Here is a 45997-nt window from a genome sequence, read left to right as displayed (position 1 = left end):
GCTTGTGCTGGTCAAGTAATTTCGGACACCTCGATAAGGGCACGTTCGGCCATTTGTCGTTCATAGACATTGGGAGGCAGATAACCCAGGGTTGAGTGCAGGCGCCGGCTGTTGTAGAAGCCGACGATGTAGTCGGAGATGTCGGCGGCGGCTTCAGCGTGGTTGGCGTAGTCGCGCTGCCACACACGCTCCATCTTGAGGTTCAGGAAGAAACGTTCCATAACGGCGTTGTCCCAGCAGTTCCCCTTGCCGCTCATGCTCGCGCGCAGGCCATGGCGTGCCAGCAACTCCTGATGCTCCCGACTGGCGTACTGGCTGCCCCTGTCGGAGTGGACGATGAGGCCTGCGGCGGGTCGGCGCTGGGCGATGGCCATCGCCAACGCATCGCACACCAGCGTGGCTGGCATCTCGCGTGACGTCGCCCAACCCACGATCTTGCGGGAGTACAGCTCCATCACCGCGGCCAGGTACAGCCAGCCGCGACGCGTGCGCACGTAGGTCATATCGCAGACCCAGGCCCTGTCACGCGCCGGCGGCTCGAACTGGCGCTGCAGCACGTTGGGCGCCACCGCCAGCGCGTGCCGACTGTCAGTCGTGTGCACGAACTTGCGCCGCCACACGGGCCGTAGTTGCTGCTCGCGCATCAATCGTCGCACCAGCCACCTGCCGATCTGCACGCCATCGCTTCGCAAGGCCATGCGCACCCTGCGGCTGCCGTAGCTGGCGTCACTGGCATCGAAGGCCGCCCGCACGCTTTGGGCATGAGCGCAGCGCGCGCCGGTCGGCTGGCGTTGGCGGGCCGCGTAGTAGCCCGACCGGCTCGTGCCGAGCAGCAGGCACATGCGCGCCACGGTGAGGCGGCAGGCCTTCTGTTGCCCCTGGGCGATCAGGCGCTGGATCACTTCAGTTCCCGGGCAAAGAAGGCCGATGCTTTTTTTAGGAAGTCGTTGTCCTGGCGAAGTTGAAGGTTCTGCGCTTCGAGTTCGCGGATGCGTTGCTGCTCGGCTGTCAGCGGCTTGCCGATGCCGCGCTGGCCCGACAGCTCGGCTTCGTACTGATCGAGCCAGCGCCTGACGGCGCTGTCGGTCAGCTCCATATCGCGGCAGACCTGGGACACGCTCAGGTGCTGCTCTCGAATCATCTTGACGATCTGCACCTTGAACGCCGCATCGAACGATCGCCTGGTCTTGGCTTTGGTCATTTCTATTCCTCTCAGACATTGATTTCCCTCATCGGGATGTCTTTTGAAATTAGACCAGCACAAACCGCCGACGGCCCTCACCCCTGCCCTCTCCCCGAGGGAGAGGGAGTAAATTCACGGCCGCCGCATCGCCGCCTGCTCTTGCCCTGCTCCCCTTTTTGTCCCCGCTCCCGATCCCGATTGCCCCTTGTGGATGCGCCGAGGAGCGGAGGGCCAGACGGATAAGGGCAAAAACTTGTTTGAGCCGCAGGCGAGTTGTTTTTGACCCCGTCTGGACCGAGCACCGCAGGTTGCCCCATAGCGAAGGGCAGGGGACGCAGTAACCAGGGTCGCCTTTTTTTGCTTACTTTTTTTGGCGAAGCAAAAAAAGTGAGTCGCATGCCGGGCGACCCCGGCCAGCAAGCCTCAGCAGAGAGCACACCACCGGAGCAAGAAAGACTATTCGAGGAAATTCCTCAAAGCAGCTTCGATGGCCGCCGCCGTCGCCAAGGGCTTCTCCATCGGAAACAGATGACTCCCATCGAGCATCATGATCCGTCCCTTGGTCACCTTCTCTGTCATCGCCATCCCGACCTGCTTCATCTCCGCCGACTGCCGCCCGCCGATAAACGTGACAGGGCATTTGAGCGGATGGCGCTTGAGCAGGCCTTCGAGGTTGTCGGGCAAGGTGTTGTAGATCGCGGTTTCCACGTCGCGGTCGAAGCTCAGCAGCTGCTTGCCTTCGTCATCGCCGGTGCCTTCATAGGTGCCGCACTCGATGTAGTCGCGCAGCACTTGCTCGTCCCAGGCGGCAAAGGCTTTTTTGCCGCGGAAGTGTTCAAACACCTCGTCCTTGCCCAGCCACTGGTTCCGGCGTTTGCGGCTGATGGCGCCGGGTGAGATGGCGCCGACCAGCTGCGCGCGTTTGGCGACGCTCAAGGCGCGGGCGCGCCAGCCGCCCAGGATGGGGGAATCGACGAGTACCACGCCTTTGACGGGCTGGCCGCCGAGTTGCGGGTTGCGCGCGGCGCACATCAGGCTTAAAAAGCCGCCCAGCGAATGGCCGACCAGGAAGGCCGGCTGGCCGGATTTTTCGACCTCGCGGGCCGTGAAGTCGGCGAGCTGCTGCACCAGGTGAGGCCAGTTGCTGGTGACGGGGTAACGCGGGTCATGGCCGAATTTGTCGACGGCCTTGACCTGGAAGCCGCGGGCTTTGAGGCTCTGGAAGAGCGCGTTGTAGGTGCCGCCCGGAAAGCTGTTGCCGTGGGAAAAAATGACCAGCGGTTTTGCGGTGGCGGGCACGGCTTAAATCAGTTTCTCGTCGGGGGTGCTGATCTTCTTCAGCGGCTCGTGGCGCGTAGCCGGCATCTTCAGCGGGATGTCGGTGTGCGCGTCGTCCCAGACCGGGTCCTCGATGCTGTCGAAGACCTCGCGCAGCTTCTGGCCCCAGCTGCTGTGCATCATGCGGTAGTAGGGGTTGTCGTTGTCGATGCAGACGATCTTGTCGCTCCGGTAGCTGTCGGCCTCATAGACCACCAGGTCCAGCGGCAGGCCCACCGAGAGGTTGGACTTCATGGTCGAGTCCATGGACACCAGCACGCATTTGGCGGCCTCGGCCAGCGGCGTGGCGGGCGTCAGCACGCGGTCCAGCACCGGCTTGCCGTACTTGGATTCGCCGACCTGGAAGTAGGGCGTCTCGTCGGTGGCTTCGATGAAGTTGCCGGCCGAATACATCTGGAACAGCCGCATGTTCTCGCCGCGTATCTGCCCGCCGAAGACCAGCGAGACGTTGAAGTCCACGTCGGCGTTTTTCAGCGCCTCGGCGTCGCGGTCGTAGACGCGGCGAATCGCCGAGCCCAGCACGCGGGCCGCGTCGAACATGCTTTTGGCGTTCCAGATCGTGATGGCTTCACCGCCTTCGTGATCCTTGAGCTGCTCGACCTGCAAAATTTCGCGGATGGACTGGGAGATCGACAGGTTGCCGGCCGACAGCAGCACCATGAAGCGGTCGCCCGGCTTTTCGTAGACGATCATCTTGCGGAAGGTGCTGATGTGGTCCAGGCCCGCGTTGGTGCGGGAGTCTGACAAAAACACCAGTCCGGCATTGAGTTTGGCGGCGACGCAATAGGTCATGAGGTGCTCTGGGAGTGTGGGGGTGGAGGGTATCGGGTTGCGCTGGGTCACGGCGAGGCGGATATCTTTTTGAGGCGGTACAGGGCGTCCAGCGCCTCGCGCGGCGTCAGCGCATCGGGGTCTATGGTACCCAATGCCTTGTCGACGGCGCTTTGCTCGGGCGCGGCGGCTTCTGGCGGCGCGGCGAACAGGTCGACCTGGGCGCGCGCTTCGGTCTGGTGGGCTTCGAGCGCATTGAGCGCGTGGCGGGCGTGGTTGACGACGGCGGCCGGCACGCCGGCCAGCTTGGCCACGGCAATCCCGTAGCTCTTGCTGGCGGGGCCGGGCTCGATGTGGTGCAGGAACACGATGTCGGCGCCGGATTCGACCGCGCTCACATGCACATTGATCGCGCCGTGGTGCTGCGCCGGGAATTCGGTGAGCTCGAAGTAGTGCGTGGCGAACAGCGTGAAGGCCTGCGTTTTGTTGTGCAGGTAGGCGGCGATGCCGCCGGCCAGCGCCAGGCCGTCGAAGGTGGAGGTGCCGCGGCCGATTTCGTCCATCAGCACCAGGGAGTGCGGCGTGGCGGCGTGCAGGATCTGCGCGGCCTCGGTCATCTCGAGCATAAAGGTCGATTGCGCATTGGCCACGTCGTCGGCCGCGCCTATGCGGGTGTGGATGGCGTCTATGGGCCCGAGGCGGCAACTGGCCGCCGGCACATAAGAGCCCACGCTGGCCAGCAACACGATGAGCGCCACCTGGCGCATATAGGTCGACTTGCCGCCCATGTTGGGGCCGGTGATGACCTGCATGCGGTGCTTGCCGCTCATGCTGGAGTCGTTGGCGATAAAGGAGCCGCCGCCGGTTTCGGCCAGGCGCGCCTCCACCACCGGGTGCCGGCCCTGGACGATGTCGATGCAGGGCTCGCGCACGAACACGGGCGCCGCCCAGTTCAGCGTGAGCGAGCGTTCGGCCAGCGCGCACAGCGCGTCCAGCGAGGCCAGCGCGCGCGCCAGGCGGCTCAGCGCGGGGATGAAATCCTGCAGCTGGTCCAGCAGCTGTTCGTACAGCCATTTCTCGCGGGCGAGGGCGCGTTCCTGCGCCGACAGGGCCTTGTCTTCAAAGGCTTTGAGTTCGGGCGTGATGTAGCGCTCGGCGTTTTTCAGCGTCTGGCGGCGGCGGTAGTCGTCGGGCACCTTGTCGAGCTGACCTTGCGTCACCTCGATGTAGAAGCCGTGCACCTTGTTGAACTGCACGCGCAGGTTGGCGATGCCGGTGCGGGCTTTTTCGCGGACTTCCAGGTCCAGCAAAAAACCGTCGCAGTTGGTCTGGATGGCGCGCAGCTCGTCGAGGTCGGCGTCGCAGCCGTGGTTGATGACGCCGCCGTCGCGGATCAGCGCGGCCGGTTCGTCCAGCACATAGCGGCCCAGCAGCGCGGCGCAGCCGGCCGGCGGTTGCAGGTCTTCAAAGATGCGCGTCAGCAGTTCCGGGAAATCGCTGCCCGCGGGCGCGGCCAGTTCGGCTTTTTGCAGCGTGTCTTTGAGCGCCACGAGTTCGCGCGGCCGCACCTGGCGCAGCGCGATGCGGGCGGTGATGCGTTCCACGTCGCTGCAGCCCTTGAGTTTGGCGCGCAGGGTTTGCTGCGCGCCGCCGCGCAAGTGCGTGATGGCCTCAAGACGCGCGGCGGCCTGGGCGCGGTCGCGGCGCGGCGTGAGCAGCCAGCTCTTGAGCGCGCGGCTGCCCATGCCGGTGGTGCAGGTGTCCAGCAATGAGAACAGCGTAGGCGAATCCTCGCCGCGCAGGGTCTGCGTGAGTTCCAGGTTGCGGCGCGTGGTTTGCGGTAGCTCGATCAACTCGCCGGAACGCACCACCTGCAGGCCTTGCACATGCGACAGCGCGCGGCCTTGCGTGTGTTCGGCATACCCGAGCAGCGCGGAGGCGGCGGCGTGCGCTTCGTTCAAGGCCTCGGCGTTCCAGGAGGCGAGCGATGCGACCTTGAGCTGGTCCAGCAGTCGTCGCGCGCCCAGGGCGGCGTCGAACTGCCAGGCCGGGCGCGCCGTGGCGGCACAGCGCTGGCCCTTCAGGCGCTGCTCGAACGCCGACGTGACGTCGACGTTGTAAAGCAGCTCGCTGGGCGCCACGCGCGCCAGCCAGGCTTCGAGTTCGTCGTTCGCGCAGTGCGCCAGGTGGATCTCGCCCTGCGTCACGCTGAGCCAGGCCAGGCCGCAGGTGTTGCGCGCGCCCTGGTGCACGGCCAGCAAAATCGATTCGGTCTTGTCGTTTAGCAGCTCGGTGTCGGTCAGCGTGCCGGGTGTCACCACTCTCACTACTTTCCGTTCGACCGGGCCCTTGCTGGTGGCGACGTCGCCAACCTGCTCGCAGATCGCCACCGATTCGCCGAGCTTGATCAGCTTGGCCAGGTAGCCTTCGAGCGAATGAAAGGGCACGCCGGCCATGACCACAGGCTCGCCGGCCGACTGGCCGCGCCGCGTCAGCGTGATGTCGAGCAGGCGCGAGGCTTTTTCGGCATCGGCGAAAAACACCTCATAGAAGTCGCCCATGCGGTAGAAGACCAGGGTGTCGGGGTACTCGGCCTTGATGCCGAGGTATTGGGCCATCATGGGAGTATGGTTTTTTGAGCTGTCTTGCATTATCCGGGTTACTCAAAAATCATTTAAAAATCAATAACTTACGCATTATTTTTCGGTCTTCGTGCGCCGATAGTGCTCAATCATAGGGGGTGGGACCCTTGAGCTTTCTGGTCGCAATGTGAGAACGGAAAAGTCATTAAAAATCAACAGCTTACGCGATGGCTGCGATTCTTCTGATTTGCGATGATGTCTATGAACCTCCATCGCACCCAAAAAATTCCGCCAAAACGCCGCCAAATCTTGCTCATCTTCTCAACCTGCTAGAGCTTTTCGCGCACACGCTTCAGGGATTTTTTGGAGGCCGCCCGACGCCACTAGCTTAGCCGTGCCTGAATTGCCTACCCCTAAACTACTGCCATGTTCAACCCCCAAACCCCAGTGCAGGTTTCACCCCAAGACTATGAGCGACAAGTTGTCCGCTGGCTAAGTGATGCCAATAAATCGCCGGTCGACCTGACTATCGAGCACCTAAAAAATCTCGAAGGAAGTGGGGGGCTCTATGAGATTGATGCGGTGGCAACCTTGATCCTCCTGGGAGGCATGGAAATTAAAATAATTGTGGAATGCAAGCGGTATTCCCGCAAAGTGGAACGCGAAGTGTTGCTGGCCCTGCAGGCAAAAAAGGAAGACGTTAGAGCACAGAAGGCCATGATATTTTCAACGTCTGGCTTTCAGTCTAGGGCCATTGACTACGCGAGTGAAAAGGGAATTTGCTGCGTAAGCTTCTTGGACGGCCAAGCTCTCATGATGACTAAAGGCTTTGATGCTCCCAAGCGTGATTTAAGCGCTACCCCCAAGAGCTTTGCCGGCGTGATGCTTGCGAGGAAAGAGGACGGAAATATTCATGGTTCCACAATCGATTTTCGCCACGTTGAACCTCTGGCCGAATGGCTGAGGGCTTGATATGGCAAGGCGTACATTAAAAAAACAAAAACCTACTCACGCGGCAATCGCTTACGTGCAGTTGGCAATTGGTTGGACGGTGTGTGTTTTTCTCGCATCCAAGCTTGCGATGATGAATTTCGATGGGCTATTTACGCTCACTGGAATCGTCCTTGGCTTGATGATTGCATTCACTGGGCTTATGTATAACCGGGCACGGGCATATCCAGAAGGAAAGATTCAGCGGCGTAGCATTCTGGCGGCTGAAACTGGATTAAAGGCCATCTGCTTTGCGCTCGTGGCTATCGCCGTGGGGGGCTTGATTTTTTACGTGTATTCATTACAAGGCATTCAACCAGCGCAAGGCGTCTCGGTATATCAGCAAAGACCACTGCTGTATTTTGGAGCGGCTGTTCCTGCAGCAATCGCATTCAACGCATTAGCAGAAATTTTCAACGCCATGAATTACGTGGTGCCCCAGGTCGTTCGGGAAAAATCAACAAAGAAACGTCTGCGCGGCATGCAGTCAAAGACAAAGAGGCCTCCCAGCTCAAAGCGAAGCATTTAATAAGCATTAGTCCAGCATGAAAATTGTTGTCGATAGCCGCGAATACAAGGCTTGGCATGAGGTGGGGCATGCCACTGTATGTTTGCATCTGGGCGGCGATGTCGAGCTGATTGAGTTCCTCGAAAACGATTCACGAGGTCATGCACGTACTCAATGCGTCGTTTCGCCAGAGCATCATAAAAGTGTGGCTTGCGGAGGTTTTGCCGCCGAGTTCTACTTACTCAATGAGGGCTTGGCAGAGCTTGCCCCTGATGATAAGAGAGACATCAACCGTGTTGTCTTTCACAACTCCATTCAAGACCGTGAGGATTTCTGGGCGCGTCAGCTGGGTGAGGACGAAATATTCTCAATTGAGGAAGACCATGCTTTCATGAATCATGCGCTGGGTAATGTGTTGCCAATCTTTGCCCACTACCTGCCAGGCATGCACAAGCTTGCACAGGAGCTCAGCCGTTCAAAAAGAGTCGAAGGTGAGCTGGTGAAGAGACTCCTGCGGTCGCATCAGTTTGGGTGAGCTGATGTTCGACATTGATGTCATCAGACGTTGGGCATTGCGAGATTAGGTGTCATCCGCGAGGCTTCAAGGGGCGCAGGCTTGACTCGCAACACAATGATGAGAGCGAAGTTCCCAAGGCCGGTCAGCTCAAGCAAGCTCAATCCCTACGCCGACAACCTGGCCGCCTGGCTAGCCGTAGAGGGGACAAAATCGCGGAAACAGCGGAACTTTGAGACAGATCCACACACGGGAACTGATTATTGAGGGCAGGCGATGGGGTTTTCATCGCGCATGACCTGAAAAGGAAAACCCTGGGCAAGTGGGTGAGGCGCGACCTCATTCACACGTTGGTGCCACTGTTCACAAGCGCCCTTCATTCAGTATGGCCTTTCGCAAACTCGATGCTTGATTCCAATGCCGGGCTCATGGGAGTGGCTAGTGATTGATGGCGTGAAAATGCGGGTGAAGATTTCCCCACTGGCCGTCGTCAGCTGGAGTGACAATATGGGCTGGGTAGGACGCTTGCCACAATAAAAATAGAGGAGGACACATATGAATGCTGATACCTGCTGGGACTGGATACGCCTCGTCCCAATGCTGTCAATGACCAAAATCTTTGGCTTCGCTGAGTTTTTGGCTGCTCTCGCACTCCTGGCGGTGCTCTACACGGTAACGGACATCCGCTACAAATTCCGTGTGGCAGTAGCTCCGGGATTCATGTATCCGCTCACTTTTGGGCTCATCGCTTTCATCGGTGTGGCGACACTTCTTACTGAGGTCTGGTCGTCCCAGCACTGGCCGGTTTTTGACACCCCTTGGTTTAATTCGGCCCTTTGGCAGGCAATGCTAGGCCTACTGTTTCTAGGCACGTTTCTGACCTGGACTTACTATGCCTACATTCGCCCGCCAGTCTTTGGGTATCGCAACGCGAGGCGCTTCACGGGTGAGATGGTGAGGCTGGCCTTTCGCGGCAATGAAGACGAAATCAAAGTTGTTATGAGCGAGGTTGGCTACTCGTCAAAGCAGTTGGTAAAGCACTGGGGTCTGGCCAACAAATGGATGAAGGGCGACATTCAGAAAAAGCCTCCTCCAAAAACGGCCGAATATGCTCAGGAGATATTTCTTGTGCTGAGCGACCGGCATATCTGCAAAATCATTGTCAAAAGCACGCCAATTACTGCACTGCAACTCTTCAGGGAAATGGCAGAGTCAGACACTGACAAAGATTTTCCGATGAGCGCCTTTAGCCGGAACATTACGATGGAGGCGGTAGCTCAGAAGGACTCATTCCTCTACGTTGAAGTGGAGGGCTACCAGTCCGGCTTTTTTGGGTATGTCAAACCGGTGAGTCAGACAATTTACGGCAACTATGAGCTGGTTGCCGGCATTCAGCAAGGCGGGGGGCTTGGTGCCTTTGATGTTGAATATGACGACTACACATCATGGGACGGCCAGCAGTGGAGCGCCTATCTTCGGGCAGTGCTCATCACAATGAAAGCCTATCTGGCGACTGGGCGCACAAACGACCAATCGATAGTCCTGTCCCAGGCTTTTCATCAAGTGAATTCGGCTTGCATTGGCCTGGACAAACTTTCTGGAATAGAGAACGCATATGAGACAAAGGCACATGATGCATTCAATGCCAAATGTGATTTCGCCACGAAGGCGATTGAGCTGGTAAACAAGGCAAAGATTTTCCCCTATGTCCATCGCATGCGGCGTGAAGAGGGCCATCGCAATATTCACGACCAGTTGGCCGAGTTGGTGTATCAGCTTTGCATTGATTCGACATATGTGAAGGGGCCTTTCATGTCCTCATGGGTTTTCCAGCACAACATGGCATGGGGCGCAATGCACGGCTTCAATGATGGGAAGGCCTGGACAGTGGTGAGGCGAAAAACGCGCAGGCTTTTGTATGAGCAGATTGAGAAATTAATTGAATTCCCGAACTACGTGAGCATTCGAGCTCCAGCGTTTTGTTTAAACGTATTTGGTCTGGCTCCGCTCGACCGAAAAGGCAAGCATCACAGGCAGGGCTATGCGCTCTCTTGTAAAGCTCAAGCTTGGGCCAGGGAATACTATTTAACGGTCGTGCGTGACTATCCTGAGATGGCCGAAGTCATGCTCACTGGCAGCATTTCTTTTGACAAAGAGAACTCCCGCCTGGTGCAAACGAATTACTATGGGATGTCGAAAAAGCCCACATACAAATACCTAGAGTTGCTGCCGCCCGAGACTGATGAGCCTCAGCCCAATTAGGCTATGAGCTGAAAACATTCCTTTTTTGATATCGTCCCGCCAATACACGATATGCGCGCGAATTGACTTTACCGCTTGCGCCAGCACTACGGAGCCTCGCTCTGCTTGGATTTGGCCTAAGAAATACATCAAGACTTCGTCACTCATTCCCCTTGTAAACTTTTCTCCGTTAGAGAGATGGCGAAGCGCCGACACTAGTGCAAGAGCGGTTCCCCTCGCAGCAGATTGGCATCTAACTTAGCCTTCATATTAATCAAGAGCGGAGCTTAGTACTCCGAGTTGCCCGAGAAAGTCGCTCCATTTCTCATGGTTGCCGCTATAACGGCCATTTATTTCATCTGCATAATTTTCCGTTCGAGATCACGCGCGTCCTGAAGTGGCTGCATTGCGGCCCCCCATTTCGGATCGGACTTGTCCAAGTTTGTTGTTCCCAGTGTTTGAGGAGGTTCCGCAGGTTTAGGTGAGGGTCGCGGTTTGGTGTCGTTATCGTTTTGCACCCGTGCCACAAGTTTGTCGAGATATCTGCTGTATTCAATTATGTAAACGGGATCTTTCGCACCAGCTTTAATTTCGGTCGCCGTTGGAGGGGCGGGAGGGGGAGCTGGAGCTTTTCCATTTTGGGTAGATCCAGCAATTTGCCTTGGATCGGGGCCACCTGTGAGAGGTTCAACGCCACCATTTGGAGCTGGGGGATTGGCAGGAGTTTCTGGAGCTGCCTTCACATAGCGAGGGTCTGGCGCGGTTACTTTTGCTTTCTGACCTTCCTCTTGAGTAACTTTAGGAGACTCCTGGACCGGATTGATTAAGTTTGGATTCATCCCTCCCCTGACGCCGGTTCCCTTTTCGCTGTCAGATGGTTTCATGGCGTCTTGGGGAACGTCAATGCGTTGCCTGTCGGGGCCTTTGAACTTCTGAGGTTCTTCTTTCTTAAGCGGAGGGAGTGTCACCTTGAGCTGACTACTGATGTTGTTCCGGTACTCTTCTATTGCCGATTGAAGGATGATTGCACCTTCAGGCTTTTGGAACGTGACGAACTTTTCCTTGCCTGTCGCCATTGCGATCTCTTTGTGATACCTCTCCGGATCATTCTTTACTGGCAAGAAACTTGAGCTGAAGGACGAGTTGAAAAGCTTGCTCTGCCACTGAGCGAATTCTCGGGAGAAATCCTCAGCGAGCCATCTTGGCCATGTTCGATCCACCGCTAAGAAATATGTTTCACTTGCGGGGTAGTTCCCGGAGAAGTTCTCCAGATCATTCGCAGTGGCTTGCCCCAGGCTGCCAATGATCGGGTATGTTGGCAACGGCATGTATGGATACCGTGTTCGAGTTGACGACATGAGAGAGCCAAAAGTGCTGACAGGCGCTAAAGCACAATCGATGTCGTCGTCAAACAGCATTTGGGACGATGACACTCGCCGGTCAATTTGGCGGACGTCAATTCTTAAGTTCGGAGCTGCGGAGCTCAAAACCGTTGCAAGAGTCCGAGCTCTCAAACTCATGTCTTGTTCAGAGGACAACAGCCTTATGGGCTGGTTCAATGTTTTAAGGCCCTCAAGACTTTCCACATTGAACTTGGGGTGAAGAGCTACTGCAAATGGGGTTTGCGCAACAGGAGCTATGACGTGATAAAAGCCTCTTAGATCGGCCGCGCCCTCCATGGTTGAACGCGCCAACTGATCGGTAGTTATGAGATAAATTGTTCGCTCAACGCTCGAAGTGCCTCTGTAGTTCAAGGGCTTGGACACGTCAGCCTGGTTGTCAACGATGAAGTCATACCCGGATTCAGATCGCGCAACTTCTGCGAATTTTCGCGCCACGATGTCGGGCGGGCCGCCAGCAGGGGCTCTGACAATAAGCGTTGTACGGCCCGTGTAGCCGCTTTTTGCCTCGGCGGGCGATGCCAACGAATAAGTTAGTGCAGCCGCCGAAGTTGAGTGAAGGAAGACGCGTCGTTTCATACAGCCCCTGTCGAAAATTTTCTTATAGCCTGCTCATAGTCCAGTGACAAGTCGTGATAACGCTTGCTGCGGTCATGTAGCTATTTTCACTAAGGGGAGTTGAGGGTCTGCCCCCAGTGAACGGGGCGTAAGTGGAGTTTATATTCCGCCAAATGACCACCAAAAACTAATATTGGCCCGGAGAGCCTTTATCCATGCGGTTACGCCGATGATGCGTCATCATGGGCGTGTCTTCGGCCGTGCCCGCGGCGGCGTTTTTGCTCCGAATTGTTTCCTTTTGCATCAATGACTTGGCGTGCTGGCGCCTCCTTCTTTTGGCATTTTCATTTCACTCGAGCCGCTATCTTGGGGCCGCCTTGCCGTCCCCGTACGCCCGATTGTCCTTTACTCCCGGGCGCTTGCCGCTTTGGCCGCCTTCCGGTCGAGAAGCCGGATGCGCAGCCGCCGGAAGGCGTGAAACCTTACACCGCAAACCGGCGATTTGCAGGATAAGGGCTTGCGCGCAGAGGTAGACTGGCTGGGATTCCCGTATTCCAGCGCTCTGCAAGCGAGTCCCGGTCCGCGCCGGGCTCCCCGTCCTTCGCAAGGCTGACATCCGGGTCGCCGGGAGCGACGAAACCCCCGCAAGCTGAAAGCCACCCGCGAACCGCTTCAATGGACAACAAATCTGACGCCATGCTTGCCGAACCGCCCCCGTTGAAGGCGGGCCGCGGGACCGCGCACGAGACCGTACGGCTGTGCCTGGGCTACGGGCTGCTGGTGGCCCTCTGCCTGGGCATCTCGGTGATGGCCATCGCCATGCGCGTGCTGCTGCCCAGGGCGCGCAGCAAGAGTTGGGGACGCAGGCTGGCGTCGGCCAGCTTTCGCGCCTATTTGCGCCTGCTAGCCCTCATGGGTGCCTGCCGCTTCGACCTGGGTGCCCTGGACGTGCTGCAGGGGGGCCCGGCGCTGATCATCGCGCCCAACCACCCGTCGCTGCTGGACGCCATCATGATCCTGTCGCGCCTGCCGGATGCCACCTGCATCATGAAAGCCGACATCGTCAACAGCGTCTTCTTCGGCGCCGGCGCGCGGCTGGTCGGCTACATCCGCAACACGCCGCTGCGCACCATGGTGCAGCTGTCGGTGGCGGACCTGCGCCAGGGCAGCAGCCTGCTGCTGTTTCCGGAGGGCACCCGCACCCGGCGCTTTCCCGTCGGGCAGATGCAGGGCACGACCGGCCTGATTTCCAAACATGCCGGCGTGCCGGTGCAGACCGTCTTCATCGAAACCGATTCGGCCTTCCTGGGCAAGGGCTGGTCGCTGCTGTGGACGCCGAAAATGCCCGTGACCTACCGTGTGCGCCTGGGCCAGCGCTTTGAGCCCGCCGGTGACACGGCCGGCTTCACGGCCGAGCTGGAGCGCTACTTCGACACCGAGCTCCGGCATTCCCAGCCGCTGTCGTCGCTCGCACCCACGGCCCCGGCGCCGCCGGCATGAGGCCGGTACGGTGCGCGGGCCATTCCCCGTTACCCTGACCCATCACACCATGAACCATACTCCCCGCGCCGCGTCCGGCACGCACCTGGTCCTGATTCCCAGCTACAACCCCGGCGTCAAGGTCGACGAAACCGTGCGCGGCGCGCTCGCGCAGTGGGCGCCGGTGTGGGTGGTGGTAGACGGCAGCACCGACGGCAGCGCCGCGCGCCTGTTGGCGATGGCCGAACATGACGACAGGCTGCGTGTGCTGGTGTTGCCGCGCAATGTCGGCAAGGGGGCCGCCGTGCTGCACGGCATAGAACTGGCCGCGGGGCTGGGCTTCACGCACGCGCTGACCATGGACTCCGACGGCCAGCACCCGGCCCACCTGATCCCGGAGTTCATGGCCGCTTCTCAGGCCCAGCCCGCCGCGATGGTGCTGGGCGTGCCCGTATTCGCCGCGGACGCGCCGCGCCTGCGCGTCAACGGCCGCAAGGTCTCCAACGGCTGGGCCGACCTGGAAACCCTGTGGGCCGGCATCGGCGATTCGCTGTTCGGCTTTCGGGTCTACCCGATAGGCCCGCTGCGCGAAGTCATGGCCGGGCAGCGCTGGATGCGCCGCTTCGACTTCGACCCCGAAGCGGTGGTGCGCATGTGCTGGCGCGGCGTCAAGCCCGTCAACCTGCCGGCTACCGTCAGGTACTTCCGCCCCGACGAGGGCGGCGTGTCGCACTTCAACTACCTGCGCGACAACCTGCTGCTCAGCTGGATGCATGGCCGCCTGCTGCTGGGGTTTGTGCTGCGCCTGCCCATGCTGCTGGCGCGCAGGATGCGCGGGAGTTAATTAAATTTCCGACGGGCCGCCCCTAGGAAATTTTGCCCCCTCGGGGGGCAGCGCTTACACGCAGTGAAAAAGCGTGGGGGCGGTAAATTTCCGACGGGCCGCCCCTAGGAAATTTGGCCCCCTCGGGGGGCAGCGCTTACACGCAGTGAACAAGCGTGGGGGCTATATCATTCCACCATTGATCGAAATCACCTGCCCGCTGATGTAGGCAGCGCGCTCCGAGGCCAGGAAACTCACGAGGTCCGCGACCTCCTGGGGCTGGCCGGCGCGCTTCATCGGCACCAGCTGGGCGATGGCGGCGGCGTCAAAGCTGTCCTGGCTCATGGGCGTGGCGATGATGCCGGGCGCCACCGCATTGACCGTGATGCCGCGGCTGGCCACTTCCAGCGCCAGCGATTTGGTGGCCGAATGCAGCGCGCCCTTGGCCGCCGAGTAATTGACCTGGCCGCGGTTGCCGGCCACGGCGGCCACCGAGGTGATGCTGATGATGCGCCCCCAGCGCGTGCGGATCATGGGCATCATCAAGGGCTGGGTGACGTGGAAAAAACCGTTGAGCGACACATCGATGACCTGCTGCCACTGGCGCAGCTGCATGCCCGGGAACACCGCGTCGTCATGGATGCCCGCGTTGTTCACGAGCACCTGCACCGGCCCCTGCAGCAGCAGCGCCTCCAGGGCGGCGGCGGTCTGGGCGGCATCGGTGACGTCGAAGCCCACGGCTTCGGCGTGGCCGCCCGAGGCCTGGATGGCCGCCGCCACGGCGGACGCGGCGTCCAGGCTGCGGTGGCCGTGCACCAGGACATGGAATCCGTCGGCGGCCAGCTGGCGGCAAATGGCCGAACCGATGGCGCCGCTGCCGCCTGTGACCAGCGCGCGTTTTCGGGGTGCGGGGTCGCTCATGGGGTCTCCTTGATCGATTCGGCAGCGGAAGCTGCGGGGCTTGCTGGATTCACGGGCACCGTGTCCAGCATCACCACGGCGCGGCCCGACAGCAGCAGCGCATCGCCCGCGTGCACGGTAAAGCCGTAGAGGATGCTGGCGGCGTTGCCGCTGCTGCGCTCGGCGCGCAGGGTCAGCGGCATGCCCAGGTCGTCCAGCCTGGCGACATGCAGGGCCACGTCGCGGACGCTGACCAGGTAACCGGCCTTGGGCGGGCCGCCCGGCGAAGCCGCTTGCGTCTCGCAGACCAGCGCGCCGTGCACGGCCATGGCCTGCGCCGCGTATTCAATGCCGCAGGCCGCGCCCAGCCGGCCGTGGGCGCGCAGCGGGTTGCCGGCGTCCAGGTGGCTGATGGCTTCACAGATGATGTGTTCGCTGTCCCAGGACGTCACGCGCTCCAGCAGGCACATGCGGCCCCGGTGCGGAATGCGGCGCGCGATGTCCTCGTGGCTGAGGCTTGAAGGCGGGCAGGAGGCAGCAGGCATGGACACGGCTCGCGGACTTCAGGGTGCGACCTGCAGGGCCAGCTGCAGGCCCTCCAGGTAGTCGAGCACGACGCGGCCCGACTGCCGCAGGGCCGTGCCGCGCAGCAGGGGCAGGCAGCGCGCGGCCGGGATGTCCAGGCGCAGCTTCTCGAGCGCCGGGTCCTCCAGCCGGTCGGCGGGCTGCGGGCTCAGGCAGCCGGCCGGCTCCAGCGTCCACTGCGCCTGGCTGTGTTCGCTGCGGACGGGCGCCAGCACCAGGCCCACGCCGAAGCTGTCGGGGATGGGGCGCGCACGGTGCAGCGGCTCGGGGTAATCGGTGTCGTAGGCGACCAGCAGCACGGGCACCTGCTCGACCGCCACCTGCGTCATCGCTTCGAGCAGGCCGGCCGCAAAACTGCCGTCGCGCGCGCACAGCACCGACGAGGTCGCCATGGCGCCGCTGGAAATGCTCCAGTAGCCGGCCGCGGCGTTGTGCACCGAGTTGTGAAAGCGCGTCGGGGAGATCAGCCTGTCGCTGGAGGCCAGCGCGCTGCAGATTTCATGGCAGTTGACGGCGTCGCCGCTGGAGGACGAAAACACCGAGGCCAGCGTGGCCGCCGGCAGGCCCGAGGCCGCCACGGCCTCCGCGCCGACCGCCAGCGAGATCCTGACCACCGCGCCGGCGCGGCGTCGCTCGGCCGGCGGCAAGGCCATGGGCGGCGGCAGCGCGCAGCGCGCGGCCTGCCAGGGCGCGACGCCCTGGAGCTGCTCGCGGCCCTGCGCCCAGTTCTCCAGGCCCGGGCCCAGCAGCCCTATGCCCTCCACAAACACAGTGATGGCCGGGGCGGCGGGGGAGGAGGGCGTGTGCGTCATGTCGTGAGGGGCCAGGGACCTGCGCGAGCCTTAGCCGGCGCGGCCGAACAGCAGGCTGCAGTTGGTGCCGCCGAAGCCGAAGGAATTGCTGAGCACATGCCGGGGGAAGGCCTCCTGGTTGTCCATCAGGTAGTCGACATGCAGGGCCGGGTCGGGCTCGCGGGTGTTGAGGCCGCCGGGCAGCAGGCCGTGCCGCAGCGCCAGTGCGCATACCACGGCCTCCAGCCCGCCGGCGGCGCCCAGGGTGTGGCCGGTCGCGCCCTTGGTGGAACTGCAGGGCACGCCGCGGCCGAAGAGCCCGGCCACCGCTTTGGCCTCTGCGGCGTCGTTGCTTTGCGTCGCGGTGCCGTGCAGGTTGATGTAGCCGATGTCGGCGGCGTCCAGGCCGGCCATGGCCAGGGCCTGCTCCATCGCCAGGCGCGCGCCCAGCCCTTCGGGGTGCGGTGAGGACATGTGGTGCGCGTCGCTGGATTCGCCCACGCCCAGCAGCAGCACGTCGCCGGGCCCGGCCTGCGCCGGCGCGCGTTCCAGCAGCGCAAAGGCGGCGGCCTCGCCGATGGAGATGCCGTCGCGCGCGGCGTCGAAGGGGCGGCAGGCCTGGGTGGAAATCAGGCCCAGTGAATTGAAGCCGTACAGGGTGGTCAGGCACAGCGAATCCACGCCGCCCACCACCGCGGCGTCGATCAGGCCGGCGCGCAGCATTCTTTGCGCCGAGGCGAAGACCTTGGCGCTTGACGAGCAGGCCGACGAAACGACGACGGCCGGGCCTTCCAGGCCCAGGTGACGTCGCGTGAAGTCGGCCACGGAAAAGGTGTTGTGCGTGCTGCCGTAATTGAAATCGGCGGGGAGGGTGCCGCTGGCCGGGTCGCGCCGGCGGTAGGCCAGTTCGGTCTGCAGAATGCCCGAGGTGCTGGTGCCGATAAAAACACCCACACGTTGCGGGCCGTGGCGCGCGGCGGCGGCCGCGGCGGCGGCCTCAAAACCGTCCTGTTGCAATCCCAGCAGGGCGAGCCGGTTGTTGCGGCAGTCGAAAGCGGCCAGGGGCGCGGGAAGCACAACGTCGTCCGTGCCGGCCACCTCGCCGACAAAGGTCGGCAGGTCTACGCTGTCAAAGGCGCATGGCGCCAGCCCGCCCCTTCGTGCGCGCAGCGCGTCCAGGGTCTGCGCCAGGCCGCGGCCCAGGCTGCTGGTCGCGGTGAAGTGGGAAAGCCAAAGGGGGTACAGGGGAACGCGCCTATCTGAACGATCTGAAGAAAAAGACACTTTAGCAAACCCCTGCAAAGACGGGCGGGCGCGCGCTCATGCCCGCCCCCCGCGCCGCCGGTGCAGGCGCAGGGACAGCCAGGCCCCGAACGCGCCCAGCGCAATGCCCGCCGCGACGTCCACCGCGACGTGCTGGCGCGTGGCCAGTGTCGAATAAGCGATGCCGGCGCACCAGAGGGCGTTCAGCCACAGCAGCCAGGACGGCACGGAAAAACCGCGCAGCAGCTGGTGCAGCCACAGGCCGGAAAAAACAGCCGTCGCGACGTGCAGGGAAGGGCAGGCGTTGCCCGCCGCATCGATGTTTTTCAGGAAACGCATATCGGGGTATTGGAGCCAGTCGACGTCGGCGGCGGGTGTGGCTGTCGGCCAGGCATAAAACACGGCCAGGCCCGCCAGGCAGGTCAGCGCGATCGCCAGGCCGTAGTGCAGCAACTCGCGCCTGTCGCTGAAGAACAGCGGCGGCAGCGACACATACACCCACAGCGACAGGTAGACCGGCAGGGCCAGCGGCGCAAAGCCGATGAGCCGGTCGGCCCAGGTGCGGGGCATCACGGCCACGGGAAAGGCCGGGTGCTTGAGCAGGTAGAAATAGGCCGCGAAAAACACGGCGATGAAGACCGCCGTTCCCAGGCCCTTCAGGAAGAAGTGCCGCGAAACCGCCCGGGCCATCGCGGGCCAAGGACCGGGGTGGGCCTGCGCGGGCGTCATGTGAGGGCCTCCCGCAAGGTCACGGTGCGCAGCCCTGCCTGGCTGATCGATTCGAGCAGGCCCGGCAGCACCTCCAGGATGACCGGCACGCCTTGCGGCGTGCGCGCCGCATTGCCGTCATGCAGCAGCACGATGGCGCCGGCCCGCAACCCGGCGCTGAGTTTGCGCGCCACGCGCGCGGCGTCGCCGGTGCGCGTGTCGAAACCGCGCACCGACCAGCTGGCCAGCCGCAGGCCGAGCCGGGCCAGCACCGGGTCGAGGAATGGGTTGCGCAAGCCGGCCGGGGCGCGAAAGAACAGCGGGCGCTGGCCGCTCACCCGGGCCAGCGTGTCCTGCGCCGCCTGCAGTTCGCGCAGCATGCTGCGCGGGCCGGTCACCGAAAAATGGTGGCGGTGGTGCTGGCTGTGGTTTTCGACGGCATGGCCGCGGCGCACCAGTTCGCGGCACAACTCGGGGTGGCGCGCGGCCTTGTCGCCGACGCAGAAGAAGGTGGCGCGGGCCGCGTAGCGGTCCAGCAGGTCCAGCACCTGGGGCGTTACGGCGGGATCGGGTCCGTCGTCGATGGTCAGCGCGATTTCGCGCCGGGCGCGGGCCGGCGCGGGCAGGCGCGTCCAGTTGGGGCCCAGCCAGTGGCTGCGCGGCCACAGGCCGGCAAAGACAATCACCCCATGGTTGAGCACGACGGCGGCGAGGGCCCAGGGCCAGAGGCCGGCGTCAAAGAGCACGGCGGCCAGCGCCAGCAGATGCACGCCGGCGCTGGCGCGCAGCAGGGCGCCGGGTTTCCAGGTGGGTTCAGGCATGGGGTTTCCGGGCAAAGATCGCCGCGTACACCAGCGCCAGGATGACGCCGGGCGCGACCGTGGCGCCCATGGCCTGCAGGATGGAAACTTTTGAAAATGCCAGCAGGCCGAAGCCCGCCACCGTTGTCAGGTTGGCCAGCAGCATGGAGGCCAGCGTGCGCGGCGCAATCGGCTCGGCCGTGCCGGGCCGGTCGAAGAACAGCGCGTAGTTGGAGCCCACGGCCACAACCAGCAGCAGGCCGACCAGGTGCAGGATGATCAGCTGCTGGCCCAGCACGGCCAGGCCGGCCGTGACCGTCAGGACCGCGGCGGCCAGCGGCGCGATGATGCGCAGCACGCGGGCCGGCGAGCGGAACACCGCCAGCAGCAGCACGATGATGACGGCCAGCCCGCCCAGCGACAGCATGATGGCCTCATGCAGGTAGCCCGAATAGAGGCGGTCCGATTCGCTTTTCATGTCGACAAACAGCACGCCGGGCAGCGCGCTGGCGGCCAGGGCCGCGCGTATGTCGCCGGCCTGGATGCCCGCCCCCTTGGGCGCCGTCAGCGGCAGCAGGGCGCTCCAGCGTTGCGCTTTGCCGAGCAGCATGGCATCCAGGGCCATGGCCATGGAGGTGTTTTCGAAGTCGGCCGCTTGCAGGGGCGGGCGTTCGCGCGCCGCGGCGACGTCGGCCAGGAAGGGCTGGAAAATCTCCGCGCGCACCGGCTGGCCCTGCACCGCTTGGGCCAGCCGCGCCTGCAACTGCGCGGGCGGCGGCAGGCTGGCCTGGCGTGCGCTTTGCGTGGCCAGGCTGGGCAGGTAGCGGCTGGGGCTTTCAAAGCCGGCGATCCGGCCGAGTTCGACCTGTGCCTGGAGCACGCCGGACACCCGCTCGGCGGTTTGCAGCACCGCCTCGCGGCTGGTGCCGGAAACCACCACCACATAGCGCACGTCGGGCGCGCCCATGTCGGCGCGCAGGCTCTCGTCCAGCGCCACGTCGGCCTGCGACACCGGGCTCAGCGAAGAGATCTTGTCATTGAACAGGCTGGCGCGGTTGCCGGCAAGGATGGCGCAGGCGGCCAGCAGCAAGGCCGCTGCCGGCCAGCGCAGGGCGTGCGCGCGCGCCGCCAGCGCCTGCAGCACGCGCCCGATGGCCGAGACGTCATGGATGCGAAAGCCGGCCGGCAGCAGGTGCGGCAGCACATAACGTGTCACCGCGGCGGCCGTGACCAGGCCGGCGATCGAATACAGGCCCAGCTGCGCCAGTCCCGGAAATCCGGACATCAGCAGCGAGGCAAAACCGGCGATGGACGTCAGCACGCCCAGCCGTATGGTGGGCCAGAAGCGCTTGACCCAATGCTGCGGATCCGCGCCGGCGTCCTCGGACTGCACGAACAGGTAGATGGAATAGTCCACCGCCTCGCCGATCAGGGCTGTGCCGAAGCCCAGCGTGATGCCGTGCACCGAGCCGAAGCCCAGGCTCACCGCGGCGATCCCGGCCAGGGCGCCGCTGACGACGGGCAGGAAGCCCAGCACCAGCGCGGCGGCGGAACGGTAGACCAGCAGCAGCAGGCCGGCGATCAGCGCCACGCTGATCAGCGACAGCATGCTCACCTGGCTCTGGATGGCCGCGCGGGAGGTGACGGAAAACACGCCGGGGCCGGTCATCACCAGGCTGGCGCCGCTTTGCCCGGCGGCGCTGTCAAAGGCCTGGCGGATCACCGCCATGGCGTGCTGCTGGGCATCGGTGTCGGAGCCCGCCGCGCGGGTTTGCAGCAGCATCAGCGCGCGCTTGCCGTCACGCGAAGCCCAGGCGCCTTCGACCTGCCGCGGCTGGCTGCCGCTGTTGAGCTGGCCCAGCAACTGCACCATTTCGCCGGTGGGGTCGCGCGGTAGCAGGGCCTTGACCATCAGGCCGGCGGGTGAGGCCAGCAGGTCGATGCTCTCGCCCAGGGCCGCGCGCAAGCCCTGCTCGCTGAAGCGTTCGGGTGTCACGGCGGGGCTGAGCACATAACGGTGCGCCAGCAGGAAATCGCGGTCGCGCGCGGCGTTGACGGGCTCGCCGTTGGACACGCTGGCAAACGCGGGGTCGGCGCGCAATTGCCCGGCGACCTGCCGCGACAGCCGCGCCCGGGTGGGTGCGTCGGCGCCCTCTATCCCCACCAGCACCAGGCGCGAGGCCAGCCCTTCCGTGAGCTGGTCCATCAGCAGGCGCTGCTCGGGCGTGGGCGTGCGAGGCAAAAAGGCCGACAGGTCGGTGGTGAAGTGGGTGCGGGTGATGACCAGTGCGCAGCCGGCCAGAAACGCCAGCCACAGCACGATGGCAGCCGCGCGGTGGCGGCGCGGCGCACCCGTCGTCACGGTACGGCCGCCGGTTCGATGGTCATGCTGGAGCTGTCGCCGTCGGCCTGGGTGATGTCGATGCCGCGCACCTGGTTGCGCACGCCGCTGATGCGGATGCGCTGGACCACCGCCTGCATTTTGGGGTCCACCGGTTCCAGTTGCAGGACCCAGCGCTCGGCGCTGCCTTCCAGGCTCAGCCGGTAGCTGCGCTCGAGCGCGCCGCGGTCGCCCGCCAGCGTGCCGCGTATGCTGTCGATGAAGGCGGCCAGTTCGGGATAGGCCTGCAGCTGCAGTTGGTATTTCTGCCGGCCGCGCTCGATCAGCAGTTCGCCGCCGTTGACCAACATGGATTCGGGTTTCGGCTTGAGCGTGCGTTTTTCGAGCCGGTCGGGCGCGGTGTAGAGCAGTTCGCCGGACGACTCCACCGGCCTGTCGAGCAGCGCGATGTGTTTCTTCTCGACAAAGGTGGCGCGGCCCGATTTGCTTTGCGCCAGCGTGTCCATCAGCTGCTGCAGGTCCCAGGCGGCAAGCGCGGCCGGGCTGCACACGGCCAGGGCCAGGAGGGCTGCAACCAGCCGGGCCGTGCGGCGGGCAAGGGCGGCCGCTGCGGTGTGTGAAAGAAGGTGTGTCATGCGCTGCTCAGGGTGACTGTTCGGGACTGCCGGCCTGCCGCGGCGCGGCGTGCCAGAAATCGAAAAAGTTGAACCAGTTGTAGGGGGCGCTGCGGCAATACTGCGCCATCAGTGCAGCATAGCGTGTCACGGCGGCTTGCACGGCCGGCGTGCGGCCGCGCGCCGGCAGCGCGGAGAAGTCCGCGAGTTCTTCGAAGTGGACGTCGTAGCGGTTGCCGCCGCGGTACAGCCCGGTCATGAACAGCACCGGGCGTTTGAGCACGGCGGCCATGCGAAAGGGGCCCAGCGGCAGCTCCGCCGTGCTTCCCAGGAAGTCGGTGGGGCAGGTGTCGTCGGTGCCCAGCGAGCGGTCGCCCAGCATGCCGACCACGGCGCCCTCGTCCAGCAGCGCATGCACGCGGATCATCGAATCGATGTGCCCCAGGGCGATCACGTCCAGTTGCGCCTGGGGATTGATGGCGCCCAGCGCGGCGTTGATCTTGCGCGCATTTTCCTCGTACATCACCATGGCAATGCGCAGCCCGGGCTGGCGGCGGCCTATGGCGCGCAGCACTTCAAAACTTCCCAGGTGGGCGCCCATGAGGAACACGCCTTTGCCGCCGGCCACCGCCTGGTCGATCAGCTGCTGGTTGTGCACCCGGATGTCAAACATTTCGAAGTGGTCGTTGAGCAGGAAGACGCGGTCATGGACGGCCGAGGCAAAGCTCAGGAAATGCCGGAACAGGTGGCGCCAGCCGACCGCCGCGGGCGTGGGCAGCTCAAGGACGCGGCGCAGGTAGTCGCGCGAGGTGCGGCGCGCGGCGGGCGCAAACGCCAGGAAGTAGGCCGCGATGCCGTACAGGACGACGCGGCTGGCGCCGCGGCCCAGGCCCAGGGAAATCAGGGTCATCACGCGAAGCATGAAGCCGCTGCTGCGCTCGGGCAGTTGCCGCCACTCGGCCTGCGGCGCGCTCATGGCGGGAACGGCGGCACGAGGGTGCCGCTGGCTACTTTTCGAGCGCCGCTGCGGATCTCGAAGTGGATGCCGCCGGCGCCTGGGCGGCAGGACAGCGTGAGGGTTTCGCCGGGGCCCACGGGGCTGAGGAATTTCGCCGCGCTGATCCGGCACACCTGGGCCGCTGCGCCCGCGGCTTCGGGGGCCAGCGCCTGCTGCACCGCATGCACGGCGGCATCGAGCAGCAGCACCCCGGGCACGATGGGATTGCCCGGGAAGTGGCCGGCGAACGCCGGATGGTCCGGCGGCACCACAAAGCAGGTTTCAAGGTGCATGGGCGGGCCTCTTGCGAAGGTGCTGTTGCGCCAGGGCCAGCAGCGCCTCGCGCGGCAGCTTCCCGGTGCTGTTGCGCGGCAGGGCTTCGACCAGCACCAGGGGCCGGGGAATGAAGATGGTGTCGATGCGTTCGCGCAGTGCCGCCAGCAGGGCGGGCGCCGCCAGGCCCGGGGCCACCACGAAGGCCATCAGCCTCGCCACGCTGTCGCCCTGCTCGTCCGGCATGAAGAAGGCGCCGTCGAGCACGCCCGGTATGGCGGCCAGCTGGTGGTTCAGGTAGCCCAGCGAGCTTCGCTTGCCGGCGATATTGACGAGGTCGGCGGTGCGGCCGTGCAGCAGAAAGCGGCTCCCGGGCAGCACTTCAAGCTCGTCGGCCAGCGGCATGGCTTGCTCGACATGGCCGCCCGATGCCCAGGCCTGACCCTGAGCCGTGCTGAGCCCGACGTCCGGCAGCAGCGTCCATGCTTCGCCCCGGCTCAGTCGCCGGGTGGCGATCTGCCCGGTTTCCGTCGATCCGTAGATTTCAAGCAGCGGGGCCTGCAGGCGGGCTTCCGCCGCCAGTGCCAGTTGCAGCGGCAGGGCGGCGGTGGCGGACAGCAGCAGGTCGACAGGCGGAACGTCCAGCCCGGAAGCGAGCAGCGCCTTCAGGTGCACCGGCGTGGTCACCAGCATGCGCGGCCGCGCCGCCGCCGCCAGCGCGGTGCAGATGTCGGCCGGGTAAAACGGATGGGCCGCGCCCAGGACGGTGCCGCTTTGCAGGGGCAGCAACACGGTGGATTCGAACCCGAACATGTGCTGGGGCGGCACGGTCGAAACGATGCTGTGGCGCCGGCCGTCGAGCAGGTTGAGGCGGCCGGCTTCCGCCTTGGCGCCGCGCACCAGGCTTGCCCAGCTTTTGCGGTGCGCCACCGGCGTGCCGGTGGAGCCGGAGGTGAACATGATGGCGGCGGTGCGTGACGCGGGAATCCGCGGCACATCCCAGGGGACGTCTTGTCCGGTGGCCGGCGCGGGGCAAGCGGCTGCCATTGCGTCGGCCCATGCCAGCCGCGGCAGCGCCACGGGTTGCGCCTGGTCCGACAGGCAGAACACGTCGGGCGCGAAGGCCTGCACCTGCCTGACCATTTCCGGGGTCAGCGTGGGCGGCAGCAGGCTGATTTTGTCGGCCAGCAACGCGGCCGCAAAGCCGACGGCAAAGCGGTAGCGGTCGGCGCAGGCGTTCAGCACATGCCGGCCCGCCGGCAGGGCCGCGGCCAGCCGCCTGGCATCGGCCAGGAACTGCCCGGCGGTGATGGGATGGCCGTGGCGCGAAGCCAGCAAGTCCTGGTCGCTGGAATGAACCAGCAGGGCAAGGCTTGTCATGGCCGGGGCTTGCCGCTTTGTGCCGACGCCTGCCGCCAGGCGCGTATAGCTTCCAGCGGCCCGGCGCGCTCCCCGGGCGGCAGGACGTGGCAGCGCGCCGCGTATTCCGCGGCGAACATCAGCCCCAGCAGGGGAATGCCCAGAAGGTTGGCAAAGGTGGACCAGACGGCCACAGGCGCGAGCCAGAACAGCAGCAGCGAGATACCGGCGATGCCGGCGAAGTACAGCACCCAGGCCCAGGTGGCCGAACGGGTATAGGCCGCGATCGCCGGTGAGAGGTCGCCGTGCACGATGCGGGCGAACTGCGAAATCATGGGCGTGCGCCCGGGCAGCAGTGTCCGGGCGAAGGTGGCGCACAGCAGCGTGTAGGTGCCCGTATGCTGCAGCAAAAATACCCAGTTGTAATGGGCGACCAGCCAGTGCCTGGCGGCAAAAAAAGCGAGGCAGGCCAGCCCGCACAAGGCCAGCATGGCGGGACGCTGCGGCGAGCGCCAGGCCAGCACGGCCGCCAGCGCCAGCAGCGGCAGCACGGCGACCAGCGCCTGCGGCAAGCCGGGCTGGGCCGATGCGGCGGCCAGGTGGGAAGCGACGGCGTAGGCCAAGCCCAGGGCCAGCACACCGCCCCAGCGGCAGGCCTGGGCAAACCGTGCCGCCCCGGTGGTGTTCACTGGGTTCGCCAGGCGGCGATATGGTCGCCCAGGCTGCGCAGCGAGTGGAAGATGGCGTGGTTGTCTTCGTGGTCGGCCCGCAGCTGCAGCCCGTAGTGTTTGGACACCACGAGCGCGATTTCAAGGATGTCGATGGAATCCAGGCCCAGGCCGTCGCCATACAGCGGTTCGTCGGGCTGCACCTCGTCGGCGCTGACTTCGAGGTTCAAGGCGCTGACCACCAGTTCAGCGACTTCGCGCAGCAGGGCTGCGTCGGCCGACGTTAAAGGGGTGTTGACGGTGGATTCAGGCATGGTGCTCGCTAGGGTTCTGGGGAACGGTTCGGACAGGGCCGCCGCGCACGTGCCGCCCCTGTTCAGTCGGGAAATTTTAGCCGAGGCGACAGGGGGTGAGACCCCGATCGCGGTCTTTACCTACAGCGCGTGGCGCCCTATGGGCGGCGGCGCCGCGACCGGAAAATCCACGCGCTAGGCCAGCGCGCGGGCTTGGGCCTGCCGCAGTTCGCTTGCCATCGCGCAGGCCAGCGTCAGGCGGCGCAGCAGCCAGGGCGTGAGGTCGGCGGCCAGCAGCGGGTCGGGGCGCGGCTGGAAGGGCTGGCCGGCGATGGCCGGGCCGGCGTCTGGCGTTGCCTGCCCGGCGGTGTCCGTACCTTCCAGTTCGGCTGCTATGCAGCGGGCGGATTGCACCAGCGCCGGTTGCGCCACGGCCATGTCCAGTTGCGCGCGGTGCAGCAAAAGCAGGGATTTCACCGCCGTCAGCTGGGCCAGCAATTGGTAGCTGCGCGCCTGCAGGGCTTCGAGCGGCTCCAGCGGGGGGCGCACCTTTTGCGGCTCGGCCAGGCTGCGCTGGGTGGCGAGGGTGAGGTCCGACAGGCTGTTGTAGGCCTCGCGCCGCGCCAGCCGCCAGGGCAGGTCGGAGGTCTTGCTATTGTCCAGCAGCGCGAGCGCCAGTTGCGCATGCTTGAGCTGCGCCTGCACACTGCGCCGCACCAGCGCCGGGATCTGGTTGCGCTCCCAGGCCGGCAGCACGTAGCTGAACAGCCAGGCGATCAGCGCGCCCAGCAGGGTGTCGCCCAGCCGCTCGGCCATGGCGAAGCTGGGCTGTATGCCGACGAGCAGCAAGTGCGCCTGCAGCAGGCCGGCCACGGTGGCGGCGATGGAGGTGTAGAGGTAGCGCCTGAGCGCAAAGGCATGCGCCAGGCCCATGGCGAGCGCCACCACGCCGAAGAGGGTGCGGGCGCCCGGGTGCGCGGCCAGCACGGCCATGACCAGCGCGCAGCCCAGCAGCGTGCCGGCGACGCGGGCGTTGCGGCGCTGCACGGTTTGCGCGAGGTTGCCGCGCATCACCACCACGATGGTCAGCAAAATCCAGTATTCATGCGCCACCCAGGGCAGGTGCAGCGACGCGACATAACCGGCCGCCACGGCCAGCGTGCAGCGCAGCGCGTAACGCAGCGTGGGCGCGCTCCAGCTCAGCTGGCCCAGCAGCGGCTTCCAGGACCAGCGCGTGGTGCTCACGAAAAGCTGCCACTGCGTGCGCACGGCCGCCAGCGCGGGCGCCAGGTCGCCGCGCGCCAGCGCCGCCATCTTCACCGCCTCGTCGTTGATGTGGCCTATGCGGTCGGCCATGTTGTGCAGCAGCGCCAGCGGGTCTGTGGTGTCGATGCGCAAAGGGTCGGGCGCCAGCGGATCGGCCGGTTGGGTGCGCGGCGGCAGCGCGCCGGCCAGTTGCGGGCGCAGGTCGGTGATGGCGTTGACGGCCGCGCCGCGCCGGCCCAGCAGCAAATCCATGCCCAGGGTTTCGAGCTGCGCGGCGGTGCTGTCCAACGCCAGCTGCAGGGCAGGCAGCGCGGCCACGCTGGCGCTGTGCTCCAGCAGGAAGTCCAGGTCCAGGTCGCAGGCCAGTTGGTGGTCGCGCGCCTCCAGCAGGCTCAGCAGCAGGGCCGCCAGGCGCTGGCGCGCAGGCGTGGTGGGCGACTCCAGCACCACGTCGCGCGTGTTCTGCAAATGGTCGGCCAGCGTAGCCTGCTGCTGCAGCATGCTTGCCAGCAGCGCGGAATGGTCGGGTTGCGGGCCGAAGCGCCGGGCCTGGGTGCGCAGGATCTGCGCGAAGCTGTGCAGGCATTCGGCCAGCAGCTGCGCGCGAAAGCGGGCGTTGAGCAAATGGGTGGTCAGCACCGCCCACAGCAGGTAAAGCCCGGCGCCCACCAGGAACCAGGCGCCGTGCAGCGCGATCTGCTCGAGCGTGCCGACCGGTGGCGCGGCCATGGAGAACAGCGTGGAAAACAGCAGCGAAAAGCAGATGGGCCCGCCGCGCTTGCCCCAGGCCATCATCATCACGGCCAGGAAGGTGGCGGCCGTGACCACGATGCCCAGCAGCAGTTCGTCGTGGCGCACCAGCTGCACCAGCATGAAGAGCGGCGCGCCCAGCAGCGGCGCGGGCAGCATCTGCATGATCTTGCGTTTGCGCGGCGCGGGCACGTCGGGCAGGCTGGTGATCATCACGCCGACCGCGGCGGTGGAGGCTGCGGCCAGCCCGGCGGCCTCGAAGAGGGCCAGCATGATGAGCACCAAGCCCAGCGACACCGTCAGGCCGTTGGCGACGTACTGGCTCAGCAGCACGTGCAGGCTTTTTTGCAGCCAGGCTTGCGCCCTTTGCTGCAGGCGAATTGCCGGCGCGGGGGAGGAAGCGGTGTCGGGCGGGTTCATGGTGTGCCTGGGCACACTTTACCGAAATGCAGAACCATGAAAAAAGCCCGCGAGGCGGGCTTTTTTGTTTGGCTTAGAACGGAGCGTCCGGCGCTTTGTTGGCGGGGTGGTCCCCGGCCTTGATGCGCTTGGCTTTGAGCGTGGGTTTTTCCGCCGGGGCGGGAGCGGGCGCGGCCGCGTCTTCGGCGCTTTCCTCAGGCTCTTGCGCATCGGACGTGTCCTTGAGGGCCTTGCGCACGGCGGCCTTGTCGCCGGCGCCGGCGAATTTGCTGTACTTGCCCAGCGTGGTCACCAGCTGGCCGTAGATGCGCGGGTTGCCGGCCACACATTCGCCGTGGTCCATGAAGTCGGCTTCGCCCGTGAAGTTGCCGATCAGGCCGCCGGCTTCGGTCACCAGCAGCGAGCCGGCCGCCACGTCCCAGGGCTTGAGGTTGGACTCAAAAAATCCGTCGCTGAAACCGGCGGCCACATAGGCCAAGTCCAGCGCCGCGGCGCCGGGGCGGCGCACGCCGGCGCACTGGCTCATGACTTCGCCCAGCATGTTGAGGTAGGTCTTGAGCTTGTCGCCGGGACGGTAGGGGAAACCGGTGGAGATCAGGCATTCCTGCAGGCGCGTGCGCTTGGCCACGCGGATGCGGCGGTCGTTCATGTAGGCGCCGCGGCCCTTGGTGGCGCAGAAGATGTCGTTGCGGGTGGGGTCGTAGACCACGGCTTGCTCGACCTTGCCCTTGACGGCCAGCGCGATGCTGACGCAATACACCGGGAAGCCGTGGATGAAGTTGGTGGTGCCGTCCAGCGGATCGATGATCCAGACGAAATCGGAGTCTTTCGCGCCATGCTCGCTGCCCGATTCCTCGGCCAGGATGCCGTGGCCGGGGTAGGCGGTCAGCAGGGTTTCGATGATCGCGGCCTCGGCGGCCTGGTCGATCTCGGTGACGAAGTCGTTGGTCTGCTTGACCGAAATGCGGACCGATTCAACGTCAAGCGCCGCGCGGTTGATGATGGCGCCGGCAGCGCGCGCAGCCTTGATGGCCACGTTGAGCATGGGGTGGAGGTTGCTGGACATAACTTGTAGGGAAGAACGGGAAAAACCGGCGCCGGCGATGCGGGCGGCGGGCAATGGCGGTATTTTCCCATAAACGCGGCAAGGCCCCTCCGCAGGGCAATATCGCGTCCCTGGCCCTAAGCGCCTTCCGCGATCAGGAAATCCGCGTCGGCATGTTGCTGGCGTATGGCCCGGGCGGCCTGGTATTCGGGACTGGCGTAACAGGCTTGGGCCGTTGCCATGTCGGCGAACTCCACGACGACGTTGCGCTCGCGCGAGCTGCCTTCCATGCTTTCATAAGCGCCGCCGCGCACCAGGAAGTGCGCCCCGAACTTCTCGAAGGCGGGCCGCGCCGCCGTGAGGTAGCGGGGGTATTCCTCCATGTTGCGCACCGAGACGCGCACGATCCAGTAAGCCTTTGCCATTGTTGTTCCTTGGTGTTGTGAAGTGGTGAAGGGCTGGACGATACGCGTGACATTGCATTCTGAAAAATGAATAATAAGGATGGCTGTCATCTTCTACGGAGATTCATGGAATTAAGCGACCTGGTGATTTTCAAAGCGGTGGTGGAGGCCGGCGGCGTGACACGCGCCGCCGAGCGCTTGCACCGTGTGCAGTCCAACATCACGACGCGGATACGCCAGCTTGAGGAAAAGCTGGGAACGCCGCTGTTCATCCGCGAAGGCAAACGGCTGCATTTGTCGCCGGCCGGCCAGGTGTTGCTGGACTATGCCCAGCGCCTGCTGGCCCTGGCGGACGAGGCGCGCGATGCGGTCCGTGACGGCCAGCCGCGCGGCACGCTGGTACTGGGCGCCATGGAAAGCACTTCGGCAGTACGCCTGCCCGGCCCGCTCAGCGACTTTGTGCGCCTTTACCCGGAGGTGAAGCTGGCGCTCAAAACCGGCAACCCGCAGCAGTTGGCCGCCGCCGTACTCGCCGGCACGATGGATGCCGCGCTGGTGACGGGGCCGATTGCCGACGGGCCGTTCGAGCGCGAGCCGGTTTACAGCGAGGAACTGGTGATCGTGGCGAGCGCCGGGCATGCCGCCATCACCGCCAAAGGTGCGGAGCCTCCGCGCAACATCGTCGCCTTTGAGCAGGGCTGCCCGCACCGTGCCCGGCTCGAGCAGTGGTACGCCGGCAAAAACAGCAGGCCGGCGCAGACCATTGAAATCACCTCTTACCACGCGATGCTGGGCTGCGTCGTGGTGGGCATGGGCATCTCGCTGGTGCCGCTCAGTGTGCTGGCGACCTTTCCCGAGCGCGCGCGCCTGAGCGTGCATGCCCTGCCGCCCGGCAGCGACCGCGCGCAAACCGAGCTGATCTGGCGCAAAGGCGCGATGTCGCCCAAGATCAAGGCACTGGTTCAGGTCCTGAAGCCATCCGCATAGGACAATCCCGTCCCATGCATACGCGATTCATCCTGATCAATACCAGCCACGCCGGCAATGTAGGCGCCACCGCCCGCGCCATGAAAACCATGGGTTTTGACGACCTGGTGCTGGTGGCGCCGCGCTGGGCCAATGTGCTGAACCGCGAGGAAACCATACAGCGGGCCAGCGGCGCGCTCGACGTGCTGAAGAACGCGCGCGTCGTCGCCACGCTGGACGAGGCGCTGGACGGCGTGGCCCACCTGTGCGCCACCGCCATGACGCCGCGCGACTTCGGCCCGCCCACCCGCGCGCCGCGTGAGCACTTTGCGGGCTTGCTGGGGCAGGGCGGCCCGGCGGCTGAAGAGGCGCCCGCTGCTCCTGAATCCGTGGCCTTTCTTTTCGGCTCCGAGCGCTTCGGCATGCAGAACGAGGACGTCTACCGCTGCCACGTGGCGCTCAGCATCCCGACCGACCCGAAGTTCGGTTCGCTGAACCTGGGCGCGGCCGTGCAGCTGATCGCCTACGACTGGCGCCAGGCGCTGGGCGGCTTCAGCGTGCAGGCGGCGACGGCCGAGCCCACGCTGGCCGACGCGGCGGCGGTGGCCGGCATGCTCAAACACTGGGAAGAGGCGCTGGCCGGCATCGGTTTTCTGGACCCGGCCTCACCCAAAAAACTGATGCCGCGGCTCAACCAGCTGTTCAACCGCGCGCAGCTGAGCCCCGAGGAAATCCACATCCTGCGCGGCGTGGCCAAGGCCATGCTGCAGAAAGCCGCCCAACCGCCGTCTAAAGACAGCACACCAGCAGGGTCGGCGGACGGCCACTAAACTCCCACCATGTTTTCCCGACTCCGCTCCGACATCCAGTGCATTCTTGACCGCGACCCCGCCGCCCGCACGGCCTGGGAAGCGTTGACCTGCTACCCCGGCCTGCACGCCCTGGTGCTGCACCGCCGCGCGCACTGGTGCTGGAACCACGGCTTCAAATGGCTGGGCCGGTTTATCTCGCATATTTCACGCTGGATGACCGGCATTGAAATCCACCCCGGCGCCAAGATCGGCGAGCGGGTGTTCTTCGACCATGCCATGGGCGTGGTGGTCGGCGAAACCGCCGAGATCGGCGACGGCTGCACGATTTACCAGGGCGTCACGCTGGGCGGCACTTCGCTCTACAAGGGCGCCAAGCGCCACCCGACGCTGGGCCGCGACGTGGTGGTCAGCGCCGGCGCCAAGGTGCTGGGCGGCTTTGTGGTCGGTGACGGCGCCAAGATCGGCAGCAATGCGGTGGTGATCAAGCCCGTGCCGGCAGGGGCCACGGCGGTGGGCATTCCCGCGCGCATCATCCTGTCCAAGGCCGGCGAAAGCGCCGACGTGTCGACCACCAAGTTTTCGGCCTACGGCATCACGCTGGAGGACGACCCGCTGTCGCAGGCCATGCGCGGCCTGATCGACAACGCATCCGGCCAGGAGCACCAGATCGCCCTGCTATGGCAGGCGATTGAAAAACTCTCCGGCCCGCAAACGGCCATGAGCAAGGACTGCGTTCCCAAGGACGCGGCGCTCACGGAAACCTTCGAAGCCGACAAGCTGAACCAGCTGGTGGGCAAGTAAGCCAGCGCGTTTTCAGGCCGGCTTGAGCGCGCGTTCGAGGAAAGCGGCGGCCTGCAGGCAGGCGCGGTCGGCATGCGGCGCACCAATGATTTGCAGCCCCATCGGGAAGCCGTTCACCCCCGTGGCGCCGGCCACGTTCACACAGGGCACGCCCAGCAGCGTCCAGGCGCGGTTGAAGATGGCCGCGCCGGTGCTGCCGTAGCCTGCTGGCGCTTCGTCGGGTGCGCTCGGCGTCATCAACACGTCGAATCCCTCGAACCATTCAGCGCAGGCCTTGCGGCCTTCTGATGCGGTGCGCTGCGCGGCCTCGTAGGCGGCGGGCGTGATGTTGCGGGCCGCCAGCAGGTAGTTGCGCAGGATGTCCGATAGCGCCTCGGGGTGGTGATCAACTTCCCAGGCCAGGCTGCGCCAGACCTCGTAGCCCTGGATGATGTCCTGGGCGTCGAACGCGTCCTTGATCCAGCCGGGCAGGGTGATGCGTTTCACGTCGGCGCCTGCGGCCTTCAGCGCCTGGCTGCCGGCTTCGATCGCTTGCCGGGCGCTGGGGGACAGTTCGGCCCAGGGATAGGCTTCGGGCACGCCCACGACCCATGTTTTTGGGGCCGGCGCGGCATCGAGTGCCAGCGCTTGGCCGGTGACGGCCTGGGCAAACCAGGCGGCCTCGGGCACGCTGGCGGCGAACAGGCCGACCGTATCCAGCGACCAGGAAAAACACTTGAGCCCTGAGGTCGGCAGCAGGCCGAAGCTGGGCTTGAAACCCGTGACGCCGCAATAGGACGCCGGGCGAATCACCGAGCCGCCGGTTTGTGTGCCTATGGAAAAAGGCACGAGTCCCGCCGTCACGGCCGCCGCTGAGCCGGCGGAGGAGCCACCCGGCGTGCGGCCCGGCGCATTCGGGTTCAGCGTGACGGTCGGGTGCAGGAAAGCGAATTCGGTGGTGCTGGATTTGCCGATGATCAGCCCGCCGGCGCGGCGGATCACGCCGACCATCGCCGCATCCGCGCGCGACGGTTCGGCGGGGTAGAGCGCCGAGCCGTAGCGCGTGGGGAAGTCGCGGGTGTCGAAGATGTCCTTCAGGGCCACCGGCAGGCCCTGCAGCGGGCCTGTGAGGGTCGGTAGCTGCGCGAGTGCCGCAGGCAGGTCCAGGCGGGCCGTGAAGGCGCGCAGGGTGGGGTCTGTGGCCTCTATGCGTGCAAAGGTCTCTGTGAGCAGGCCGGCCGCGTCCAGCCTGCCGGCAGCCAGCCGGGTGGCCGTCTCGATAGCGGACGGCGCCTGCGGCTTCATGGGGCCGGCGTACGGATGGCCGATTTGGGCCGGAAAGCCTTGCAGACGGCCGGGTCGGTTTCGAGGTAAGGGCCGCCTATCAGGTCTATGCAATAGGGCACGGCGGCGAAGATGCCGGGCACCACGGGCTCGCCGGCCTCGTTTTTGAGGCCTTCGAGGGTTTCCTGGATGGACTTGGGCTGGCCGGGCAGGTTGAGGATCAGGCTTTTGCCGCGTATCACCGCGCACTGGCGCGACAGGATGGCCGTGGGTACGAATTTAAGGCTGATCTGCCGCATCTGCTCGCCGAAGCCAGGCATTTCCTTGTGGGCGACGGCCAGCGTGGCTTCGGGCGTCACGTCGCGCGGCGCGGGGCCGGTGCCGCCGGTGGTCAGCACCAGCGAGCAGCCGGCGTCGACCAGCGCAATCAACGCGGCGCTGATGCCCGCCTGCTCGTCGGGAATCAGGCGTTCTTCAAAGGTGAGGGGGTTGCGCAGCGCGCGTGTGAGCCATTCCTTGAGGGCCGGCAGGCCTTTGTCGACGTAGACGCCGGCGGAGGCGCGGTCGCTGACCGAGACGATGCCGACCGTGACCGCGTCGAAGGCCTGGCTCACGCCTGGGGCTCCTCGGCCTCGTCGCTCTTATCGGGTCCCTGGGCCATGGCTTGCCGCACCAGCTGGAAGATTTCGCGGTAGGACTTGCCGTGGCGCGGCGCTTCGCCGGGTTTTTCGGGCTTGGCGTCCTTGCGGGCCTGGCGGATCAATGCGCGCAGCTGCTGCGAATCGGTGCCGGGGTATTGCTCCAGCCAGTCGCCCAGCGCCGCGTCGTCGGCGATCAGCTTGTCGCGCCATTGTTCGGCCAGGTGCAGCGCCAGCGTCAGGTCGGCCGAGCCGTTGAGCTGCTCGTTGATCGCCTCGCGGATGGGTTCCGGATCCAGCGGGCGCATCAGCTTGCCGATGAACTGCATCTGGCGGCGTTTGCCCTCGAAGTTGGTGATCTTTTTGGCGTCGGCGATGGCGTCGCGCAGCTTGTCTGGCAGGTCCAGGCGCGCCATCAAATCGGCGCGCAGGGTCAGCAGCGCTTCACCGAGCGCCTGTTTTTCGTCGGCCTCGGCCTTGAGTTGGGTCTTGCTGGGCGGGCCGACTTCCTCGAGTGCGATTTCCTCGGGTTTGACGAAGCGTCCGTTGGACCAGTAGCCCTTGATGGCCTTGGGAGTCTTGTTGTTCATGGCAGTCAGTATCATAGCTACCCATATGACCCAAAAAGCTTCTTCTCGTTCCGGCGCTGCAAAGCGCGCCGCTTCCCGTCCCTCTCACCAGCCTGAAAGCGGCTTCAGCTACCACCGCGATTTTTTTGAAGATCTCGTCGACACCGCGCTGGGCCACGCCAAAAAGCTGGGGGCTAGCGATGCCGCGGCCGAGGCTTCCGAAGGCTGCGGCCTGTCGGTCAGCGTGCGCAAGGGCGAGCTGGAAAACGTTGAACGCAACCGCGACAAGTCGCTGGGCATCACCGTTTACATCGGCAAAAAGCGCGGCAATGCCGCCACCAGCGATTTTTCCAAGGCGGCGATCCAGCAGACCGTGAAAGCGGCCTACGACATCGCGCGCTTCACGGCCGAAGACGAAACCTCGGGACTGCCCGACGACCGCGACATCGCGCGCAAGCATCCCGAACTCGACCTGTTCCACCCCTGGTCTATCGATTCCGAAGAAGCCGCGCGCCTGGCCCTGCTGTGCGAGGCCGCCGCCCTGGGCACCAGCCGCCTCATCACCAACAGCGAAGGCGCCGGCGTGTCGGCCCAGCAAAGCCATTTTTTCAGCGCCCACACCAAGGGCTTTCGCGGCGGTTATGCCAGCTCGCGCCACAGCATTTCGGTCGCGCCTATCGCCGGCAAGGGCGACCAGATGCAGCGCGATGCCTGGTACAGCTCCATGCGCGACGCGGCTGAACTGGCAAGCCCCGAGGCCGTGGGCCGCTACGCCGCCGAGCGCGCGCTGGCGCGCCTGAAAAGCCGCAAGATCCCGACCACGCAGTGCCCGGTGCTGTTCGAGTCGCCGCTGGCCGCGGGCCTGCTGGGCGGCTTTGTGCAGGCCGTGAGCGGCGGCGCGCTGTACCGCAAAAGCACCTTCCTGGCCGACAGCCTGGGCAAGCCGGCTTTCCCCAAACACATCGACGTCGCCGAAGACCCGCACCTGCGCAAAGGCAAGGGCAGCGCGCCTTTTGACGAAGAGGGCGTGAAAACCAAGGCGCGCCAGGTGGTGGCCGGCGGCCGCGTCGAAGGCTACTTCCTGAGCACCTATTCGGCCCGCAAGCTGGGCATGCGCACCACCGGCAATGCCGGCGGCTCGCACAACCTGGTGCTGACCAGCCGTCTGACCCGTCCAGGCGACGACCTCGACGCCATGCTGCGCAAGCTGGGCCGCGGCCTGTTCGTGACCGAATTGATGGGCCAGGGCGTGAACTACGTGACGGGCGATTATTCGCGCGGCGCCTCGGGCTTCTGGGTTGAAAACGGCCGCATCGCCTTCCCGGTGGAAGAAATCACCATTGCCGGCAATCTCAAGGACATGCTCATGGGCATCGAGGCTGTGGGTGCGGACGCCTACAACTACGGCGCCAAGACAGTCGGCTCGATTCTCATCAACCGGATGAAAGTCGCCGGCTCCTGACGAGGGGCGTTTTAAGCCAAGCAGGGGCCGCGGAACCGGCTTTGCCGGGCCGCAGGCGCAGCGGCCCCCTCGGGGGGGGGCAGGAAGCTACACTAAGTGAGCGACCGTGGCGGCTTAACCTGCCAGCGCGGCCTTCACCGCTGCCGAGACCTGGCCCATGTCGGCCTTGCCGGCCAGCTTGGCCTTGACCGCTCCCATGACCTTGCCCATGTCGCCGGGGCCGGTGGCGCCCAGTTCGGCCACGATGGCCTTGACGGCGGCGGCGACTTCGTCGGCGCTCAGGCGCGCCGGCAGGTAGGCCTGCAGCACCACCAGTTCGGCGGCTTCCTTGTCGGCCAGGTCCTTGCGTTCGGCCTTCTGGAAGGCTTCCAGAGAATCCTTGCGCTGCTTGATCAGCTTGTCGACGATGGCGATCACGGCCGCGTCGTCCAGCACCACGCGTTCATCGACCTCTTTTTGCTTGAGGGCCGCCAGCAGCAGGCGTATGGTGCCCAAGCGCTCGCTGTCCTTGGCGCGCATGGCGGTCTTCATGTCTTCGGTGATCTGGTCTTTGAGGGCGGACATTCGGGGCTCCTGAAGGGCTGAAAAGGAAGGGGGCTTGTGCAGGCGCTAAAAAGCACAAGCCAAAAGCACAAAAGCCCGCAGAGCGTCCTCGTGCGGGCTTTTTGTTGCCGTGAGGCGGTACTAAAGGATTAGTACAGCTTCTTGGGCAACTGCATCGAGCGGATGCGCTTGTAGTTGCGCTTGACGGCGGCTGCCTTCTTGCGCTTGCGCTCTGCCGTTGGTTTTTCGTAAAACTCGCGGGCGCGCAGGTCGGTCAGCAGGCCGAGTTTTTCAATGGTGCGCTTGAAGCGGCGCAGAGCCACGTCGAAGGGCTCGTTGTCTTTTACACGGATGGTGGTCATTGTTCAGTTGATCCAAAAGGTGCGCCTTTATCGATCTGATCAGGATCAGGCCAGGCACGGGTTTGCTAGCAAAGCCTGAGATTATAGCACCCCCACGGTCGTTCACTTCGTGTAACTCCCTGCCCCCCGAGGGGGCCGCCCGCCTGTGGCCCGGCAAAGCCGGTTCCACGGCTCATGCTGGTAGGGCAAAGCCACCACGTTCGCCCACTGCGTGTGGCTCTCTGCCCCCGAGGGGGCGCTGCGCCTGCGGCCCGGCGAAGCCGGTTCCGCGGCCCCGGCTTGCCCGAAAACCCCGGGGCCGGGCTGTGTTTTGTGGCTTTTTTGACCGCTCAGGCTGCCGCGCGGGTCGCGAGGGCTTCGGCGCAGGCGTGGGCCGAGGCCCAGGCCCACTGGAAGTTGTAACCGCCCAGCCAGCCGGTGACGTCGACGACTTCGCCTATGAAATAGAGGCCGGGCTGTTTCGATTCCAGGGTCTGGGAGGACAAATCGCGGGTATCTACGCCTCCCACCGTGACTTCGGCTTTTTTGTAGCCTTCGGAGCCGTTGGGTGTGAGTTCCCAGTCGGCCAGGCGCTGGGCGAGCGTCAGCAGGGCCTTGTCGGTGGCGTCACTGATGGGGCGTTGCAGGGCGGGGTCCTGGCCGGCCCAGGCGTCGGCCAGGCGGCTGGGCACCAGGGTGGCGAGTTCGTTGGCGATCAGCTTTTTGGACGTCGCCTTGGCGCGCAGCAGCAGATTGGGCAGGTCCACGCCGGGGGCGAGGTTGATGCGTATCGGCTGGCCTTCGCGCCAGAAGCTGGAAATCTGCAGCACGGCCGGGCCGCTCAGGCCTCTATGGGTGAACAGCAGGTCTTCCGAGAACACCACGCCTTTTTTGCGTTGTTTGGGCGTGGCGTCAGCCGGGCTGGTTTCGATCAGCACCGGCAGTGCCAGCCCGGCCAGCTGGGCATAGGGCGCCCAGGCTTCGCCGTCGAAGGTCAGCGGCACCAGCGCGGCGCGCGGCTCCACCAGGCGCAGGCCGAATTGTTTCGCGATGCGGTAGCCGAAATCGGTGGCGCCTATCTTGGGAATCGACAGGCCGCCGGTGGCGATCACCACCTGCGGCGCCGTGATGAGGCCGCGGTCGCTTTGGAGCTCGTAATTGCCGCCCGCCTCCTGGGGGCCCTTCACGCTCTGGATGCCGCAAGGCTGCCAGCGCGTGACCTGGCCGGCCTCGCATTCGGCCAGCAGCATGTTGATCACGTCTTCGGCGGAGCGGTCGCAAAACAGCTGGCCCTTGTGCTTTTCGTGGAAGGGGATGTTGTGGCGTTGCAGCAGGGCAATGAAGTCCTGCGGTGTGTAGCGCGACAGCGCCGAGCGGCAGAAGTGCGGGTTTTCGCTCAGGAACTGCGCGGGGGTGGCGTCGCGGTTGGTGAAGTTGCAGCGGCCGCCGCCCGAGATGCGGATTTTCTCGGCGACTTTTTCGCTGTGGTCCACCAGCAGGACTTTGAGCCCGCGCTGGCCCGCCTGGGCCGCGCAGAACAGGCCGGCGGCGCCCGCGCCGATTACGACGACGTCAAATGGGTGTGTCAAAACAAAGCCTGATCGATGGACCGTTCAGCCTTTCCAGACGAAGGGAAACTTGAGCTGCTTCAGGAACCCATTGGGCACATAGTCGCCCAGCACGCCGTAGCGGTCCGGCCAGAGCCGGGTGCTTTTGACGGCGGTGCCGAACAGGTAGTCGATGAAGGCGTAGTGCGCCGAATAGTTGCGGTCCAGCGCTTCCTGGTCCTGGCTGTGGTGCCAGTGGTGGAAGTTGGGCGTGACGATGATGTAGCGCAGCGGGCCCAGGCGCACGCTCACGTTGGAATGGTTGAACACCGCCTGGAAGCCGACGATCACGATGTAGGCGTCAATCACTTCCTTGGAAAAACCGAATACGTAGATGGGCGCGAGGATCAAGGTGCGGGTGATCAGCAACTCCAGGATGTGCTGGCGCGAGCCGGCCAGCCAGTCCATGCTTTTGGCGCTGTGGTGCACCGCGTGCAGGCGCCAGAGCACCGGTACCTCGTGGTAGGCCCGGTGCGTCCAGTACTGCACCAGGTCGGCCACCAGCACGATCAGCAGCACGCCGGCCCAGAAGGGCAGGCCCTGCACCCAGCCGCGAATGCCGTCGTTGGCGGCCCAGCCGAAGAACTTGTGCACCAGCAAATTGGTGGCCAGCAGCACAAAGCCCACGATCATGTGGTTGACGATGAAATGGTGGAAGTCCGTCTGCCACTCGGCGCGGAATACCGGCTGGTCCTTGCGCAGCGCGAACAGCTTTTCAATGAAGATGAAGATCAGCGAGGAACCCAGCAGGTCCAGGATGAACCAGTCCAGGCCGATGTAGGGCGTGTTGTCGGCGAAGTCGTTGACCGGCACCTTGTGGCCGCCCAGCAACGCGGTGGCCACCACCAGCAAAAAGGCGGCGCCGGCCAGCCAGCGCGAGCGGTTGAAGATGATGTTGACCAGCGAGATGCCGCCTGCGATCACCAGCGAGGCGAACATCACGATGCGTATCACGTCGACGTTGTAGCTCTTGCGCAGCTCGGGCGTGGTCAGGTATTCGGGGAAATGAAAGGCCAGCACGCCCAGGAAGCACAGGATGCCCAGGCTGAGTGCGATCACGCCGCTCATCATGCCTTTTCCGGGGCGGAGTTCGCCGTGGCTTTCGGTCAGTTCATTGAGTTTTTCAAGCATCGCGCCATTCCCTCTGCTGTTGTTTTGACTTCGGGAGTGTAGCTGTGGGACGGGAAAGCCGCGCGGCGCTTGCCCCGCTGCACGGCCTGTCGGGGCCGGGGCTTACTGCTTCACGATGACGGGATGAATCGTGAACACATTGGGATTTTTGGGCTCCACGGTGACGCGCACCCAGTGGATCAGCGGGCTGCCGAAAGTTTGCAGGCGTGTGAGGTTGGCGAGCAGCCGGGTCGGGCTGTACAGCGGCTTGTCGGCCTTGAAGAAATGCGTATCGCCGTGCACCAGCAACACCTGGCCGGAGAACTGCTCCGTTTCGGTGATGACGCTGCTGATGAAGTTGCGATAGCCGCTGACGCCCGGCGCCTGGCTCTCGTCCTTGTCTTCGGTTTCCGGCAGGTCAAAGCCGGGGTCGGCCTGGATCACCAGCACCAGGCCGCGCGCCTTGCCGGCCTTGGCCTGGGCGAAAGCCTCCTGCAGCCAGCGTACATTGGCTGCGTCGCGCTCCAGGTATTCGGCGTTGGAGGCTTCGCAATGGGCGGTGGTGCGCGCGCTTTTCTGCGTGCAGTCTTTTTCGTCCAGGATTTTGTTGTTGTTGCTGCCCGGCACGTTGAGCGCGGCAAACACGATGCCGTGATGCGCAAAACGCGTGTTCTCCACGAATTTCTCGCCCGGCGGGGCCTGGTGAACCAGCGGCAGGGTGCGCTTGCCCAGGCTGCGCGTGGTGGGGAACATGGTTTTACGCAGGTAGGCCAGGCGCTCCAGGCCGTCATAACCGCCGTTGTTCAGGCGGTGGCAGTCCGTCCATTCGTTGTCGCCGGGCACATAGATGACGGGCTTGTCCAGCCCGCCGAACATGGTGAGCGCCGCTGCATAGATGTCGTCGGTGCATTTGGAACTGCCGTCCTTGATGTCGCCGTCGTAAATTGAGAAGGCGATGTCCGACTGGTTGATGCTTTTGATCAGCGCGGGAATCTTCGGGTCGTCGCCTGCTTTTTGATAAGGCATGTCGCCCCACAGGCCGAATGAAAAGCTTTGCGCCTGGGCAGAAGCCATGCTGAGCGCCAGCAACGCGCCGGCCAGGAAGCGGAGGGACATGAATGCTCCAGTCGAAAGACCGGGAGCTTAGGCATCGCGCGTGACAGTGGTGTGACGCGGGGCTTTCCTTCAGGCCACGCGCACGGCGTCGGGGTGTGCGGCTGCGAGTGCCACGCCGCTGATCACGTCGCCCACCACGATCACCGACGGGCTGGCCATGCCGGCTTCGCGCACCGATGCCGCCAGCGCGCCCAGCGTGGTGGTGATGTGGCGCTGCGTCGCCAGAGAGGCGTTCTGGATCACGGCGACCGGCGTGCCGGCCGGCAGGCCGGTCAGCAATTCGTCCTGGATGCGCTCCGCACCGCTGACGCCCATGTAGATCACCAGCGTCAGGCGCGCGCTGTGCGCGGTGGCGGCCAGCGCCTGCCAGTCGGTGCCGCTGTCGCCGGGCTTGGCATGGCCGGTGACGAAGACCACGCCGTGCGCATGCTCGCGGTGCGTGAGCGGCACGCCCAGCGAGGTGACGGCGGCCAGGCCCGAGGTGATGCCGTTGACCACTTCCACCGCAATGCCGGCATCGCGCAGGTGCTCGACCTCTTCGCCGCCGCGGCCGAAGATGAAGGGGTCGCCGCCCTTGAGGCGCACCACGTCTTCGCCTTCGCGGGCCGCCATGAGCATGAGTTTTTCAATAAAGGCCTGCGGCGTGGACTTGCAGCCGCCGCGCTTGCCCACGTAGACGATGCGCGCCTCGGGCCGCGCGAAGGCCACGATCTCTTCGCTCACGAGATCGTCCACCAGCAGCACGGTCGCGCGCTGGATAGCCTTCAGGGCCTTGAGGGTCAGCAGTTCCGGGTCGCCGGGGCCGGCGCCAACGAGGGTGACTTTTCCGTGGTTCATGATGGTCGTTATTTGATTTGAGGCAACAACTGCAAGATATGTTCCACCTGCCGCGCAATCGACGGCGGCACCGGTATGTTGCCTGCCATCACGGACTGAATGTAGGCCGCGGTGCCGGCGGCGTCCACTGCTTTTGGCAGCTCGGGCAGGGAGGCCAGCGTGCCGGCCTGGGTTTCCTGCAGAAGTGAGCGCTTTCCGCTGATGAAAGCCTCCATCTGCGGCATGCGGCGCGCGTCGGCCACGCCTTCGCCTTCGGTGCCGCGCAGCAGCATGGCGTTGGCGCCGGTCAGTTCGAAAGTCTGCGCCATCGATATCGCGTATTCGGGGTGTGTGTAGCTGCTCACCACCAGGCTTTTTCCCAGGCAGGGGCTCATGATCTTGACCAGGCTGTGCGCCGGGTTGCGCAGGCCCACGGCGCGGCGCACGTCGAGCAGGCGCTTGAGGGAAGGCAGTAGCACCTCGGTGGGCGTGAAGACGGCCTCGCCGTCCGCTATCTTGCGCACGGCCGGCAGCGCATGGATGTCCAATACCTGCAGCACTTCCGAGGCAAACACCCGGCTCGACTCGGTGGGCGTGCCGTGCACCAGAACGGGCACGCCTTCACGCGCCAGCAGCAGGGCCAGCAGGGGTGTGAGCACCGGCAGCTTGCGCGCGCCGTTGTAGCTGGGTAGCACCACGGTGGGGGTTGAAGTCGCGGGAAAATGCGCGAGGCGCTGGTGAACCGCGTCGAGGAATCCCGCCATCTCCGCGGGCGTTTCGCCCTTGATGCGCATGGCCAGGCAAAAGCCGCCGATTTCGAGGTCGGTCACGGTGCCGTCCAGCACCTGGCCCAGCAGGTCGGTGGCCTGCTCGCGCGACAGGGGGCGTGCCCCGTCCTTGCCGCGGCCGATTTCCTTGATGTACTGGCTAATACCCATAAGCGTCATTGTCCGCGAATGCAGATAACTTCCTGTTATGAGCTTAAGCGAGCTGCCGGATCGGGATCACGGTGCGCTGTAGCGGCGCCTGCGGCTCAGCACGCGCCGAGCGCACCCGGCGCTTGAGTTCGGGCACGCAGGAGCCACAGTTGGTGCCGCATTGGAGCGCCGCCTGCAGCGACGCCAGCCTCTCCTCGTCGGTGTGCAAGTGGCCCGCGCCACCGCCGCCGGCGGCCAGCAGCGCCAGGTGCTCGTCGATCGCCGTGTCGCTGACGTTGAGGCAGGTGCAGACCAGCTTGCCGCGCGACTGCACCGCCACGGGTGGTGTGGCGCCGGGCAGCAGCAACAGGCGGCCGTAGGCCTGGGCGGGCAACTCGTCCTGCAGCAGGGTCCTGACCCAGGCCTGGGCGCTGGTGTCGCCGGCCAGCACAAAGCCGGCGAGTTCAGCCTTTTCGGCGTTGCCCACCAGCCGCATGGTTCGCCGCTGGCCTTTTTTGCGGTCCGCATAACGCAGCACGTCGGCGCCGCCCAGGCCAAGGATGTTTTCGATGGAGGCCAGCACCTCGTCGGCCGGGGCCTCATGGCCTGCCGCCCGGAACAGCAGGCCGGAGCGCTCGCGGCCCTGCTCGGCCAGCGGCGTGTTGTTGGAAAAAGGCACGCAGCTGGTAAACGGGAAGGCAGCCATCAGCGGCTTGAGCTTCTCGCGCGCGGCCAGCACGGCGTCACCGGGCAGCCAGGCCATGGCGAGAAGGCTCCAGGGCATTTCGGCCTTGAGGATTTTCACCGCGGCGTGCTTGAGTTCGGGCTGTTTCGAACTCGGGCAGTAGGCCGAGGTGGTCAGCGCGTTGATGCCGGCCAGCGTGTCGCCCTTGGTGGAACGCCCACTCAAATATTCCTCGCCCCAGTGCATGGCGATAAAGGCCTGGCTCACCGCCATATCGGGCGAGACCTGCAGCGGCACGACGATGGAGCCGCGCCTGGAGGTCACGTGCACCAGGTCGCCGTCCTTGAGCAAGCGCCGCGCCATGTCCTGGGCGTTCATCTGCACCGAGGGCTCGGCCACGTGGCCGAACAGCCGCCCAAGCGTGCCGGTGCGGCTCATGCCGTGCCACTGGTCGCGCAGCCGGCCGGTGGTCAAGGAAAACGGGTAGCGCGATTCGCGCGGCTCGGCCACCGGCTTGTAGACGGTGTTGGCAAAGCGCGCCTTGCCGTCGGCGGTGGGGAAGATGCCGTCTTCGTAGAGGCGGACCTTGCCCGTGGTGTCGCCGGGCTTGAAGGGCCACTGCTGCGGGCCTTCTTCGAGCAGCGCATAGCTCAGACCGGTGATGTCCAGGTCGCGGCCGCGGGTGGATTCGCGGTGTTCGTTCCAGATGGTTTCGACGCCGAGGGAGGCGTTCTGGAGGGAGTAAGGGAAGAGGGTGGAAGGGGCGGGGAGCGGGGAGCCCTCACCCCTGCCCTCTCCCAGAGGGAGAGGGAGTGAATACGGGTTCCCGGTTCCCTCTCCCCCAGGGAGAGGGTTAGGGTGAGGGCCGGCAGCCTTCAGTACGACCTCCAGCCGCTGCGCAAAATCAACAGCGATCGCCCAGTCATGCCGCGTTTCGCCCGGCGCGGCCACGGCCGGCCGCACGCGGCTGATGCGCCGCTCGCTGTTGGTCACCGTGCCGGTCTTTTCGCCCCAGGTGGTCGCCGGCAACAGCAGGTCCGCATAGTCGCAGGTGGCCGTGGTGGAAAACGCCTCCTGCACGATCACCAGTTCGGCGCGCTCCAGCGCGCGGCGCACGGTGGCCTGGTCGGGCATGGATTGGGCCGGGTTGGTGCAGGCAATCCACAAGGCCTTGATCTCGCCGTCGGCGGCGGCCTGGAACATCTCGACCGCCGTCTTGCCCGGTTTTTCCGGCACGGCCGGCACGCCCCACAGCGCGGCGACTTCGGCGCGGTGTTCGGGATTGGCCAGGTCGCGGTGCGCGCTCAGCAGGTTGGCCAGGCCGCCCACTTCGCGCCCGCCCATGGCGTTAGGCTGGCCGGTCAGCGAGAACGGCCCGGCGCCGGCCTTGCCGATGTGGCCGGTGGCCAAATGCAGGTTGATGAGCGCGGCGTTCTTGGCGGTGCCGCTGCTCGACTGGTTCAGGCCCTGGCAATACAGGCTGAGGGTCGCGGCCGAAGTCGCGAACATCCTGGCAGCGGCCAGCAGGTCTTCTTTTTGGATGCCGCAGGTTTCGGCGACCAGGTCGGGCGTGTAGTCGCGCACCGTGGCCTTGAGCGCGTCAAATCCCGTGGTGTGCGCCGCGATGTACGCCGCGTCGGTCCAGCCTTCCCACAGCATGATGTGCAGCATGCCGTTGAAGAGCGACACGTCGGTGCCCGGCTGTATCGCCAGGTGGAGGTCGGCGATCTCGGCCGTGTCGGTGCGGCGCGGGTCGCAAAAAATGATCTTGAGCGCCGGGTTGGCCGCCTTGGCGTCCTCAATGCGCCGGAACAGGATGGGGTGCGCGTAGGCCGTGTTGCTGCCGACGATGAAGATGCACTGTGCATGGGCCACGTCCTCGTAGCACGAAGGCGGCGCGTCCGCGCCCAGCGTCTGCTTGTAGCCGGCCACGGCGCTGCTCATGCACAGGCGCGAATTGGTGTCGACGTTGTTGGTACCTACCAAACCCTTGGCGAGTTTGTTGAAGGCGTAATAGTCTTCGGTCAGCAACTGGCCCGAAATATAAAACCCCACCGCGTCGGGGCCGTGGTCGCGGATGATCTGCGCGAAGCTCTCGGCGGCAAAGCCGAGCGCGTTGTCCCAGGACACAGGTTTAGGCGCTTCATGCCGGTGCTCGCGCCGCATGGGCTGCAGCAAGCGGGTCTGCCGCGTGACGGCGGCCGAAGCGGTCAGCGCCAGCGTCGAGCCCTTGGTGCAGAGCCGGCCGAAATTGGCGGGGTGGTCCGGGTCGCCGCGCACGCCGGTGATCTGGTCGCCGGTGGACTCGATGATGACACCACAGCCTACACCGCAGTACGGGCAAGTTGAACGGGTTTGTCTTGCTCCCTCTCCCCCTGGGAGAGGGTGGGGGTGAGGGCCGGCGGACGGCGCTATGGTCACGCGGCTGCCCTCACCCTAGCCCTCTCCCAGGGGGAGAGGGGACAAGAGCTTGGGACCCGCCACGGG

General features: G+C 65.1%; 43 protein-coding genes (1 of these 43 cut by a window edge). 10 read left to right on the top strand and 33 right to left on the bottom strand.

Going from position 1 to position 45997, the window contains the following annotated elements; genetic code table 11:
• Positions 1-11 precede the first annotated feature (11 nt).
• The 4 genes from ACLV74_RS14195 to mutS form a co-directional block, all read right to left on the bottom strand.
• A protein-coding gene (locus ACLV74_RS14195; protein WP_411880036.1) for an IS3 family transposase occupies positions 12-1201 on the bottom strand; the annotation gives its coding sequence in 2 pieces (ribosomal slippage) (positions 12-928 and positions 928-1201; 1191 coding nt in all).
• Positions 1202-1639: 438 nt separating this feature from the next.
• Positions 1640-2482: an alpha/beta hydrolase gene (locus ACLV74_RS14190; RefSeq protein WP_411880035.1), complete on the bottom strand. Its 843-nt coding sequence runs from the start codon at positions 2480-2482 to the stop codon at positions 1640-1642.
• A gap of 3 nt (positions 2483-2485) precedes the next feature.
• Positions 2486-3313, bottom strand: a complete 828-nt coding sequence (locus tag ACLV74_RS14185; RefSeq protein WP_411880034.1) for a peptidase — start codon at positions 3311-3313, stop codon at positions 2486-2488.
• A gap of 47 nt (positions 3314-3360) precedes the next feature.
• Positions 3361-5943 (bottom strand): DNA mismatch repair protein MutS, encoded by a 2583-nt coding sequence (gene mutS, locus ACLV74_RS14180; RefSeq protein ID WP_411880033.1) that lies wholly within the window; start codon positions 5941-5943, stop codon positions 3361-3363.
• Between the two features lie 357 nt (positions 5944-6300).
• On the opposite strand from mutS, the gene ACLV74_RS14175 reads away from it, so the two are divergent.
• The 4 genes from ACLV74_RS14175 (at position 6301) to ACLV74_RS14160 (ending at position 10148) form a co-directional block, all read left to right on the top strand.
• On the top strand, positions 6301-6846 hold the full coding sequence (locus ACLV74_RS14175) for a restriction endonuclease (RefSeq protein ID WP_411880032.1): 546 nt from the start codon (positions 6301-6303) through the stop codon (positions 6844-6846).
• 1 nt (position 6847) lies between these two features.
• Positions 6848-7393, top strand: coding sequence for a hypothetical protein (locus ACLV74_RS14170; RefSeq protein WP_411880031.1), 546 nt, complete (start codon positions 6848-6850; stop codon positions 7391-7393).
• Between the two features lie 16 nt (positions 7394-7409).
• Entirely contained in the window at positions 7410-7907 is a 498-nt protein-coding gene (locus tag ACLV74_RS14165) for a hypothetical protein (protein WP_411880030.1), read from the top strand.
• A gap of 534 nt (positions 7908-8441) precedes the next feature.
• On the top strand, positions 8442-10148 hold the full coding sequence (locus ACLV74_RS14160) for a hypothetical protein (RefSeq protein ID WP_411880029.1): 1707 nt from the start codon (positions 8442-8444) through the stop codon (positions 10146-10148).
• A gap of 329 nt (positions 10149-10477) precedes the next feature.
• Here ACLV74_RS14160 and ACLV74_RS14155 read toward each other — a convergent pair whose 3' ends face one another.
• Positions 10478-12106: a hypothetical protein gene (locus ACLV74_RS14155; RefSeq protein WP_411880028.1), complete on the bottom strand. Its 1629-nt coding sequence runs from the start codon at positions 12104-12106 to the stop codon at positions 10478-10480.
• Between the two features lie 654 nt (positions 12107-12760).
• Here ACLV74_RS14155 and ACLV74_RS14150 point away from each other — a divergent pair.
• Positions 12761-13585 carry a lysophospholipid acyltransferase family protein gene (locus tag ACLV74_RS14150; protein ID WP_411880027.1) on the top strand — a complete coding sequence of 275 codons (825 nt, stop codon included), beginning with the start codon at positions 12761-12763 and terminating at the stop codon, positions 13583-13585.
• 49 nt (positions 13586-13634) lie between these two features.
• Positions 13635-14408, top strand: coding sequence for a glycosyltransferase family 2 protein (locus ACLV74_RS14145; RefSeq protein ID WP_411880026.1), 774 nt, complete (start codon positions 13635-13637; stop codon positions 14406-14408).
• A gap of 162 nt (positions 14409-14570) precedes the next feature.
• Here the strand turns inward: ACLV74_RS14145 and fabG are convergent, their stop codons facing one another.
• The 16 genes from fabG to ACLV74_RS14065 form a co-directional block, all read right to left on the bottom strand.
• Entirely contained in the window at positions 14571-15308 is a 738-nt protein-coding gene (gene fabG / locus ACLV74_RS14140) for a 3-oxoacyl-ACP reductase FabG (RefSeq protein ID WP_411880025.1), read from the bottom strand.
• Entirely contained in the window at positions 15305-15832 is a 528-nt protein-coding gene (locus ACLV74_RS14135; RefSeq protein ID WP_411880024.1) for a 3-hydroxylacyl-ACP dehydratase, read from the bottom strand. Before ACLV74_RS14135 ends, fabG begins: the two co-directional genes overlap by 4 nt.
• Positions 15833-15850: 18 nt before the next feature.
• Positions 15851-16684 (bottom strand): beta-ketoacyl synthase chain length factor, encoded by an 834-nt coding sequence (locus ACLV74_RS14130; RefSeq protein WP_411880023.1) that lies wholly within the window; start codon positions 16682-16684, stop codon positions 15851-15853.
• A 30-nt stretch (positions 16685-16714) separates the two neighbouring features.
• Complete coding sequence (locus ACLV74_RS14125; protein ID WP_411880039.1) at positions 16715-17908, bottom strand: beta-ketoacyl-[acyl-carrier-protein] synthase family protein; 1194 nt, start codon at positions 17906-17908, stop codon at positions 16715-16717.
• A 75-nt stretch (positions 17909-17983) separates the two neighbouring features.
• Positions 17984-18655, bottom strand: coding sequence for a phosphatase PAP2 family protein (locus ACLV74_RS14120; RefSeq protein WP_411880022.1), 672 nt, complete (start codon positions 18653-18655; stop codon positions 17984-17986).
• Complete coding sequence (locus ACLV74_RS14115) at positions 18652-19455, bottom strand: polysaccharide deacetylase family protein (RefSeq protein WP_411880021.1); 804 nt, start codon at positions 19453-19455, stop codon at positions 18652-18654. The genes ACLV74_RS14120 and ACLV74_RS14115 overlap by 4 nt, the downstream gene beginning before the upstream one ends.
• Complete coding sequence (locus ACLV74_RS14110; RefSeq protein WP_411880020.1) at positions 19448-21796, bottom strand: MMPL family transporter; 2349 nt, start codon at positions 21794-21796, stop codon at positions 19448-19450. Before ACLV74_RS14110 ends, ACLV74_RS14115 begins: the two co-directional genes overlap by 8 nt.
• Positions 21793-22410, bottom strand: coding sequence for a LolA-related protein (locus ACLV74_RS14105; RefSeq protein ID WP_411880019.1), 618 nt, complete (start codon positions 22408-22410; stop codon positions 21793-21795). Before ACLV74_RS14105 ends, ACLV74_RS14110 begins: the two co-directional genes overlap by 4 nt.
• A gap of 7 nt (positions 22411-22417) precedes the next feature.
• Entirely contained in the window at positions 22418-23365 is a 948-nt protein-coding gene (locus ACLV74_RS14100) for an acyl-CoA synthetase (protein WP_411880018.1), read from the bottom strand.
• Positions 23362-23679, bottom strand: a complete 318-nt coding sequence (locus tag ACLV74_RS14095) for a 3-hydroxyacyl-ACP dehydratase FabZ family protein (protein WP_411880017.1) — start codon at positions 23677-23679, stop codon at positions 23362-23364. The genes ACLV74_RS14100 and ACLV74_RS14095 overlap by 4 nt, the downstream gene beginning before the upstream one ends.
• Positions 23669-25039 carry an AMP-binding protein gene (locus ACLV74_RS14090; protein WP_411880016.1) on the bottom strand — a complete coding sequence of 457 codons (1371 nt, stop codon included), beginning with the start codon at positions 25037-25039 and terminating at the stop codon, positions 23669-23671. Before ACLV74_RS14090 ends, ACLV74_RS14095 begins: the two co-directional genes overlap by 11 nt.
• Positions 25036-25707: a hypothetical protein gene (locus ACLV74_RS14085; protein ID WP_411880015.1), complete on the bottom strand. Its 672-nt coding sequence runs from the start codon at positions 25705-25707 to the stop codon at positions 25036-25038. The genes ACLV74_RS14090 and ACLV74_RS14085 overlap by 4 nt, the downstream gene beginning before the upstream one ends.
• Complete coding sequence (locus ACLV74_RS14080; RefSeq protein WP_411880014.1) at positions 25704-26000, bottom strand: phosphopantetheine-binding protein; 297 nt, start codon at positions 25998-26000, stop codon at positions 25704-25706. The genes ACLV74_RS14085 and ACLV74_RS14080 overlap by 4 nt, the downstream gene beginning before the upstream one ends.
• 174 nt (positions 26001-26174) lie before the next feature.
• Positions 26175-28415, bottom strand: a complete 2241-nt coding sequence (locus tag ACLV74_RS14075; protein WP_411880013.1) for an FUSC family protein — start codon at positions 28413-28415, stop codon at positions 26175-26177.
• 73 nt (positions 28416-28488) lie between these two features.
• Entirely contained in the window at positions 28489-29481 is a 993-nt protein-coding gene (locus ACLV74_RS14070) for an inositol monophosphatase family protein (RefSeq protein ID WP_411880012.1), read from the bottom strand.
• 116 nt (positions 29482-29597) lie between these two features.
• A complete protein-coding gene (locus tag ACLV74_RS14065; RefSeq protein WP_411880011.1) occupies positions 29598-29885 on the bottom strand; it encodes a DUF1330 domain-containing protein in 288 nt (95 codons plus the stop codon).
• Between the two features lie 105 nt (positions 29886-29990).
• Between ACLV74_RS14065 and ACLV74_RS14060 the strand changes: the two genes are divergently transcribed.
• Genes ACLV74_RS14060 through cysE form a run of 3 tightly spaced genes read left to right on the top strand, consistent with a single transcriptional unit; the run spans position 29991 to position 32443 of the window.
• Positions 29991-30851: a LysR substrate-binding domain-containing protein gene (locus ACLV74_RS14060; RefSeq protein ID WP_411880010.1), complete on the top strand. Its 861-nt coding sequence runs from the start codon at positions 29991-29993 to the stop codon at positions 30849-30851.
• Positions 30852-30865: 14 nt separating this feature from the next.
• Positions 30866-31660: an RNA methyltransferase gene (locus ACLV74_RS14055; protein ID WP_411880009.1), complete on the top strand. Its 795-nt coding sequence runs from the start codon at positions 30866-30868 to the stop codon at positions 31658-31660.
• A 9-nt stretch (positions 31661-31669) separates the two neighbouring features.
• Positions 31670-32443: a serine O-acetyltransferase gene (gene cysE, locus ACLV74_RS14050; protein WP_411880008.1), complete on the top strand. Its 774-nt coding sequence runs from the start codon at positions 31670-31672 to the stop codon at positions 32441-32443.
• 12 nt (positions 32444-32455) lie between these two features.
• On the opposite strand, the gene ACLV74_RS14045 is transcribed toward cysE, so the two are convergent.
• The 3 genes from ACLV74_RS14045 to yjgA are packed head-to-tail and all read right to left on the bottom strand — an operon-like array spanning position 32456 to position 34934.
• On the bottom strand, positions 32456-33727 hold the full coding sequence (locus ACLV74_RS14045) for an amidase (RefSeq protein WP_411880007.1): 1272 nt from the start codon (positions 33725-33727) through the stop codon (positions 32456-32458).
• Positions 33724-34320 (bottom strand): molybdopterin adenylyltransferase, encoded by a 597-nt coding sequence (gene mog / locus ACLV74_RS14040; RefSeq protein ID WP_411880006.1) that lies wholly within the window; start codon positions 34318-34320, stop codon positions 33724-33726. The genes ACLV74_RS14045 and mog overlap by 4 nt, the downstream gene beginning before the upstream one ends.
• Positions 34317-34934 (bottom strand): ribosome biogenesis factor YjgA, encoded by a 618-nt coding sequence (gene yjgA / locus ACLV74_RS14035; protein ID WP_411880005.1) that lies wholly within the window; start codon positions 34932-34934, stop codon positions 34317-34319. Before yjgA ends, mog begins: the two co-directional genes overlap by 4 nt.
• Before the next feature lie 25 nt (positions 34935-34959).
• Between yjgA and pmbA the strand changes: the two genes are divergently transcribed.
• On the top strand, positions 34960-36375 hold the full coding sequence (gene pmbA / locus ACLV74_RS14030; protein ID WP_411880004.1) for a metalloprotease PmbA: 1416 nt from the start codon (positions 34960-34962) through the stop codon (positions 36373-36375).
• 114 nt (positions 36376-36489) lie between these two features.
• On the opposite strand, the gene ACLV74_RS14025 is transcribed toward pmbA, so the two are convergent.
• From ACLV74_RS14025 to nirD, 9 genes are all read right to left on the bottom strand, one after another.
• Positions 36490-36939: a GatB/YqeY domain-containing protein gene (locus tag ACLV74_RS14025; protein WP_411880003.1), complete on the bottom strand. Its 450-nt coding sequence runs from the start codon at positions 36937-36939 to the stop codon at positions 36490-36492.
• Positions 36940-37067: 128 nt separating this feature from the next.
• Positions 37068-37280 carry a 30S ribosomal protein S21 gene (rpsU, locus tag ACLV74_RS14020; RefSeq protein WP_007872347.1) on the bottom strand — a complete coding sequence of 71 codons (213 nt, stop codon included), beginning with the start codon at positions 37278-37280 and terminating at the stop codon, positions 37068-37070.
• Positions 37281-37609: 329 nt separating this feature from the next.
• On the bottom strand, positions 37610-38848 hold the full coding sequence (locus tag ACLV74_RS14015; protein ID WP_411880002.1) for an NAD(P)/FAD-dependent oxidoreductase: 1239 nt from the start codon (positions 38846-38848) through the stop codon (positions 37610-37612).
• Positions 38849-38872: 24 nt separating this feature from the next.
• Complete coding sequence (locus tag ACLV74_RS14010) at positions 38873-39997, bottom strand: sterol desaturase family protein (protein WP_411880001.1); 1125 nt, start codon at positions 39995-39997, stop codon at positions 38873-38875.
• A gap of 102 nt (positions 39998-40099) precedes the next feature.
• Entirely contained in the window at positions 40100-41092 is a 993-nt protein-coding gene (locus ACLV74_RS14005) for a hypothetical protein (protein ID WP_411880000.1), read from the bottom strand.
• Between the two features lie 69 nt (positions 41093-41161).
• A complete protein-coding gene (gene cobA / locus ACLV74_RS14000) occupies positions 41162-41929 on the bottom strand; it encodes a uroporphyrinogen-III C-methyltransferase (RefSeq protein WP_411879999.1) in 768 nt (255 codons plus the stop codon).
• A gap of 8 nt (positions 41930-41937) precedes the next feature.
• Entirely contained in the window at positions 41938-42846 is a 909-nt protein-coding gene (gene ybiB, locus ACLV74_RS13995) for a DNA-binding protein YbiB (RefSeq protein WP_411879998.1), read from the bottom strand.
• Between the two features lie 43 nt (positions 42847-42889).
• A complete protein-coding gene (locus tag ACLV74_RS13990; RefSeq protein ID WP_411879997.1) occupies positions 42890-45931 on the bottom strand; it encodes a molybdopterin-dependent oxidoreductase in 3042 nt (1013 codons plus the stop codon).
• Positions 45932-45946: 15 nt separating this feature from the next.
• Positions 45947-45997, bottom strand: the 3' end of a protein-coding gene (gene nirD, locus ACLV74_RS13985) for a nitrite reductase small subunit NirD (RefSeq protein ID WP_411879996.1). 345 nt of this gene lie beyond the right edge of the window; 51 of the gene's 396 nt are visible here — the last part of the coding sequence; the start codon falls outside the window, past its right edge — the gene reads right to left on this strand; it ends in the stop codon at positions 45947-45949.

Source organism: Polaromonas sp. YR568, from assembly GCF_943369415.1.
In the GTDB taxonomy this organism is placed as follows: Bacteria; Pseudomonadota; Gammaproteobacteria; order Burkholderiales; family Burkholderiaceae_C; genus Polaromonas.
The sequence above is the reverse complement of the archived record's forward strand: the minus strand, read 5'-3'. Positions and strand labels throughout refer to the sequence as shown.

Excerpts from the sequence above, each read along its gene's own strand:
- ACLV74_RS14185 (WP_411880034.1), bottom strand. The coding sequence starts at position 3,313 with ATGACCTATTGCGTCGCCGCCAAACTCAATGCCGGACTGGTGTTTTTG.
- mutS (WP_411880033.1), bottom strand. The coding sequence starts at position 5,943 with ATGCAAGACAGCTCAAAAAACCATACTCCCATGATGGCCCAATACCTC.
- ACLV74_RS14175 (WP_411880032.1), top strand. The coding sequence starts at position 6,301 with ATGTTCAACCCCCAAACCCCAGTGCAGGTTTCACCCCAAGACTATGAG.
- ACLV74_RS14170 (WP_411880031.1), top strand. The coding sequence starts at position 6,848 with ATGGCAAGGCGTACATTAAAAAAACAAAAACCTACTCACGCGGCAATC.
- ACLV74_RS14165 (WP_411880030.1), top strand. The coding sequence starts at position 7,410 with ATGAAAATTGTTGTCGATAGCCGCGAATACAAGGCTTGGCATGAGGTG.
- ACLV74_RS14160 (WP_411880029.1), top strand. The coding sequence starts at position 8,442 with ATGAATGCTGATACCTGCTGGGACTGGATACGCCTCGTCCCAATGCTG.
- ACLV74_RS14155 (WP_411880028.1), bottom strand. The coding sequence starts at position 12,106 with ATGAAACGACGCGTCTTCCTTCACTCAACTTCGGCGGCTGCACTAACT.
- ACLV74_RS14150 (WP_411880027.1), top strand. The coding sequence starts at position 12,761 with ATGGACAACAAATCTGACGCCATGCTTGCCGAACCGCCCCCGTTGAAG.
- ACLV74_RS14145 (WP_411880026.1), top strand. The coding sequence starts at position 13,635 with ATGAACCATACTCCCCGCGCCGCGTCCGGCACGCACCTGGTCCTGATT.
- fabG (WP_411880025.1), bottom strand. The coding sequence starts at position 15,308 with ATGAGCGACCCCGCACCCCGAAAACGCGCGCTGGTCACAGGCGGCAGC.
- ACLV74_RS14135 (WP_411880024.1), bottom strand. The coding sequence starts at position 15,832 with ATGCCTGCTGCCTCCTGCCCGCCTTCAAGCCTCAGCCACGAGGACATC.
- ACLV74_RS14130 (WP_411880023.1), bottom strand. The coding sequence starts at position 16,684 with ATGACGCACACGCCCTCCTCCCCCGCCGCCCCGGCCATCACTGTGTTT.
- ACLV74_RS14120 (WP_411880022.1), bottom strand. The coding sequence starts at position 18,655 with ATGACGCCCGCGCAGGCCCACCCCGGTCCTTGGCCCGCGATGGCCCGG.
- ACLV74_RS14115 (WP_411880021.1), bottom strand. The coding sequence starts at position 19,455 with ATGCCTGAACCCACCTGGAAACCCGGCGCCCTGCTGCGCGCCAGCGCC.
- ACLV74_RS14105 (WP_411880019.1), bottom strand. The coding sequence starts at position 22,410 with ATGACACACCTTCTTTCACACACCGCAGCGGCCGCCCTTGCCCGCCGC.
- ACLV74_RS14100 (WP_411880018.1), bottom strand. The coding sequence starts at position 23,365 with ATGAGCGCGCCGCAGGCCGAGTGGCGGCAACTGCCCGAGCGCAGCAGC.
- ACLV74_RS14095 (WP_411880017.1), bottom strand. The coding sequence starts at position 23,679 with ATGCACCTTGAAACCTGCTTTGTGGTGCCGCCGGACCATCCGGCGTTC.
- ACLV74_RS14090 (WP_411880016.1), bottom strand. The coding sequence starts at position 25,039 with ATGACAAGCCTTGCCCTGCTGGTTCATTCCAGCGACCAGGACTTGCTG.
- ACLV74_RS14080 (WP_411880014.1), bottom strand. The coding sequence starts at position 26,000 with ATGCCTGAATCCACCGTCAACACCCCTTTAACGTCGGCCGACGCAGCC.
- ACLV74_RS14075 (WP_411880013.1), bottom strand. The coding sequence starts at position 28,415 with ATGAACCCGCCCGACACCGCTTCCTCCCCCGCGCCGGCAATTCGCCTG.
- ACLV74_RS14070 (WP_411880012.1), bottom strand. The coding sequence starts at position 29,481 with ATGTCCAGCAACCTCCACCCCATGCTCAACGTGGCCATCAAGGCTGCG.
- ACLV74_RS14065 (WP_411880011.1), bottom strand. The coding sequence starts at position 29,885 with ATGGCAAAGGCTTACTGGATCGTGCGCGTCTCGGTGCGCAACATGGAG.
- ACLV74_RS14060 (WP_411880010.1), top strand. The coding sequence starts at position 29,991 with ATGGAATTAAGCGACCTGGTGATTTTCAAAGCGGTGGTGGAGGCCGGC.
- ACLV74_RS14055 (WP_411880009.1), top strand. The coding sequence starts at position 30,866 with ATGCATACGCGATTCATCCTGATCAATACCAGCCACGCCGGCAATGTA.
- cysE (WP_411880008.1), top strand. The coding sequence starts at position 31,670 with ATGTTTTCCCGACTCCGCTCCGACATCCAGTGCATTCTTGACCGCGAC.
- ACLV74_RS14045 (WP_411880007.1), bottom strand. The coding sequence starts at position 33,727 with ATGAAGCCGCAGGCGCCGTCCGCTATCGAGACGGCCACCCGGCTGGCT.
- yjgA (WP_411880005.1), bottom strand. The coding sequence starts at position 34,934 with ATGAACAACAAGACTCCCAAGGCCATCAAGGGCTACTGGTCCAACGGA.
- pmbA (WP_411880004.1), top strand. The coding sequence starts at position 34,960 with ATGACCCAAAAAGCTTCTTCTCGTTCCGGCGCTGCAAAGCGCGCCGCT.
- ACLV74_RS14025 (WP_411880003.1), bottom strand. The coding sequence starts at position 36,939 with ATGTCCGCCCTCAAAGACCAGATCACCGAAGACATGAAGACCGCCATG.
- rpsU (WP_007872347.1), bottom strand. The coding sequence starts at position 37,280 with ATGACCACCATCCGTGTAAAAGACAACGAGCCCTTCGACGTGGCTCTG.
- ACLV74_RS14010 (WP_411880001.1), bottom strand. The coding sequence starts at position 39,997 with ATGCTTGAAAAACTCAATGAACTGACCGAAAGCCACGGCGAACTCCGC.
- ACLV74_RS14005 (WP_411880000.1), bottom strand. The coding sequence starts at position 41,092 with ATGTCCCTCCGCTTCCTGGCCGGCGCGTTGCTGGCGCTCAGCATGGCT.
- cobA (WP_411879999.1), bottom strand. The coding sequence starts at position 41,929 with ATGAACCACGGAAAAGTCACCCTCGTTGGCGCCGGCCCCGGCGACCCG.
- ybiB (WP_411879998.1), bottom strand. The coding sequence starts at position 42,846 with ATGGGTATTAGCCAGTACATCAAGGAAATCGGCCGCGGCAAGGACGGG.